A 56,475-nucleotide genomic window follows, 5' to 3' on the forward strand; every position below is an offset into this window, starting at 1 on the left:
CCGGAGCTGCGGCCCATCGCCGACGCGCTCCTGGCGTGGGCGGCGGCCACCGAGGGCGTGGAGATCCAGATGCGGAAGGGCTACGTCTCGCTCCACAGCCCACGACGGAAGTTCGCCCAGGTCACCCGGACCACCAACACCGCCGTGGACGTCGCGCTGCGCCTGGACACACTCCGCCTCGACGCAGCCGCCGGAGGGCGTTTGGAAGCCCTGAAGGCCCGGGCCGATGATCCCTTCGACCGCCGCGTCCGGCTCACGTCTGTGGACCAGGTAGATGAGGAATTGCTGGAAATCCTCGCCAGGGCGCTGGACCAGAACACCTAACAGCCGGAACGACGGCGGGCCGGGTCGCCGGAAACTTCCGACGAACCCGGCCCGCAGCCGTGGTGAGGGTCCTACGCGTCGATCATCTCGTCGTCGTCCGATTCCTCGAACTCAACGGCGGCGACGATTTCCTGGGTCTCCGGGTTGATCATGAACGCCTCGTCGTCGTCCTCGACCATGATGAAGTCGCCGTGGTCCGTGGTGAAGTGCCAGGCCAGCGTCTTCTCGCCGTCGTGCATGTAGTTGGGGTCGCCCATGGTGATCTTCTGCAGCGCATAGCCGGCGATGTCGCACAGTTCGCGGATAATGACCTCGAAGTCCGGGGCGTCCTCCAGCGCTTCCTCGTCGGCCGCGGCCTGGCGTTCCTCCAGGTTGGGGATGAGCGCAACCTGACGCTCGATGTACGCGTCGAGCTCTTCTTCGTCGAGCACCAGCAGGCCCTCCTGGGACAGGAGCCAGGCGGCGTTGAGCGCCGTGATGTTTTCGGTTTCGAACAGTTCCTCGAACTCGCCGTCGAGCTCTTCAATGGTGCGAACGGCGTCGTTGGACTCTTCCTCGGTGTCCAGGTCGCCGTCGAGGTAGCGCTCTTCGTCTTCGTCGGACAAGGCATCAAACGCCGCAACGGTCCGGTTGAAGAGTTCCAGGTGGGCGTTTGCGCCCATGCCGGCGAGGCCCTCGCGGATGAGCGGGTCCACTTCGTCGCGGTCCGCGGTGAACACGTACTGGGCGAAGCCGCCCTCCAAGGACTGCGTGACGTAGAAGTCAACGTAGTAGCTGCCGAGCGCCGCGGGCGCGATCTCGCCGGCGTCGAGCAGTTTCCCGTACATGGCGTTCACCACATAAACGTTGGCATCTACGACCTCCTCGCTGCCTGCATCGATGCTGGCCTTGGTCAGGACGACAGGGTTCTGGCTCATGGTCATGGGATTCCTCACTGCTGAATGCTTCGGTGCTGCTCAGGACACTTTCACGCTACGTCGGCGGGGGCGGCGCCGTGTTGAGGCGGAAGTGAACGTCAGGCGAAGTTTCAGGCTCCCTCCGGGCGAACTAAGATGAAGCAGATAACCTCCGATCGGACACGGCACCCCCGTGGCCAGCTGAAAGTAGCGCGCACCATGCCATCCCAACCGGACGAGAGTGCGGCACTGGCAATACAGACCCCCGCCATTAACGACCGCTCCCTCGCGGCCGGGTTGGCGTATGCCATGGGAAGCCGGGTTTCCGGAATGTCGTTCGACGCCGCCACCGGGCTGATGCTGGGCAAGGTCCGGGGAGGTGCCGACGTCCCGTACTCCACCACGGCCAAGCTGGTGCGGAAATCGGGCGGCTGGAGCTGCACCGTGGGTGTCTGCAGCTGCCCCGTCCGCAAGGACTGCAAGCACGTGGCCGCGCTGCTGTTCGCCGCCGAGGACAACCCGGCCATCCGCGTCCAGCTCCTGGCCCCCGCTGAAGTGTCCCGGCTTTCCCGCCAACCCGCCAACCTGGACCTGGCCGACTGGGAGCAGGCCCTCAGCCCGCTCATTTCGCAGCCGGGCATCACGCAGTCCATCAGCGGCATCCCGCTGGCCCTCCAGTTCGAGATCGAGGAACCGGCGCCGCACTTCTCCTACACAGGCCGCCGCGACCCGCTCCGCAGCGTCCGCCAGCTCAAGGCCCGGCCCGTGATCATGGGCGCCAAGGGCAAGTGGATCCGCGGCGACGTCTCCTGGAACACGCTGAGCTACCTGAACTTCCGCCGCGAATGCAACGAGGCTCACATCGAGTGGATGCAGGCGTTCCTGGCCGCCCACACCGCCGCCGCCAACCGGGTTCATAACTCCTCCGCGCTGTGGCTGGGCCTGAACACGTTCGCCGGGAAGAACATGTGGAGCCTGCTCACCGACGCCAAAAAGATCGGCCTCGCCCTGGTGCACAGCCGCGGCACCGAGCCGGTGCGGCTCGCGGAGTCCCCCGCCGCCGTCGGGCTTAATTTGAGCCGTTACGGCTCGCCCGTGGGTGGGGACGCAGCGGCTCCCGGCGCAACGCACGACGACGGCGGGCTGGAGCTCGCGCCCACCATCACCGTTGAGGGGGAAGACGTTGATCCGGCGTCGGTGGGGACCATTGGCCGCCCCGCGCACGGCATTTTCCTGACCACGGGCGGGGAGGCGCTGCCCGGTGTTTCCGCGGACAACGTGATCACGCTGGCCCCGCTGGAAAACGGGCTGAGCGAGGAACTGCTGACGTTCGTCACGGCCGGCAGCACCCTGCACATTCCGGCGAAGGATGAGACGCGCTTCCTCACCGGCTTCTACCCGAAGCTCAAGCAGGCTGCCCGGGTCACGGCGACGGATGAGTCGGTGGCGCTGCCCGCCCTGGCCCTCCCCACCCTTTCCCTGCTGGCCAACTACGGCGCGGACCACCGGGTCCGGCTGCATTGGGAATGGCACTACAAGTCCGGAACCCTGGTCACGGCCCAACCGCTGTGGCGGCACCCCGGCGACCACGGCTACCGCGACGACACCGCCGAGGCCCGCATCCTGGAGGGCATCGGCCAGCCGTGGAACGTTGTTCCGGCCATGGGCGAATCGGCCACCGGCGGCTGGGGCACGCCCCGCCTGTCCGCGTCCGCCGAACTGGGCGGCCTGGACACCCTGGCCTTCACCGAGGACGTCCTGCCCGAGCTCCGGAACGCGCCGGACGTATCAGTGGACACTGCCGGGGACATCGCCGACTACCGCGAGGCCGAGGAAGCTCCGGTCGTTTCCATCTCCACCAAGGCCACCGAACAGCGCGACTGGTTCGATCTTGGCATCCAGATTTCTTTGGAGGGGCAGCCGGTTTCTTTTGCCGCCGTATTCTCCGCACTGGCCGCGGGCCAAACCAAGATGCTCCTGCCCAGCGGCGCCTACTTCTCGCTGGACCTGCCGGAACTGCACCAGCTGCGCGCCCTCATCGAGGAGGCCCGCTCGCTGCAGGACAACAAGGACGCCCCGCTGCAGATCAGCCGTTTCCAGGCCGGGCTCTGGGACGAGCTCGCGCAGCTTGGCATTGTCGATGAGCAGGCCGCCGCCTGGCGTGAGGCCGTGGGCGGGCTGCTCGAAGGCGGGATCAACGGGCTGCCGCTGCCTCCCTCGCTCAATGCCGAGCTGCGGCCCTACCAGCTGGAGGGCTACAACTGGCTCAGCTTCCTGTACCGGCACAGCCTCGGCGGGATCCTCGCCGACGACATGGGCCTCGGCAAGACCGTCCAGACGCTCGCCCTGATGTGCGCCGCGAAGGAGCAGGCTGCTGAGCTTGCGGCGGCTGGCACGGCTTCGGCGACAACAGACGGTGCGCCGGCTCACGTCGCAGCGCCCGGCGTTCCGGCGCCCGACGGCGTGACTCCCTTTTTGGTGGTGGCCCCCACCAGCGTCGTGGGCAACTGGGCGGCGGAAGCCGCACGCTTCGCTCCCGGCCTCACGGTCCGTATCGTGAGCGAAACCTTTGCCAAAAACAGCCAGGACGCGGCCGTTGAACTCGCCGGCGCGGACATCGTGATCACGTCCTACGCGCTGTTCCGGATCGACTACGACTCCTACGCCTCCAAAACCTGGGCCGGGCTGGTGCTCGATGAGGCCCAGTTTGTGAAGAACCACCAGTCCAAGGCCTACCAGTGCGCCCGGAAGCTGCCCGCGGCGTTCAAGCTGGCCATCACCGGCACCCCGCTGGAGAACAACCTCATGGAGTTCTGGGCGCTGACGTCCATCGTGGCGCCGGGCCTGTTCTCCAGTCCCAAACGGTTCGCCGAGTACTACCAAAAGCCTGTGGAAAAGAACGGCGACAAGGGGCAGTTGGACAAGCTCCGCCGTCGCGTCCGTCCGCTGATGATGCGCCGCACCAAGGACCAGGTCATCCAGGACCTGCCGCCCAAGCAGGAGCAGATCCTTGAGGTGGTGCTGAACCCGCGCCACCAGAAGGTCTACCAGACACACCTGCAGCGCGAGCGGCAGAAGATCCTGGGCCTGATCGAGGACGTGAACAAGAACCGGTTCACCATCTTCCAGTCACTGACCCTGCTGCGTCAGCTCAGCCTGGACGCGTCGCTGGTCGATCCGTCGCTGTCCGGCGTCCGCTCTTCGAAGCTGGACGTGCTGTTTGAGCAACTGGAGGATCTGGTCGCGGAGGGCCACCGGGCGCTGATCTTCAGCCAGTTCACCGGTTTCCTCGGCAAGGTCCGCGAGCGGCTTGTGGAGGAGAAGATCGAGTTCTGCTATCTCGACGGCGGCACCCGGAACCGTACCGACGTCGTCAATGAATTCAAGAACGGCAGCGCGCCGGTGTTCCTGATTTCGCTGAAGGCCGGCGGCTTTGGCCTGAACCTGACCGAGGCCGACTACGTTTTCCTGTTGGATCCCTGGTGGAACCCCGCGTCCGAGGCGCAGGCCGTGGACCGGACGCACCGGATCGGGCAGGCCCGGAATGTGATGGTCTACCGGCTGGTGGCCAAGGACACGATCGAGGAAAAGGTCATGGCCCTGAAAGCGCGGAAGTCGCAGCTGTTCGCGGATGTGATGGAAGGCGACGCCCTGTCCAGCGGGTCGATTACGGCAGAGGACCTCGCGGGCCTGTTCAAGGACTGAGCTCTCGTTCGCGTCCCGGGGCCGTCTAACTGCAGGCTGCCAGGATACCTGCCATCGCGTCCCGCTCGGCCTGGGTGACCCACAGGCTGTAGTTGGCCTTCACGGCGGTCTGGCGGGCTACGTATTCGCACCGGAACGCCTTGTTGGGCGGGAGCCAGGTGGCCGCATCCTTGTCGCCCTTGGCGCTGTTGGTGGGCCCGTCGGCAGCCATGAGGTTCAGGGGATCGTTGGCCAACTGCCTGCGCTGTTCGGCGCTGAGCTGCTGGGCACCCTTCTGCCAGGCGTCGCTGAGGGCAACCAGGTGGTCGATCTGGACGGCGGAGCTGGTGGTGTTGCCACGGACAAAGTCGATGGTTGTGCCTGTGTATTTGTCGGCCAGTGTACCGGTCATAACGACGCAGTTCTGCGTGCCGGGCTTGAACGTCTCGCCGTCGAGGTCCCTGGCGAGGATGTCGTTTCGGGTATCGCAGCCGTTTCGGTCGACGTCCGCCCACGCGGGGCCGAATTCCTCGCGGGTGTAGCCGGTCTTGGGTGCGCGCCCCTTCACCGGGATAGTCTCCAGCTGGGCGAGGGCCGTTGCCACGTCGGCTGGGCTCACAGATGATTCGCCGGAGTTGCCCGACGGCGGTGCTTCCCTGACCGCTTCGGCCACCTTGTTTGCGGCGTGCGTTGCGGCCTGGGCTGCGGCGTCACAACCGGTGAGGGCGCTGGTGAGGACGCCGGCGAGAAGCAGCGTGGTGAACAGCGTCAGTGCTTTGGTGGCGGCGGAGCGGTTGATCGTTATGTCCTTTAGGAGTACGGCGGAGGTGAACACGCTACTAGCGCGGGGCGTTCTGACCTGTCATGCCGGGTGTGGAGTCTGTCACCCTAAAATGTCGTACCCCCTCGACATGATGGAGGTATGGACAACACGGCAGCGGCAGAGATTCTGGAGACCATCGCGGCCTCTGCTCTGCAGATGGCCGGTGTGCTTCGTGGGGCGGCCGTGGATCCAGCAGCCAGCCCGGCTGCAACTGGTCCGGCTGATTGCCCTTCAGCACCTGGTCCGTCCGCGATGTGTGGGGACCTGGCTCGCTGGCAGGCTGAGCTTTGCCTTACCGTCCTGTCGGGGACCGTGGGGATGGAAGCCATGTTCGCTGCCGTGAAGGTCCATGCCGCCAGCGGTTACGACGACGCCGCCCAGGCCGTCGCGGGCCGTATCACTTCCCCTCAGGAGCAGACCGCCCAGGACATGGGCATCGTGGCCGAGGTCGCCTGCGCCCTGACCGTCAGCGAACGCACGGGTGACGCGCTGCTGGGCGAGGCACACCGCCTGACCACGGCTCTGCCTTTGACCCTCGCCGCCCTGGAGGCAGGGACCATTTCGTGGCAGCACGCCCGGATCATGGTTGACGAGTCCATTAACCTGAATCCCGCTGCCGCGCACGTGTTGGAGGCGCACTTCCTGGACCCGGACGCGCCCAATCCGGCACGGGGTGGCCCGGCCGGAGAAATGGTCCCGTCCCGGTTCCGTCACAAGGCCCGGACCTGGCGCGAACGCCATCACCCGGACAGCATCGAAAAACGCCACACCCGCAGCGCGGCAGACCGGCGGCTTGAGTACTCCCCGGACCGGGACGGCATGGCCTGGCTCTCCGCCTACCTCCCGGCCGATCAGGCCTCCGGGATCTGGGACCGCGCCACCACCGCCGCCCGCGCCCTGCAGGGCCCCACCGAGTCCAGGACCCTCACCCAACTCCGCGCCGACAGAGCCGCGGCCTGGCTTCTGGGCGGGCAGGCCGATCTGATCCCGTCACCCAAGGCCCAAGTCCTCGTGACCGTGCCGGTGTTTGCGCTGATGGGCCTGACCGATGAACCCGCGATGCTCGACGGGTACGGGCCCATCCCGCCGTCCATGGCGCGGACCCTCGTCGCCGACGGCGCCGATTCGTTCCACCGTGTCCTGACCGACGCGCGCGACGGAGCACCACTGGAAATCGGCCGTGACAGCTACCGGATCCCCAAAGCGATGCGCCAATGGCTTAGATTGCGGGACGGGAAGTGCCCGTTCCCCGGCTGCAACAACCAGTCCCTGGACAACGAAGCCAACCACCTCCTCGCCTGGCACCAGGGCGGAACCACCGGGATCAGCAATCTCGGTCAGCCTTGCCCCAAGCACCACCGGCTCAAACACACCACACCCTGGAAACCCACCACGGCGAGTTCCACCGAACCACCCGGCTGGATTTCACCCACAGGCCGCCACTACGCCAGCGAACACCCCGACTGGGAACCACCATTCTGGCCAAACCAGATAATGGACCAACTCCCCCATAAGGAACCTGGCACTGCCCTGCCCGAATGCCATCTACCGGCAGACCCAGAGCCGGAGCGGCAGTGGCTGCGCCGCCTCCAAGAACCAGAGCCCGTACCTTACCCCTCCGTACCCGACTTCCTCTGGCTGACACAGCAGCCTGGGGCCGGTGCGGCACCTCCAGCTGGGGCCGGTGCGGCCCCTCCAGGCCCCTGCGCTAACACCGGCTGAGCCCTGTCACGCAGCCGGGAAGCAGCAGCGGGAAAGCACTTTCCCGCATATGCTGTACGGAATTCCGACTACGCAGCCACCTGGAGATTCCCGTGCGCACCGAAGCCACCGCTTCAGATTCAATCCGTGAACCTGCAGCATCCAGCGTCTCGCCACTCAGGGCTGATGCCTTCAGGACTCCCTACCGGGATCCCATCTGGGACGGCCCCACAGATCCCGTCCTGGTGCCCGACCACCTGACCGGCGACTGGGTGCTTTTCTACACGCAGCGACGGCCCACGGAAACCGGGCTGACCGGCGTCGAGTGGGTCCACGGCACGGCAATCGGAGTGGCCCGCTCGTCCGACGGCGGACTCAACTGGCAGTATCAGGGCACGCTGGACGGACTGGTCCCGCCAGGAACTGAACTGCCCGCCACACTGTGGGCCCCCGACGTCGTCCGAATCGGCGATCAGTGGATCATGTACCTCACAGTCCTCGGCGGAGTCCGGACTGACTGGACCGGCAACGCCTCGATCGTCCAATTGACCAGCCCGGACCTGGTCACGTGGGAGTTCCTCGGTTCCATCGAATTGGAGTCTCCGCGGGTCATCGACGCGGCAGTGGCCCTTTGCGGAGACGGTCTGCACCGGCTCTGGTACAAGGATGAATCCCGGGGATCAAACACGTACAGTGCGGTAAGCAGGACCCCGGCAGATCCGTCGTCGTGGGTTCTTGAAGGCCTGACCATCGCCGGGCGACCGCACGAAGGACCCAAAGTCTTCAAGCTCGACGGGCAGTTCTGGATGATCGTGGACGAATGGCGTGGCCAGGCGATCTACCGGTCCGAGGACGCCTCAGGCGGCTGGACGCGGCAGGAGAATTCTGACGGGCTCATCCTGACGGCTCCTGAAACGGCCGACGGCGGTCCAGTAGTAGGACGGCACGCGGACGTAGTGCCGCTGGAGGCCCCGGCAGACGGCAAGGAACGTGCGCTCATCGTGTACTTCACCCATCCGCACTGGAACGGCGAGGATATCGACGGCATGACAGCGGACCCCAAGAGCCACCTCAGCCACATTCGGGCCGCAGTGCTGGAAGTGCAGGACGGCACCTTGCTCTGCTCCCACAGCTGACGCCGGAGCATCCGAAGCCAGGGCTGAGAACAGGGTATCGGGGCCGGCACGACAAAGGGCCGAACTCCGGAACTATAAGCCAGCGACTGCTGACACCGGTCCGATGTTCGGCCCTTAGCCGGGCTCGCGCCGGGCGTCGGCAATGGGCGCCGATGGCACCGCCCGGGCATATCTATGTGAGTTCAGGTCCCACTGGTTATCAGGCCCGCCGCGGCGAACCGAGCTCCACAGGGTCTTCATCAGTGAGATAAGCAAGTTCCGAGTGCGCGGCGATGTCGATACCGCGCATTTCGTCCTCAGGCTTGATCCGCAGGCCGACAACGCGGTCAAGGATCTTGGCCAGGATCCACGTGATGCCGAACGAGTACGCCAGGACCGAGACTGTGGCCAGCGCCTGGACACCCAGCAATTCAACGCCGCCGCCATAGAACAGGCCGTTGACGGCGTTCGGAGCAGCGTCGGTGGCAAACAGGCCGATCAACAGTGTGCCGATGATGCCGCCCACGAGGTGAACGCCCACAACGTCGAGCGAATCGTCGTAGCCCAGGCGGAACTTCAGTTCGATGGCGAGGGAGCAGACGGCACCGGCGATGGCGCCGATGGCCAGTGCACCCAGCGGGCTGACCGCGCCGCAAGCAGGCGTAATGGCAACCAGGGCCGAGATCAGGCCGGATGCCGCTCCCATGCTGGTGGCTGCGCCGTGGCGGAGGCGCTCAACCAGCGCCCAGGCGAGGAGGCCGGCCGACGCTGCCACCGCGGTGTTCAGGAATACGACGGAGGCGGACTGCCCGGCCGAGAGTGCGGAGCCTGCGTTGAAGCCGAACCAGCCCACCCAGAGCAGTCCCGCGCCCACGAGCACAAGCGGCCGGCTGTGCGGCTTGGTGTGCTCCATCTTGGGCCAGCCGGAGCTCTTTCCGAGTACGAGGGCCAGTGCAAGCGCCGCGGCGCCGGCGTTCATGTGCACAGCGGTTCCACCGGCGAAGTCGATTGCCTTGATGCCGCTCGCGATCCAGCCGCCAGTGACGCTGCCGTCGGCAGAGGAGAACGCGAACACCCAGTGTGCGATGGGGAAGTAGACGATGGTTGCCCAGATTCCGGCAAACAGCATCCAGGCGCCGAACTTCATACGTCCGGCTGCCGCTCCCGCAACCAGGGCCGTAGTGACACAGGCGAAGAACAGCTGGAAGGCGGCGAAGAGAATCACCGGAATGGAGGCTTCCTTATCTGCGGCGAGCAGCTGTCCCATGCCGGGGAATTCCGTAATGTCCCCGATGAGCCCCAGGCCGCCTACCGAATTACCGAAGGCCATCGAGTATCCGAACAGAGCCCACAGCACTGCCACCAGGCTCGCGCCGCCAAAGCACATCATCATCATGTTGAGAATGCGACGAGACCCCACCATGCCCCCGTAAAACAGGGCCAGGGCAGGGATCATCATGCAGACCAGCGCTGAGCTGGCCAGAATCCAAGCGACATTTCCTGAATCCATGGAAAACCCCTTTCGTGATGCGAAGAGAGAACGGAAATTGCCCGTCAGAGCCGCTCCGGAGGAGGGACGCGGAGTCAGTCCACGTTTGTCGGAGGGCAGCTATTGCCGTCTGGTTCCAACTGTATGGCTGCAGTTCCGCGGTGGGTTTCTGGCCGGTTAAATCAACGTTTCAGTCACGGGCAAGCGAGTTTCACAGGTCACTCAAACGAACTTTGTATTCAGGAATTCCGGGACCACGGCCGAGCAGGAGTGAGTCGCCCGTTTCCATGGTGAATTCGCGTGCTGAGCGTGCGCTAGATAAGCCCCTGCGCGAGCATGGCGTCAGCCACCTTGACGAAGCCGCCGATGTTGGCGCCTAGCACGTAGTTGCCGGGGTCGCCGTACTCGTCCGCGGTTGAAGCGCAGCGGTGGTGGATGCCCACCATGATCTCGGTGAGCCGCTGTTCTGTGTGCTCGAAGGACCAGGAATCCCGGCTGGCGTTCTGCTGCATCTCAAGCGCCGACGTCGCCACGCCGCCCGCGTTCGCGGCTTTGCCCGGCCCGAACAGCACACCGGCATCCTGGAACACCGAGACAGCGTCACGGGTGGAGGGCATGTTGGCGCCTTCGCCGATCGCGACCAGGCCGTTGCGGACCAACCGCGCGGCAGCATCGCCGTCGAGCTCGTTCTGCGTGGCGCAAGGCAGCGCCACCGTTGCGTCGACATCCCACACCGACCCGGCTTCCACATAGGAAACGCCGGGGCGGCGCACTGCGTAATCCTTGAGGCGTCCGCGTTCAACTTCCTTGACCTCGCGGAGGAGCGCGACGTCGATTCCCGCCTCATCCACGATGTAGCCGGAGGAGTCGGAGCAGGCCACCACGCTGGCACCGAGCGTCTGCGCCTTGGCAATGGCGTTGATGGCCACGTTGCCGGAACCCGACACCACCACGCGCTGCCCGTCGAAGGAGGACCCACGGGTTTTCAGCATCTCCTGGGTGAAGATGACGGTGCCAAAGCCGGTGGCTTCAGGCCGTACCAGGGAGCCTCCCCAGGACATGCCTTTCCCGGTGAGGACGCCGGATTCGTAGCGGTTGGTGATGCGCTTGTACTGCCCGAAGAGGTAGCCGATTTCACGGCCGCCGACGCCGATATCACCGGCCGGCACATCGGTGTACTCGCCGATGTGGCGGTAGAGCTCGGTCATGAACGACTGGCAGAACCGCATCACTTCGGCATCGCTGCGGCCGCGCGGGTCGAAGTCCGAGCCGCCCTTGCCGCCGCCGATGGGCATCCCGGTGAGGGCGTTCTTGAAGATCTGCTCGAAGCCCAGGAACTTCACAATGCCCAGGTAGACAGAGGGGTGGAAGCGCAGGCCGCCCTTGTAGGGACCAAGGGCGGAGCTGAATTCGACCCGGAAGCCACGGTTGATCTGCACACGGCCGGAATCGTCGGTCCACGGGACGCGGAAGATGATCTGGCGTTCGGGCTCGCAGAGCCGCTCCAGGATGGCGGCTTCGAGCAGCTCGGGGTGCCGGTCGTGGACAGGACCAAGGCTCTCAAAGACCTCGGTCACTGCCTGGTGGAATTCAGCTTCACCAGGGTTCCGCGCCAATACCGTATTCCGGATGGCCTCAAGCCGAGCGTCCACGCCGTCTCCTCTAGTTCAACAGTTATTCCATGCAATGGTAGCAAAATTTCATTTTGCGGAATCTATTGCGACGAATATCCTGCTCTTCAACGGCTGACCGGCTGCTGAAGCCAGGGCCTTGTGGGTGTTTGGCCCAGCCTGTCGTTGAATTCCTGGGCTTCCCGGTAGTAGTCCAGCAGGCTCAACTGCGAAGCTGCTCCCGGGTCCAGGATGACCACGGCCCTGCGGTGCAGCTGCAGCACCGACGCGGGGCAGTGGGCGCTGACCGGCCCTTCCACCATGGCCCGGACAGCGGCGGCCTTGTTCTCCCCCATCGCCACCAGCATTGCCAGCTTGGCTTCGCGGATGGTCCCGAGACCCTGCGTCAGGCACAGCCGCGGAACATCGCCGTCGCAAAAGAACCGCGCGTTGTCAGCCCGCGTGGCCCCGGCGAGGGTCTTCACCCTCGTGCGGGAAGCCAGTGATGACGTCGGCTCGTTGAAGCCAATGTGGCCGTTGGCGCCGATGCCAAGGATCTGAATGTCCACACCCCCGCCGGCGGCGATGGCTGCGTCATAACGGTCAGCTTCGGCCACCAGGTCCGGCGCGTCCCCCTGCGGCGTAAAGAGCCGTTCCAGGGGCAGGTCCACATGGTCGACGAACTCCCGCCGGATGGTGGAGTAGTACGACTGCCCGTGTTCGGGCGGCAGACCCGCGTATTCGTCCAGCGTGAAGCCGGTGACTTTGCCGAAGCTGAGTTGTTCCTCTCGGTGCCGCCGGATGAGCTCCTGGTAGGTGGATCGCGGGGAGCCGCCGGTCGCCAGCCCCAGCACGGCAGGACCCTGGCGGACCCTGGCCTCGATAATGTCCGCCGCCCGGGCTCCTACGTGATCGACGGACTCACACAGAACTATCTGCACGGTCATTCCTTTCCTGCGTTTGTGGTGCGCCGGCGCGGTAGGCCTGCACGAGTTCAAGTTCTTCGGTGGTCACCAGTACGTCCGCCCGGTAACCCTGCGCAATGGCGCCCACCCGGTTGGGGCCAGGCCGGTCCAGGCCCATCAGCCGCGCCGGCGTTGAGGTAGCCGCCATGACCGCATCGGCCAGGGGAACGCCCCAATCAACGCAGCGGCGGACGTTCTCCAGCAGGTGGCTGGTCGCGCCGGCGATCGCCCCGGGACCGGCGTCGGCGGTGCCGGCCAGCCGTGCCACCCGGTCCTGGACCAGCACGTCCAGGCTGCCGAGAGTGTAATGGCCGTCGGACATGCCCGCTGCTGCCATCGCATCCGTAATGAGCGCTATGGAGCGGGGTCCCACCAGCCCGAAGACCATACGGACGATCTCCGGGTCCAGGTGCACGCCGTCGGCAATCAGTTCCAGCACCATCTGCCCGGGCGACTGCTCGGCCGCCTGCAGCAGGACCGCGATGGGTCCGGGCGTGCGGTGGCCCAGCGGGGGCATCCGGTTGAACAGATGCGTGGCCGACCACGGGCCGCCAACCCCACTGTTTGCGCCGCCCAGGACTTCCCGGGTGCGGGAAGCCGTAGCGGCGGTGTGGCCAAGGGAAGGCACGACGCCGTGATCCCGGCAGAGCTGCACCAGCTCGGCAAAGTGCGGGGTTTCGGGGGCAAGAGTCATTGACCGCACGGTCCCGCGTCCCGCCTCAAGCCACTGCTGCAGGAGCGCCGGGTCGCCGTCAATGATGGCTGCCGGGTCCTGGGCCCCGCACATGCTTTTGGTGATGAACGGCCCTTCCAGGTGCAGGCCGGCCAGGCTACCGTCCTGCACCAGGTCCCGCAGCACAGCGATCTGTTCCAGCAGCACCTGCGACGGCGCCGAGACCAGCGAGGCGAGTACCGACGTCGTGCCCTGCGCTGCATGGTGGCCGGCAGCCAGGCGTGCGCCGTCCGCATCCGCGGAGAAAGTGTGCCCTACGGCACCGTGGCAGTGCACGTCCACGAGTCCGGGCAGGATGAGCGGCACTTGCCGGAGGTCGGCGTCGAAACCTTCCGGCAGGTCCGACGTCGGGCCGCACCACACTATGTTCCCTCCGGCCATCACCACGGTGCCGTCGTCGATCACCGCAGCACCGGGGAGTCCGGTGACGAGGCGGCCCCGCAGCCCCACCCCGCCGCCGGCCGCGCTGCCCCGGGCCGCGCCGCCCCGGGCCGAGGAAGGCTCAGCTGGCATCGGCTTTGGCCATGGAGCCGTTCTCGTCGTTTTCATCTTCGCGGCCCATGGTGCGCAGGTTCCAGCGACGGATCACAAAGCGGAACACCACGTAGTACACGGCGGCGTAGCCCAGCCCGATGGGGATCAGCCACAGCGGATTCTGTGCGATGCCGAAGTTCAGGACGTAGTCGATCGCTCCTGCTGAGAATCCGAACCCGTGATGGATGCCGAGGAAGTTGACCAGCATCATGGACGTCCCGGTCAGGAAGGCATGGACGACGTACAGCGGCCAGGCCACGAACATGAAGGAGAATTCCAGCGGTTCGGTGATCCCGGTGAGGAAGGCCGTGAGGCCGGTGGAGAGCATGATGCCGCCCACGATCTTCTTCTGTGACGGCTTGGCTTCCTGCCAGATGGCCAGGGCGGCGGCGGGCAGGGCGAACATCATGATGGGGAAGAATCCGGTCATGAAGACGCCGGCGGTCGGGTCCCCGGCGAAGAACCGGTTCAGGTCGCCGTGGGCGCCGTCGTAGTCGCCGATGATGAACCAGACGATGGAGTTCAGGATGTGGTGCAGGCCCAGCGGGAGGAGCAGCCGGTTGAGGACGCCGTAGACCCCGCTGCCCACCACGGTGTTGTCCGCCACGGTGTTGCCCACGGCAGTCAGCCCGTTATTGAACAGCGGATACAGCAGCGCCATGGCCACGCCGATCACGATCGCGGCGAAGGCTGTCAGGATGGGCACCAGGCGGCGGCCCGCGAAGAAGCCCAGCCAGTCCGGCAGGGTGGTGCGGTGGAAACGCTGCCACAGCAGCGCCGTCGTCAGGCCCATCACAATGCCGGCCAGCACGCCGTAATTGATGACGGGGTCCTTGCCGCCCTCCGGGGCGGCTCCCAGCACCAGCGGGGCCATGACCTTGAAGACGTTGGTCAGGACCAGGTATCCGACGACGGCGGCAAGGGCGGTGGAACCGTCACCCTTTTTGGCGAAGCCGAAGGAGATGCCGACGGCGAAGAGCAGCGGCAGGTTCTCGAACAGGGCGCCGCCGGCGGCGCCGATGACCTGGGCGACGGTGGTCAGGGATTCGAACCTGCCCAGCAGGTCGTCTTGGCCCAGGCGCAAAAGCAGCGCCGCCGCGGGGAGGGCGGCGATGGGGAGCATAAGGCTGCGGCCGAAGCGCTGCATGTTCGCCAGCGCTTTTCCGCTGCCCTTGCCTTTGCCCGGGGCCGGGGCGGCCAGCGCGCCGGCCCCGGCGGAAGCTGATGGGTTTTCCGTGGTCATGATGTTCCTCGTCTCGAAGAGGGTGGTGCTTGTGCGGGGATGCTTGATTCAGTAGAGTCTAGCTAACTGGTTATAACCAGTGACAACCATCACTGTGAAGGGCGCCGGCCTCAGTTGTCAACCTCAGGCCGTAAAAAAGCATCCGGACCCGGCGTCATTCACAGCGAAACGAACTCAGGAGTGGAAATGTCCAAAGCAGAAATCATCCTCGCCGCCCTTGGCGGCGCCGAGAACGTCGAAGAAATCGAAGGGTGCATCACCCGCCTTCGCACCGAGGTGGTGGACTCCTCCCGCGTTGACGAGGCCGCCCTCAAGGCCGCGGGTGCCCACGGCGTCATGATGTCCGGCACGGTGGTCCAGGTGGTTGTGGGTCCGGAAGCCGAAAGCCTCGCCGAAGACATCCAGGACCTGATGTGAGCAGCCCTGAGGTGAGCACGCCGGACGTGAGCACGGAAGCACCGGCCGAGGTCATCAGCGTTGTCGCCCCGCTGCCGGGCCGGCTCATTCCCCTGGACGAGGTCCCGGACCCCGTGTTCGCCAAGGGGCTTGTGGGTGGCGGCGCCGCCGTAGTTCCCGACGACGACGCCGGCGTCCTCACCGCCGTCGCACCGCTGGACGGCCGGGTCATCAAGGTCATGCCCCACGCCTACATCGTCCAGCACGCGTCCGGGCCCGCCGTGCTGGTCCACGTCGGCATCGACACCGTCGGCCTGAAGGGCGAGGGCTTCACCGTGCTCGCGCAGAAGGGTGATCAGGTCCGCGCCGGCGACCCCATGATCACCGTGGACGTCACACTGGTCCGTTCAAAGGACCTGAGCATGTGCAGTCCCGTGGTGATCCTGGACAGCCCTGCGGATGCCATCGAACCTCCGGCCTCCGGTGGCCGTGTGGAAGCAGGCGGCCAGCTGTTCAAAATTCCCGGAAAATAGGAGACATGGATACGGCAGGGGAACTAAAACACGTCTGGGTCCGCCGGCAACTCCAGGACCTGGTGTCCAGCACGCTGCGGCCCGGGGACGCCCTGCTGGGTGAGCGGCAGCTGGAGGAGCAGTTCGGCGTCTCGCGGATCACGGTGCGGCGTGCCATTTCGGACCTGGTACAGGACGGCGCATTGGTGCGGATCAAGGGGAAGGGCACGTTCGTCTCCCACGGGCTGGTGCGTTCCACCCTGCACCTGGCCTCGTTCAACGAGGACATGCGGGCAGCCGGATTCGAACCCAGCACACGGGTCATCAACGCATCCGCGGCAGTGCCGCCGGCGGCGGCCGCCGATCACCTCGGGCTGGCGCCAGGGGAAACTGCCTTTCGCGTCCGCAGGCTGCGGCTCGCGAACGGTGCTCCCGTAAGTGTGGACGAATCGTGGCTGCCGCCAGCGCTGGTCCCCGGACTGCTCTCGGAAGACCTGACGGGATCCCTTTACCGGGCCCTCGGCGCCGCGGGGCACCCGGTGCAGCATGCGGAACAGACCGTCGAGGCCGCCGCCGCCCCTGCCGAGACCGCCGCGCTGCTGGACATCGAACCGGGGGCACCCGTCCTGCTCTTCCGGCGCCGTTCGTTCACCGGCCAGGAGGACCCCGGCACGCCCATCGAATACGCCGTCTCCACGTACCGCTCCGACCGGTACCAGGTATCCATGCGGCTGGGCGCGGGCTAAGCCAACACCGCTGCGTCGCACCAATGCCTCTGGCTCGGTGTCATCCCGCCCCTGATTCCCCAACTGAGTAGCGCAATCAGTCGTTTTGAGACTCCACAGTCGTTTTGAGCGCCCAAAATGGCACGTGACGCTACTCAGTTGGGTGGGCAGGCACCTGACGTGAAAGCATACGGACCATGGCCCAGAAGATTGCGTACCAGGGTGAGCCTGGCGCCAACTCCAATATCGCGTGCATGCAGATGTTCCCCCAGCTGGAAAGCGTTCCCTGCGCCAGCTTCGAGGACGCCTTCGAGCTGGTCTCCAGCGGCGAGGCGGAGCTGGCGATGATTCCGATTGAGAACTCGATCGCCGGCAGGGTGGCGGACATCCACATCCTCCTCCCCCAGTCGCACCTGCAGATCGTGGGCGAGTTCTTCCTGCCCATCCACTTTGACCTGCTGGGCATTCCGGGCAGCACCATCGAGGCGGCCACCGAGGTCCACAGCCACATCCACGCCCTGGGCCAGTGCCGCCGCCTGATCCGGGAGGCCGGACTGCGTCCTGTCATTGCCGGGGACACCGCCGGATCCGCCCGGGAGGTCCGCGAGTGGAACGACCCCACCAAGCTGTCCCTCGCTCCCCCGCTCGCGGCCGAGATCTATGGCCTTGAGGTGCTGGCGTCGCGGGTCGAGGACGACCCGTCCAACACCACCCGTTTTGTGGTCCTGGCGCGGGAAAAGCAACTGCCCACCCGCGAAGAGCTGCCCGGACCGGCGGTGACGAGCTTTGTGTTCCGCGTCAGGAACGTCCCGTCGGCGCTGTTCAAGGCACTGGGCGGGTTCGCCACGAACGGCGTGAACATGACCCGGCTGGAGAGCTACATGGTGGGTGACGAATTCGCCGCCACAATGTTTATGGTGGACGTCGAAGGCCATCCCGAGGACCTGCCGTTGCGCCTGGCCCTTGAGGAACTGGATTTCTTCACCACCGAAGTCCGCATCCTGGGCGTCTATCCCGCCGCCGAATTCCGGACCGCGCAGGCAGTCACTGCCTGACCGCTGGCCGCTGGAGGGGAGCGAAAAACGCGGCGAGTTCCGCCGTCGCGCCCACGGGCAGGACATTGGCCACGTACTGGTCCGGCCGCACCACCACCACCACGCCGCCGCGGTCCAGGCCCCGGAGCTCGAAGATGTCAGCGGCGGGATCGGTGGCGTAGACCTTCTCGTAGTCCGTCAGCTGGAACGGCCCCACTGACGGCTTGAACGCCGCCGGAACCGCACCGATATCAACGTTTGTGTGGTCCTGCTGGTAGATGACCTTCACATCGAACCACGCGTCCCGGTCAGCGCCCGACGGCGTTGCGGCCAGCGGTGATTCCGGCGAATTCGCGATCCACTCGGCGAAGCCGGAGACGGACGACGTCGACGCGTGCTGTCCCGCCGTCGGCTGTCCGGCATCCTGTTGTCCCGCCGCCTGTCCCGCCGTCGGCTGTTCTGCGGACGACGCCGCCGCATCAGGTGCTGCCGCGTCGGCGAAGACATAGATGCGCCACCGGCCGTCCGCCGTCGCGTGGTGGCCGAGATGCATCGGGTTACCGTCGCACACCCGCACCACGGGCGCGGACTTGAACCGTTTGCCGATGGGGAAGCCGGCGGCCAGGTGCTGGTGCACCGGTTCTGCGGTAATCATGGACGGCGTGTACTGGGTCATGAAGCCCGCGGGGAACTCGGCGGTGCTGACGTAGAAGTCCTCAAGCTCGGAGGGGCTCGCAAACTCCTCCGGCTTCTTGGCCATCATGGTGGACCACTCTTTGTCGAAGTCGATCAGATTCTTCGCCACCACCTGCCGCTCGGCCGAGTACGTGGCCAGCAGGCTTGCCGGGCTGCGGCCCTCGAGCACATGCCCGAGCTTCCAGCCGAGGTTGAAGCCGTCCTGCAGCGAGACGTTCATGCCCTGACCGGCCTTGGCGCTGTGCGTGTGGCAGGCATCGCCGGTGATGAACACGCGGGGTGTGCGCGTCCCGCGCTGGTCCGGAAGGACGTCGTCGAACCTGTCCGTGAGGCGGTGGGCGACCTCATACACGCTGTGCCAAGCAACGTTGCGGACGTCCAGGGTGTAGGGGTGCAGGATAGTGTTCGCGTGGCTGATGATCTGCTCGATGGTGGTGCTGCGCACGGCCCCGTGGTCCTCCGGCGCGACCTCGCCGAGGTCAACGTACATGCGGAACAGGTGCCCGCCTTCGCGCGGGATCAGCAGGATGCTGCCGCCCGCACCGGACTGGATGGCGCATTTTGTGCGGATGTCGGGGAAGTCGGTGACGGCGAGAACGTCCATGACTCCCCACGCGTGATGGGCCTGGTCGCCGGCCATGGTGCAGCCGATCGATTCGCGGACCTTGCTGCGTGCGCCGTCCGCGCCGACGACGTACTTGGCCCGGACAACGCGGGTCTTGCCCTCGTCAGGTCCTGAAGTGTGGACGAGCCTCACGGCGACTGGGTAGTCGCCGTCGCCGATATCGAGGCTGCGGAACTCATAGCCGTAGTCGGGCGACATCCGCGCTGGCGCGTTGGCCATGAACTCGGCAAAGTAGTCCAGCACGCGGGCCTGGTTGACGATCAGGTGCGGGAACTCGCTGATGCCCGTGGGGTCGTCCGGCGTGAGGGCGGCGCGGGCGATGCGGGAGTGGTCGGCGGGGTCCGGCTTCCAGAACGCCATTTCGGTGATGCGGTACGCCTCGGCGATGATGCGCTCCGCGAACCCGAACGCCTGGAAGGTTTCTACGCTGCGGGCCTGGATACCGTCCGCCTGGCCGATGACGAGCCGTCCGGGGCGGCGCTCCACGATGCGCGTGGTGACGCCGGGGAACCGGGAGAGCTGGGCCGCGGTGAGCATGCCCGCAGGACCGGTGCCCACGATGAGCACGTCCACTTCGTCGGGAAGCTCGGCAGGCCGGTCCAGACCGACGCCGGATGCTGGCTGGACCCGCGGGTCACCGGATACGTAACCGTGGTGGTGGAACTGCACGGGTTTTCCTCACTTCGTTGTGTGGCTGGCAGGCATCTAGTTCGATAATAGAACTCGATGTTCTATATATGAATCCCGCCTTGAAGTGGAAGTCTACGCGGCCGTGACGCAGGCCACAACCGGCCCGTTCGTCCATGAGCCCGGGTCACCGGCGTCCTACCCCATCGCCGGCGCTACCGAAGTTCCGGAACTGAACTGGCGGCGGGCCCACCGGGCGAGTTTCTTGCCCTTGCCCTTCCACCAGTTGTCCTCGTCCTTGTCGTGGTGCAGACGGAAGATGATCGCCACCATCACGAACATCGACATGCCAACGTCCATCCAGGACCAGGTCAGCGCGTCGATCAGTACACTCATGCCGGCGGCGATGATGGACGGAACGGCCAGCGTCCGGAAGACCGTGCTGGCCACGTAGCGTCGGTGCGACCTCGGTACGGACAGCGCCCGCACCAGGTCAAAGCACATGCACACCACCACGACGGCCTGACCGGCGGCAAGCAGGATCAGCCCGACACTAGACCCTGCGAACATAACGACTGAAGTACCAAACACGAGAAACCCCCAGAGGCTCGAACCCTGCGCTGTGAGACCCAGCTGCAGTTCCATTCAAGCCAGTAGGGGTGGTCCGGTCACGAGTAGTGGGTACTCGCTTTTCCGGCATCAGACAAGCATTGTACTTGCCTCAGATGAGCATCGCCTGCCGCACATTGCCCGCTGATCTGGCGCCGCCGGCTCCCGAGGAGGAAACCCTTCCGGCCGAAAGGACGTAGTAGCTGTCCGCGGCATGGAGTGCAAAACCTATGTGCTGCTCCACCAGGAGGATGCTCATGCCGTTGCGCTGGGACAGCTTGAGGATGGTCGCTTCGATCTCGGCTACAACATTGGGCTGGATGCCTTCGGTTGGTTCGTCCAGGATCAGAAGGCTCGGCCCGGTGATCAACGCCCGGGCTATGGCAAGCTGCTGCCGCTGGCCACCCGACAACAGCCCGGCCCGCCGTGCCAGCAGCGGCCGGAGCGCGGGAAACAGATCGAGGGCTTCTGCCACGCGTTCAGTGCCGTTCCTGCGCCCGTCCGCGATGAGCTGCAGATTCTCCATAACGGACAGCTGCCCGAATGACTGCTGGCCCTGCGGTACATAGGCCATGCCCCGCGCCACCCGCTGATGTGGGCGGAGGGCCGAGATGTCCTCCCCGTCCAGGGTGATGCGTCCGGCCATGGGTTTGAGGAGCCCGACGACGGCGCGCAGCAGCGTCGTTTTGCCGGCGCCGTTGTGCCCCAGAACCGAGACGACGGCTCCCTCCCGGACGGTCACGCTCACCCCGGAGATCACCTGGGTACGGCCGTAACCGGTCTGCAGATTTTCGATTTCGAGCATCATTGGCCTTCCGTTGCCGAGGTCCCCAGGTACACGTCCTGCACCTTCTTGTCGGCCTGCACCTGCGCTACGCTTCCCTCACTGAGGACCTTGCCCGCGGCAAGGACAGAGACCGATGTAGCGAACTCCCGGACGAAGTCCATATCGTGCTCAATAACCAGCGTGATCCGGTTGGCTGCGATGCGGCGCAGTAGCTCGCCGGTTTCCCCGCGCTCGTCCTGGCTCATCCCCGCGATTGGCTCGTCCAGGAGTAGCACGTCCGAGTTCTGCACCAGGAGCATGCCGATTTCCAGCCACTGCTTCTGTCCGTGGGCGAGGATCCCTGCCTTCTTGTCCGCCGCGTCTGCCAGGCCGATGATTTCCAGGGCCTCTTCCACGGCTGGTTCCACGGAGTTCCGGCGGCGGAACATCTGCAGCGGGCTGCGGCCGGAGCCGGCAGCGATGTCGAGGTTCTGGAGTACGGAGAGGTTCTCAAACACGCTTGCGGTCTGGAACGTGCGACCCACACCCAGCCGGGCGATCTTATGCACTTTGCGGCCGAGGATCTCTGTGCCGGTGTGGTTCACCGATCCCGTAGCCGGCACCAGCCCGGTGATGGCATCAATTACCGTCGTTTTCCCGGCACCATTGGGTCCGATCAAGAACCGCAGGTCGCCCTGGATCACATCAAGGTCGACGTTGTCCACGGCGAGGAATCCGTCAAAGGAAACCGAGAGGTTACGGACTTCGAGGTATTTTGGCCGGCCGCGGCGCCAACCCCCGGCCTGGGGCTCCCCGTCAGGGAGCAGCGTGGGCGTCGTCATCTGCTGACCTCCTCAGGCTTGGTGGCTCGCTCTTCAACGTCGGGATCTGGCGCGTCGGGCGGCGCTACGGGAGCTGACGCTTCGGGCGGCGTTCTGCGCCGCCTGCCCAGCAGCGCCGGCAATGAGGCAAGCCCGCCCGGCATAAACCCGATGACCAGGACAAACAGCAGGCCCTGGAAGTACACCCAGAAGGACGGGAAAGTGGATGACAGGCTGGACTGGGCCGCGGCGACGCAGACGGCGCCCAGGACCGGCCCCAGGAGGGTGCCGCGGCCGCCGATTGCGACGCCGATAAGGAATGCGATGGACGGGATCACGCCAACGTCCGCAGGCGAGATGATCCCGACGATCGGGACGAACAACGCCCCTGCGACGCCTGCCAGGACGGCGGCAGCCACGTAGATGACGGTTTTGACGGTCGCCGGATCGTAGCCCAGGAAGCGGACGCGCTCCTCCTGGTCCCGAACCGCCACCAGCAGCTCGCCGAAACGACTGTGCATCAGCTGCCGGGCAATGGCGAGCGACAGCAGTAGGACCACCACCGCGATCATGTACAGCATGAGCTTGTTGTTCGGGTCCTTCAGGTCAAAACCGAAGAAGGACCGGAATCCGTTCAGTCCGTTGGACCCTCCGGTTGTAGCCTGCTGGCCAATCAGGAACACTGCGAAGGCCGCCGCCAGCGCTTGGCTGAGAATCGCAAAATAGGCACCTTTGACGCGGCGCTTGAAGATCGCCAAGCCCAGGACGAGTGCCACCAGCCCCGGAACCAGGACCACGGCGAGGAGCGTCACTGCGGGGCTCCGGAACGGTTCCCACCAGCCGGGAACCTCGCCGCTGCCGTAGAGGGACATGAAGTCCGGCACCCCCGAGCCGCCGAAGAGCGATGCGTCGGCCAGCTTCATGTGCATGGCCATGATGTAGGCCCCGAGTCCGAAGAACACCCCCTGGCCCAGGGTCAGCATGCCGCCGCGTCCCCACGCCAGGCCGATGCCGACTGCCACGATGGCAAAGCAGAGGAACTTCCCCAGCAGGCCGAGGTTGAACGCCGGAAGCACCGCGGGTGCAACGCCCAGGAGCAGGACCGCACCAAGGGTGAATCCGGCCACGGTTCCCAACCGCCCGCGCAACAGGCTTTTCATGCCAGGCTCCTTGTTTTGAGGCTGAAAATGCCCTGCGGCCGAAGCTGGAGGAACACCACAATCACGATCAGGATCAGGACCTTGCCGATGCTGGCCGTCGTCGAGTACTCGAAGACGGACTGCAGCACTCCCAGGGCAAAGGCAGCGATGACGGCCCCCTTGATCTGGCCGATACCCCCGGCCACCACCACCAGGAAGGCATCCACGATGTAGTTGGTGCCGAGGTACGGGCTTGTTGAACCTATGAGTGTGACCGCGACGCCGGCGATGCCGGCCAGGCCCGAACCGATGAAGAACGTCAGTTGGTCGCTGCGCCGGGTTGACACCCCACTCGTTTCCGCGAGGTCCCGGTTCAGCACAACGGCCCGGATACGGCGCCCGAGCGGCGTGGCCTTCAGGAGGAGGACCAGGCCGGCGAGGCACAGCAGCGAGAGCCCCAGGATAAAGAGCCTGGTCAGCGGGATGGGAGCGCCCAGCAACTCGATGTTCCCCTGCAACCACCCCGGTGCACGGACATCGACGCTGGGTGCCCCGAAGATGTCACGTGCGGCCTGCTGCAGGATCAGGGCCACCCCGAAAGTGACCAGGAGGGTGTCCAGGGGCCGGTGGTACATGCGGCGCAACAGCACCGCTTCGAGCACCAGCCCCAGGACACCTCCCACCAGGAAGCCTGCGGGAATGGACACCAGCAGCGATACGCCGGCGTCGGAGATGGCCTGCTGGACCACAAAGGCCGTGTAGGCCCCGGCCATCATGAACTCGCCGTGGGCCATGTTGATGACCCCCATCTGGCCGAAGGTCAACGACAGTCCCAGTGCCGCCAGGAGCAGCACGGAGCCGAGGCTGAGTCCGGCGAACATCTGCCCTATCAGGAGCTCCATTCCAGCAGGCCTTTCCTCGATGTTTCCGCGGCCGTTACTTGGCCAGGTCCTTGGCCCAGTCGTAAGTGGCCAGGAATGGATCCGGTTCAACCGCCGCGGGCGATGACCACACCGTGTCGATCAGGCCCTCCGCGTTGATCTTGCCGATGCGGGGGTCTTGGTGATGTGGTTGTTCTCCCCGTTGACCGTGACCAGGCCCTCAGGCGCCTCGAAGGTCACACCGTCCGCGGCTGCCTGCACCTTGTCCACCTCAAAGGATCCCGCCTTCTCCACCATTGCCGTCCAGAGGTACAGGGAGGTGTAGGCGGCTTCCATGGGGTCGCTCGTTACGCGCTCGGTGCCGAACTTCGCCTTGAACGCCGCGACGAACTTCTTGTTGGCCGGCGTGTCCAGGGTCTGGTAGTAGTCCCAGGCAGTCAGCTGGCCTTCGACGTTGTCCAAGCCGACGCCGGGGACTTCCTCCTCGGCGATGGACACGGAGACCACGGGCATGGTATCGGCGGTCAGGCCAACGCTCTTGTACTGGCGGAAGAAGGCCACATTGCTGTCGCCGTTGAGGGTATTGAAGACCGCGTCGGCCTTGGAGTCCCGGACTTTGTTAACGATGGTGGAGAATTCCGTGGAGCCCAGCGGGGCGTACTCCTCGCCGAGGACTTCGATGCCCTTGGCCGCGGCGTAGGCCTGGATGATTTTGTTGGCTGTTCGCGGGAAGACGTAGTCACTGCCGACCAGGAACAGGGACTTGGTTCCCTGCTCGGCCAGGTAGTCCAACGCCGGGATGATCTGCTGGTTGGTGGTGGCACCGGTGTAGAAGATGTTCTTCGACGACTCCAGGCCCTCGTACTGCACCGGGTAGAACAGCAGAGCGTCGTTGGCCTCAAACACAGGGAGCATCGCCTTGCGGCTTGAGGAGGTCCAGCCGCCGAATACCGCGGCCGTGCAGTCCTGCTGGATCAGTTTCCCGGCGCGCTCCGCGAACTTGGTCGGTTCGCTGGCGCCGTCCTCGCTGATGACCTCGAGCTGCTTGCCCAGGACACCGCCGGAAGCGTTGATTTCCTCGGCAGCCAGGGACAGGGAGTCGAAGACGGTGCTCTCGCTGATGGCCATGGTGCCGGACAGCGAGTTGATGAAACCGACTTTGACGCTGCTGCCCGAGGTGTCCACACAAGACGTGCCGCTGCTGGCGGTGGAGCCTGCGGACGCCGGATCCGCGATCTGGCTGCCGCAGCCTGCCAGGACAGTGGCCATGGCGGCTGCCGCCAACGAATTGAAAGCGCGTTTGGTGACCGAAACCCTCATGTGTACCTGCTTCTCGTTCCGCCGTTGCGCTGGGCAGCGGCTCGCCTCCGAGGTCCGTCAGAAGTGACCCCTTGCGATGAACGTAGGAGCGAATTGTTTCAGCGCCTGCCCGGTTGGTTTCGAGACCGTTTCGGGGCGATCGCCGGGCCGGCCGCGAGTTGAGGCGCACGGCAGGCGGGCGGGAGAAAACCGCGGGAAAGCAGGCCCTGGGAGAGTTAACCTGCGGGAAACCTGCCGCGGCGTAACTTTGGCCCGGTTGCCGGACATAATCCGGTCCGGACGCCGGGAAACGGCTCTCACCTGCGGCTATGCGCAACACCCGAGCGACGGGCAGGGCTATTTGTGCGTCGGCCGGCTCCCTGAGTGGCGCTATTCGCCCAGTGCCCTGGGCCGCCAGACCACGACGGCCTGGGACCGCGCGCGGGGGCGCTGGCCGCGGGCCAGGCTCACCACGTCGCCGGCGGCACCGGCTGCGAAGATCCGCGAATCAAGGGGATCACGACGGCGGCCCAGCTCCTCGGCCAGCTCACTCACCCTGCGCTGCAGCGCGGCCACCTGGTTCTCGAGCTCAAGGATCCGTTTAATGCCCTCGAGCGAGACGCCCTCGTGAGACAGCCGCTGGACTTCGCGCAGCATGTTGATGTCCCGCTGCGAGTAGCGGCGAGACTTCCCCGGCGCCCGGCTGGGCGAGACAATGCCCAGCCGGTCATACTGCCGGAGCGTCTGCGGGTGCATATCCGCCAGTTCAGCCGCGACGGAGATCACGAAGATCGGCTGGTCAGCGCTGATGTCCACGGTCTGCTCCGTTGCTTAGAGCCGGGCCTTGGCGGCCAGGCCTTCACGGACATCGGCGTCGGCGGTGGCTTCGGCAAAGGCCTTCACGGCTGCTTCGGCTTCCTTGTTCAGGTTCTTCGGCACCGCGACGTCGATGGTCACCAGGAGATCGCCGGTGACCTTGGAGGTCTTCACGCCGTGGCCTTTGACCCGGAGTGTACGCCCCGAAGGCGTGCCGGCCGGAACACGGACCTTGACGGTCTCGCCGTCGATGGTGGGGACCTGGATGTCGGCGCCCAAGGCAGCTTCCGGGAAGGTGACCGGGACATGGATGCGGAGGTTGTCGCCGTCGCGCGTGTAAACCTCGTGCGGCTTGACGGACACGGCAACCATGAGGTCGCCGTTGCCGGCGGGCCCTGGCTGGCCCTTGCCGCGGACGCGCACTTTCTGGCCGTCTTTGATGCCGGCGGGAACGCGGACGTCAATAACGTCACCGCTGGGTTCGCGCAGGCCGATGGAGGTGCCGCGGATGGAGCCCGCGAAGGAAATGGTGGTCGAAGCGGTGCGGTCCGCACCCTTCTGCGGGGTCCGCTGGAAGCCAGGCTGGGCCCCGAAGCCGCCACCGAACAGGTCAGCGAACTCGGGCGGAATGCCGCCGGCTGTACTGAACCCGCCTGAGTGACGGCCAGCGTTTCCGGTAAACAGGCCGCCGAACATGTCCTCGAACCCGCCGTTGGCGGCACCGGCCCCGCCCGGAGCGAACCGGGCGCCGCCGCCCATTGCCCGGATCGCGTCATACTGCTGCCGCTCGTCGGGGTCCGAAAGCACCGAATAGGCCTCGGAGATGTCCTTGAACTTCTTCTCCGAAGCGGCATTCCCGGCGTTGGTATCCGGGTGATGCTGGCGGGCAAGTTTCCGGTAGGCCTTCTTGATGTCGGCGTCGGAAGCGTCCTTGGCGATACCAAGGATCGCGTAAAAGTCCTTGTCCACCCAATCCTGGCTAGCCAATGGCGTTTCCTTTCAAGAAGTTAATGGGTCGGTGGTTGAGCTTGCCGAAACCTGGGTTTCGACAAGCTCAACCACCGGGGTAATGCTAGGCCGGAACTGCGACGATAACCTGTGCTGCGCGGAGGACTCGTTCGCCTGACTTGTAGCCGGAGCGGAGCACCTGGCTGACGGTGTCAACCTCGATGTCCTCGCCCGGCTGCTGGATGAGGGCCTCGTGGATCGTGGGATCGAACTCCACTCCGGTCTCATCAATGCGGACCAGTCCGTACGTCTTCAGGGCGTTCTCCAGCTTGGTGGCGATCGCGGCGAACGGGCCGTCGGTCAGGTCACCGTGCTGGCGGGCGGCATCGACGTCGTCCAGTACCGGCAGCAGGGAGTTCAGGACGCCGATAACGGCCATCTCCCCTGCCACGGCCCGGTCGCGCTCAACGCGCTTGCGGTAGTTGACGTATTCAGCCTGGAGGCGGAGGAGATCGTTCTTCAGCTCGGCAGCTTCAGCGTGTCCGGCACCCTGTGCCACCGATTCCTCGGCCGGCACCTCGATGCCGTTCAGGATTTCCTCGGCCTGGGCGAGTGCATCGCCGTCCCTGTCAACAAGCTCGCCGCCAACAGGCTCGCCCACCAGGGGCTCTCCCGCCGGCGCGGCAGCGGGCTGTTCGCCCTCCGGGTGCCGGGCCTGCCCGGTCACCGGATCAACCTTGCGGTTGTCCCGGATGACCGGCTCCTGGTTCGCGGACGAGTTGTGCTCTTCCTCGTTGCCGTGGTGCGGCATGGCTACTTCTTCGCTTCGTCTTCGTCGATGATCTCGGCGTCGACGATGTCCTCGTCAGCAGCCTTGTCACCGGCGGAGGCTCCACCAGCGGTGCCTTCGGCGCCTGCGGCACCGGTGGCACCGTCCGGCGAACCGGCGTGGGCGTAGATGGCCTCGCCGAGCTTCGACTGGGAAGCCTGGAGCTTCTCGAACGCGGTCTTCACGGCTGCGTCATCGGTGCCTTCGAGGGCCTTCTTGAGGGCGTCGACGTCGGCTTTGACCTCGGTCTTGACCTCTTCGGGCAGCTTGTCGGCGTTGTCGACGATCAGCTTGTCCACGGAGTACGCGAGCTGCTCGGCCGTGTTGCGGGTGTCGGTTGCCTCGCGGCGGGCCTTGTCCTCGGCGGCGTGCTCCTCGGCGTCACGGACCATGCGGTCGATGTCCTCCTTGGAGAGCGCAGTGCCGCCGGTGATGGTCATGGACTGTTCCTTGCCGGTGCCCTTGTCCTTCGCGGAGACGTGCACGATACCGTTGGCGTCGATGTCGAACGTGACCTCGACCTGCGGGACGCCGCGCGGAGCCGGCGCGATGCCGGTCAGCTCGAACGTGCCCAGCGGCTTGTTGTCGCGGGTGAACTCGCGCTCGCCCTGGAAGACCTGGATGGCCACCGACGGCTGGTTGTCATCAGCCGTGGTGAAGGTCTCGGACCGCTTCGTGGGGATGGCGGTGTTGCGCTCGATCAGGTGCGTCATCACGCCACCCTTGGTCTCGATGCCGAGGGACAGCGGGGTGACGTCGATCAGCAGGACGTCCTTGCGCTCGCCCTTGAGGACACCGGCCTGGAGTGCAGCACCGACGGCCACGACCTCATCAGGGTTGACGCCCTTGTTCGGCTCCTTGCCGCCGGCGAGTTCCTTGACGAGCTCGTACACGGCGGGCATACGGGTGGAACCGCCCACGAGGACGATGTGGTCGATCTCGGAGAGCTTGATGCCGGCTTCCTTGATGACGTCCTGGAACGGCTTCTTGGTGCGGTCCAGCAGGTCCTTGGTGAGGTCCTGGAACTTGGCGCGGGTCAGCTGCTCATCCAGGTGGACCGGGCCGTCGGGGGTGACGGACAGGTACTGGAGGGAGACGTTGGTGCTGCTGGAAGAAGAGAGTTCCTTCTTGGCCTGCTCCGATGCCTCACGGAGGCGCTGCAGGGCGATCTTGTCCTTGGAGAGGTCGATGCCCTTGACCTTGAGCTGCTTGAGCAGGTAGTCAACAACGCGCTGGTCCCAGTCGTCGCCGCCGAGGTGGTTGTCACCCGCGGTGGAACGGACCTGGATGGTGGAGAAGTTGTCTTCGTCCTTGCCCACCTCGAGCAGGGAGACGTCGAAGGTTCCGCCGCCGAGGTCGAAGACCAGGATGAGTTCGTCTTCCTTGCCCTTGTCCAGGCCGTAGGCCAGTGCTGCCGCGGTGGGCTCGTTGACAATGCGGAGGACGTTGAGGCCCGCGATCTCGCCGGCTTCCTTGGTGGCCTGGCGCTGGGCGTCATTGAAGTACGCGGGAACGGTGACCACGGCGTCGGTGACCTTTTCGCCCAGGTACGACTCGGCGTCGTTCTTCAGCTTCATCAGGATGCGGGCGGAGATTTCCTGCGCGGTGTACTTCTTGTCATCGATGGCGACGGACCAGTCAGTGCCCATGTGGCGCTTGACGGAGGCGATGGTGCGATCGATGTTGTTGACGGCCTGGCGCTTGGCGATCTCGCCAACCAGGACTTCGCCGGACTTGGAGAATGCAACGACGGACGGCGTGGTGCGGCCGCCCTCGGCGTTGGCAATAACGGTGGGCTCGCCACCTTCGAGAACGGAGACGACGGAGTTGGTGGTTCCGAGGTCGATACCTACTGCACGTGACATGTGTTGCTTCCTTCTTTCCTTGGAAACTTGCTGGCGCTCGTGTTGAGCGTTCTGCACTCAACTTTACTCAACGCGCAAGCCATGTCAATCCAAAGTTGAGCGGAGTGCGCTCAACTTTGGATTTTTGGGTCACGGCAGCCTCAACCGATTCCCCGGATTTCCGGGATTTTTGTGCGCGAAATCCGCTTCCCGGGCAGTAGTTCGCTGTGCGTGAACGGCGGCTACGTGTCCTTGTCCTCGTCCACTTCCACCTCGCGCGCGGTGCCAGCAGAGCCGGCCTCGCCATAGTCGCCTTCCGGGTAGCTGCCCTCCTCGGACTCGTTCTCCGAACCGCCCACGCCGGCCTCGCCATAGTCGCCCCCCTCATACTGGCCGCCTTCACCCTCCAGCCCGGGCTCGGTGCTGCCCTTGCGGCGATCTTCTTCAGGTGCGGTGTTCTCACTCATGACGTGATCCCTCCTTTGAGTTTCCGCGTCCATCCGGGCGCATTTGGAGTCTACTCAGCCGGAGGCGGGCTAAACAGGGGTGGCCGCAGACTTCTGGTCGTCCCGCGGGTTTCCGTCCGGCACGAGCCCCGCCATCGCCGCGAGGACGGTGAGGTGGTGTTCAAAGAGTTCGCCCCGGGCACGGAACGTATCCGGGCCATATTGGCCAAAAACCTCAAAACTCACGGCCCCGAAGAGCGACGTCCATACCAGGGCACCGTTCGCCTGGAGTTCGTCCGGCATGGCCAGCCCAAGTTCACTGCGGATCGCTTCCAGGTCGGCGGACAAGGCAGAAGGTACGACGGCGGTGCGCGCCATGGCGGTCAGCGCACCTGCCCGGTAGGCGCCGTCGAGAATGCCGATCAGGCGGTAGATCACGCGCGTTCCCGGGGCTGTGGTCTGGCTCGAGGGGGCCTGGTAGCCGGGGACCGGACTCCCGAAAAGCAGGCCGTAGCGCGCAGGCTCCCGCAACGCCCATGCCCTGACAGCCCGGCCGAGCGCCTTGAACCTGCCATCGAAGTCGCGCTCAGGCACCGCGTTCACCGCGGCATCCACGGCGTCGCCGAGCTCACTGTAGGCGTCCACTAGAAGCAGCGTGAGCAGCTCGTCGCGGTTGGCCACGTAGCGGTAGACCGCGGAGGAGACCACGCCAAGATCCCTTGCCACGGCGCGGAGGGACAAGGCGGCCGCGCCCTGCTCTGCCAGGTGTTCCCTGCCCAGCCTGACGATGTCGGCAATAGTCTGGGCGCGGGCGCGCTCCCGCGGTGTCCGAAGGGTGGGTTCCGCGGCCGCGACAGGGTCATTCATTGCTCCAGCATGGCACAAGTCAGAGCAGTGTCAACAATTGAGAGCACCGCTCTTGACAGCTGCCATTCGGGGGTGCACGCTATTGAGAGAGCGGTGCTCTCAATAGCGAATTTTTGAAGGGGAAGTCATGAACGATCTATACGTAGTTACGGGCGCGGGGCCTGTGGGCTGGACAGTCGCAGAACAGCTCGCGGGGCAGGGGAAAAACGTCAGGATCCTCACCCGTTCGGGCAGCGGCCCCAAGCACCCGCTGGTGGAGCGGGTGAAGGCCGACGTCCAGGACGCCGCCCAACTGCGGGACGCCTTCGCGGGCGCCACAGCCGTCTTCCACTGCATCCACGGCTCCTCCTACAGCGTGGACGCGTGGCAAGCAGAACTGCCCCGGGCCGAGCAAACGGTGCTGTCCGCGGCAGGCGAGGCAGGCGCCGTCGTCGTTTTTCCCGAAAGCCTTTACTCGTACAGCGAGCCTGAACGTCCCATGGTCGAGGCGGGTCCGCGGACTGCCGAGGGCGGCAAGCGGGGCGTCCGCACCGCGCTGCTCATGGCGCGGGACGCCTCTCCGACCAACACCGTCAGCGTGGTTGCCGGCGATTTCTTTGGCCCTCGGGTGCGAACCTCACATGCCGGAGAGCGCGTGGTCCCCGCCGTCCTGGCCGGCAAGAAAGTCTGGGTCATCGGAAGCGCCGATCAGCCCCATTCATTCACGTACGTCCCGGACCTGGCCGCCGCGATGATCCATGCCGCGGCGACGCCGTCGCTGTGGAACAAGGTGTGGCACGCGCCCACGGGTCCGGCAGTCACGCAGCGGCAGCTGGCCACAGCGTTCACCGAGGCTGGCGGAGTGCAGGCGCCGAAGCTTGGAGCCATTCCGGGCTGGGCGCTCCGGACCATGGGTGTGTTCTCGAAAGACTTCCGCGAAGTTGCCGAAATGCTCTACCAGTTCGAGCGGCCGTTTGTGATGGACTCCGCCGCCAGCGAGTCCGTGTTTGGCCTGCGGCCGACGCCCCTGCCCGAGGCGGCCGCGGCCACGGTGGCATGGTGGCGCGCGCAGGGCTAGGTGCCCTAGCGGCGGCTGGCAGACTCTGACGCGGGATGAATGCCGGGCTCGGCCGGGCCAACCTCCCGCCGCACCGCGGCATCCAGCTCCGTCCGGCCCAGCTTGCCGGGCCACCAGATGCGCGGGCCGATGTCGTACGCCAGCGCAGGGACCAGCAGCGAGCGCACCAGCACGGTGTCCAGCAGTACGCCGAACGACACAATGAAGGCCAGCTGCACCAGGAACATGATGGGGATGACGCTCAGTGCGGCGAACGTGGCGGCCAGCACCACGCCGGCCGAAGTGATCACTCCGCCGGTCACGCCGAGTCCGCGAAGGATGCCCGGCCGGGTCCCGTGCTTCAGCGACTCTTCCCGCACCCGGCTCATCAGGAAGATGTTGTAGTCCACACCCAGGGCAACCAGGAACACAAACCCGAACAGGGGCACGGTGGCGTCGGCGCCGGGGAATCCGAGCAGGCTGTTGAAGACGACGGCCGAAACGCCCATGGCCGCGCCGTACGACAGCACCACGGAGAGCACCAGCAGGACCGGCGCCACCACGGAGCGCAGCAGCAGCATCAGGATGACCAGGATGACCGCCAGGACGATGGGGATGATGATCACCAGGTCGCGCTGGGCGGTGGTGTTGGTGTCCAGGGCAGTGGCGGTCACGCCGCCAACCAAAGCGCCGGCGTCGACCGCTTTTACCTCCCGGCGCAGCGCCTTGACCGCATCCTCCGCCTCGATGGAATCCGCGGCGTAATTAAGCGTGGCGTTGATCAGCACTCTGCCGTCGTGGACGTCCGGGGCGCTGGGAGCGCCGGGGGCACCGGTGATCGGCACACTGCCTTCAGCCAGGAGGTAGGCGTCCCCCATGCCGTCGGCCGCTTTGACCTTTTCCAACACCTGAGCGGCCTTGCTTTCGTCCGCAATTACGACGGCGGGGCTGCCGCTGCCGGCGTCGAAATGCCGCGCCAGCGCGTCCTGGCCGTCCACCGCATTGGACGCGGTGAGAATGACCTCGGTCTGCGGCACGCCGTTGGCCTTCAGCTGCAGCACCCCCGCCGAAGCCACCAGCAGGAGGAGGACCGACGCGACCCAGACCGTGCGCGGGCGGCGGGAGACCAGCGAACCGGTGGCCCGCCAGATGCCCTTCTGCCCTTCCAGGCCGGTGACCAACTCGGGCTCGCGCTCGCCCGCCGGAACCAGCTTGGGGCGGAACGGCCAGAACGCGGCCCGGCCCAAAAGTGCCATCAGGACGGGCAGGAGGGTCAGCGCGGCGAAGAGCGAACAGAGGATGCCTGCAGCCGCAACGGGGCCCAGCGCCTTGTTGGAGTTCAGATCCGAGAACAGCAGGCAGAGCAGGGCGATGATGACGGTGGCACCGGAAGCCAGGATCGGCTCGAACGACGCCTTCCACGCCGTCAGCACCGCTTCCGTCCGGTTGCGTGTGTGGGTCAGGGCCTCGCGAAACCGCGCCACGTACAGCAGGGCATAGTCCGTGGCCGCGCCGATCACCAGGATGGACAGGATGCCCTGGCTTTGGCCGCTCAGCTGGATCCAGCCGAGCTTGGCCATGCCGAACACCAGCAGGATGGCGGCGCACAGCGCAAAGACCGAGGTGAGCAGCACGGCGAGCGGCAGGAGGAGCGAACGGTAGACGATCAGCAGGATCAGGAAGACCGCGCCGAGCGCCACCAGCAGCAGGACGCCGTCGATGCCGGCGAAGGCGCCGACCAGGTCTGCGGTCAGGCCCGCGGGGCCGGTGACGAAGGCCTGCATGCCTGCGGGGGTGGAATCCGCCAGGAAGTCCCGCAACTCCTGGACGGATTCCTTCAGCTCGCCGGAGGACCCGATCGGGGCTATGAACTGGACCGCTTCACCGTCCTGGGACGGGATGGGGCCGATCACGGCGCTGCCCAGTTCCAGGCCCTCCAGCCCAGCCTTCAGGGATGCCAGTTCGCCAAGGTCCGCGGGGCTGATGGCGGCGTCGTTTTCGATGACGATGACCGCCGGCACTTCGTCTGAATCGCGGAACCTTGCCTGCCAGTCCTGCGCGGCGGTGGCCTCGGCGCTCGCCGGCAGGAACGAGGCCTGGTCGTTCGAGGAGACCTCGTCGAGCCGGCCGAACGTGGGTCCACCCGCACCGGCAATGGCCAGCCACGTGAGCACCAGCAGAACCGGAAGGAGCCAGCGCAGCCAGAACGGTGCCCTCGCACTGTGTAGGGGACTTGATGTCATGATTCCTGCTTCGCTCGGGTGGACGCGGTACACTTGATTCCATCCTAGAGTATCTCCATCATGGAGATAACTGCCATGGGTTGGGTTTCCTGTTTGAAACTACTCATCGGGCGTCGCTGCAGTAATATCCGTCAGGGCACCAGACCGGATCTCGGGCACCAGTAAGCGAGCGGAGGCGGGACGAACATGACAGACGAAGCGTTCCAGCGCCCACCGGACTCCGCACCCTTCGCCCTGGTCCGCCTGCTCCAGGACTTCACGCTGGAGGCCAACAGGTATGTGGACACTGCGGGCGGCCGCAACGACATGCACCGCACGGATCTCAACGCGCTGGCGGTGATCATGCGGCACACCGCCAAGGGCCTGGTGGTCACGCCGGGCATCCTGCGCAGGGAACTCAACCTCAGCTCGCCCGCCACCACCGCGCTCATCGACCGGCTGGACAGTTCAGGGCACGTTGTGAGGGAGCGTCTCGGCCCGGACCGGAGGCAGGTCCAGTTGCGCATGACACCCAAAGCCTTCCAGGACGGCAGCGCCATTTTTATGCCGCTTTCGCGCCACCTGGATGCCGCCATGGCGGGTTTCTCGCCCGAAGAGTTGGAGCTGGTCAGCCGGTTCATGGCCGCCATGGTGGACGCCACCATCGCGGCCCGTGAGGAAACGTCCGACGGCGGCCCCGCCTCGCCCACTCCGCCCAGGTAGGTCGCAGTAGATGTCGTCATGAGAGCTCATAACGACGATAAGTGCCATCTACTTCGGGGACGGTTCCGCCTGTTTTTCACTGCGGAGGGGTAGCGTTTCATTATGAGTACGCAGCAGCCTGACGACGACGATGTGTACACGCACGGCCACCACGAGTCGGTGGTCCGCGCCCACGCTTCCAGGACCGCGGAGAACTCCGCGGCCTTTGTCATTCCGCACCTCACGCCCGGGGTTTCAGTGCTCGACGTCGGCTGCGGCCCTGGAAGCATCACCTGCGATTTCGCCGGGCTGGTGTCGCCCGGAAAGGTCACCGGCCTGGACCGGTCACCGGACATCATCGCCCAGGCCACGGCGCTGGCCGCCGAACGCGGCGTGGCCAATGTGGAATTCCTGGCCGGAAACATCTACGACCTTGACTTCGAGGACGAAACGTTCGACGTCGTCCACGCCCACCAGGTGCTCCAGCACCTGACCGACCCGGTGGAGGCGCTGCGCGAGATGCGCCGGGTAGCGAAGCCGGGCGGCATAGTGGCGGTACGCGACGCCGACTTCCACGGCATGAGCTGGTACCCCACGATCCCTGAGCTGGACGAATGGATGGACCTGTACCAGCGGATCGCACGACGCAACGGGGCCGAGCCCGACGCCGGCCGCCGGCTCGTGTCCTGGGCCCAGTCTGCGGGCTTCAGCAACGTGGCGCCCACCAGCAGCAACTGGCTCTATGCCACCGGGCAACAACGGAGATGGCAGGCCCGGGTCTGGGGCGAACGAGTGCTGCATTCGGCCTTCGCGGAGCAGGCCCTTGAATACGGCTTCGCAAATCCAGCGGACCTGGCCCGGATTTCGGCAGGATGGCACCGCTGGGGATCCACAGACGACGGCTGGTTCCTGATCCCGAACGGTGAGGTCATCGCCCGGGCGTGATTTACGGAGAGAACGAATACTGGGCAGAGCCTTACACCGCCGAGGTTGACCAACTAGACTTGGTCAACATGGGACAGTACAACGTCCAAGAGGCAAAAACCCGCCTGTCCGAGCTGTTGAACCTTGTTGAAAACGGCGAAGATGTGGTCATTGCCAAGGCCGGCCGCCCGGTGGCCCGGCTGGTGAAAATCGAGCGCCCCCACAAACGCGAGCTGGGCTTCCTGGCGCCCCTTCAAATTCCTGACGGGTTCTATGACCCGTGGACCGACGAGGAAATGGGTGAAGCCACGGGCAGGGATCATTGATGCGCCTGCTGCTGGACACACATGTTTTCCTGTGGGCCCTCGCCGAACCCAGGAAACTGTCCACCAAGGCCAGGAACGCCATCACTAAGCTCGAGAACTCGGTCTACGTGTCGCCCATGACCGCGTACGAACTGTCCTACAAACACCATCAAGGCAAGCTGCCGGCTGGAGCGGCGATAGTGGCAAGCTTTGGACGGCAGGTGGCCCACCTGTACGCCTCTGAGCTGTCCATCTCCGCACCGCATGCATTGGCCGCCGGCCAGTTGGACTGGGAACACAAGGACCCCTTTGACCGGATGCTGGCTGCCCAGGCCATGGTGGAGGGGCTGACGCTGGTAACGGCAGATGAGGAGCTTCACGCATTCGAGCCCGTGACCACGCTCTGGTGAGGCGGCACTCTTGTTGTGCCGACGGCACTAAACTTGGCAGGTGCAACTCTCCCTTTGGCTCGCCCTCGCGGGCGCCGGCGCCCTGATCAGTTTCACACCGGGTGCCGGTGCCATCAACACCATGAGCAACTCGCTGACGTCAGGGTTCCGCCGCTCCATCTGGGGCATCCTTGGCCAGCAGGCAGCCCTGGTTGTCCACGTGGTGATCGTGGCGTTGGGCGTCGGTGTGCTGGTGGCAAGCTCCCCGGTGGCCTTCAATGTGATCCGTTACGCCGGGGCCGCCTACCTCGTGTACCTGGGCATCCGCCAGTTCCTGAGCAAGCCGGAGCCGGACCAGGAACAGGCCGCCGCCCTCCGGAACGAGCCCGCCTGGTCAATGTTCCGGCGTGGCCTCTGGGTCAACCTGCTCAACCCGAAGGCCATCGTTTTCTTCCTCGCGTTTATGCCACAGTTCATCCGCCCGGAACAGCCGCTCCTGCCGCAGTACCTTGTGCTCACAGCCACCGTGGTGGTGATCGACATCCTGGTGATGTGGTTCTTCTTCGCCTTTGCCGCCAAGTCCTTCCAGCGGTTCACGTACAACGCCCGTGGCCAGAAGATCCTCAGCCGGATCTTCGGGGTGCTCTTTGTGGCGGTAGGAATTCTCCTTGCGCTGATCCACTAGTCGTGTTCTTCCAGGTCCGTCGTCAAGGCCTGGATCCACTGGCAAGCCTTCCGGCTGCAGATGTCTGACATTTTTGTCCTGGGTATGGTCATGAAGTGGCCACCTTCCGGACATCAATGCCACGATCGATAAATGCTTGAGGCAACCAAATCCCCCACATCGACAGAATCCGGCCCTGACGCCACCAAACCCACCAACCCGGCGCTGGCCGCCGAGGCGAAAATCGCGCGGCTTGCCGTCACGATCTTCCCGGCGCTGGTGGTCCTGGCGGGTGTCGCCGGCTTCCTTGTGCCAGCCACCTTCCAGCCGCTGGGGCCCAGCGTCCCGTACCTGCTGGGCATCATCATGTTCTGTATGGGCCTGACCCTGACGCCGCCGGATTTTGCCTCTGTGGTGAAGCGCCCGTGGGCAGTGGTCCTGGGCATCGTGGCGCACTACGTGATCATGCCCGGTGCGGGCTGGCTGATTGCCGTGGCGCTCCAGCTTCCGCCGGAGCTTGCCGTAGGCCTGATCCTGGTGGGCTGTGCACCATCCGGCACCGCCTCGAACGTGATGGCCTTCCTGGCCAAGGGGGACGTTGCCCTGTCCGTAGCCGTCGCTTCGGTATCCACCCTGATCGCACCGGTGGTTACGCCACTGCTGGTCCTGTTCCTGGCCGGATCGTTCCTGGAAATCGACGCCGGGAGCATGGTCCTGGACATCGTCAAGACGGTACTCCTGCCCGTCATCGCCGGGCTGCTGGCGCGGCTGTTCTTCAAGAACCTCATCGCCAAGCTGCTGCCGGCATTGCCTTGGGCATCCGCCGTCGTAATTTCCTTCATTGTCGCGATTGTTGTGGCGGGCAGCGCCTCCAAGATCGTGGCCGCGGGCGGCATTGTGTTCCTCGCTGTGGTCCTCCACAACGGCTTCGGCCTGGGCCTCGGCTACCTGGCGGGCAAACTGGGCCGGCTGGACGATAAAGCACGGAGGGCGCTCGCCTTCGAAGTGGGCATGCAGAACTCCGGTTTGGCCGCCACGCTGGCCACCGCGCATTTCACGCCGCTGGCCGCACTGCCGTCCGCCGTTTTCTCGCTGTGGCACAACATCTCCGGCGCGATCGTGGCAGCCTGGCTGGCGCGGCGCCCGCTGCAGGACGCCTAGCAAGGCCGATCCTGGAAGGCAGACGGACGGACGGAATTTTGACTTTTCAGTCAAATTTCTTACGAACCTGTCACGACATGCGAATGCCAGCTGGCCAAGAATGCCCTGGTCCCGCATGCTTAGCCCCATGAACTCATGGTCGAGCCCATACCGAATCATCGCCGTCTGCACGGGAAATATTTGCCGGTCACCGATGGCTGAGATGATACTGGGCGCTGCCTTCGAAGCAGAAGGCCTGGGCTTGGATGTGACAGTGGATTCGGCAGGAACTACCGGTTATGAGGCAGGGCGGCCCATCGATCCGCGCGCCGCCCGCCGGCTTGCGGAAACGCATCTGGGCTCAGAGCACCATGTTGCCCGCGCCTGGCAGGCTGGGTGGTTCCGCGAACGCGATCTCATCCTGGCACTGGACGTTGACCACTACGCCTGGCTGCGCGACGCCGCGCCGGACGCGCACGCCATGAACAAGGTCCGGATGCTCCGCAGCTTCGACCACGCCGCTGCCGGCAGCGATCCGCTGGACCAAGGCATCGAGGATCCCTGGTACGGGGGACACGCCGATTTTGACGCCGTCTGGGAGCAGATCCGCGGCGCTGTGCCCGGCGTCGTCGCGCATGTCCGCACGGTCCTTGGCCAGGCGGCGCCGCGACAGCAGCTGATGCAGCAGCAGGTACGCTCTATTTCATGACCCCCGCACCTGTGATCATCGCCATTGACGGGCGATCCGGCGCAGGGAAAACCACTCTGGCCATCGAACTGGCCGCGCAGCTGCGGAACCATCACAAAGTCGCGCTCTTCCACCTGGAGGACATCTACCCGGGCTGGAACGGTCTCACCGCGGGCATCGAGCGCTACGTTTCCACCGTGCTCACGCCGTTGAGCCGCGCCGAGCCCGCCTCCTGGACCAGCTGGGACTGGGAAAGGCATTACGACGGCGACACGCGGGTCACGCTGCCCGCCGAGATCGTGATCATTGAGGGAGTGGGGGCGGCGGCTGCGGACGCCCGGCCCCTGCTCAGCGCGGTCATCTGGGCAGACTCGCCGGACGACGTCCGCCGGAAGCGGGCCCTGGACCGCGACGGCGGGACGTATGAACCGTTTTGGGACCAGTGGGCTGAGCAGGAAGAAGCCTGGCTCGCCGCCGACGACGTCCCCCGCGAAGCCGATATCCGCGTGCTCAACAATGCCGACGGGTCCGCCACCGCCGACGTTATGCAGGCCCTTGCATACCTGCCCGCTCTCGGACCTGCCCTTGTTCCCGAGCTTGCCGCCCGCCGCGGCCTCAGGCTGCGCGCAGAACGGCTGGACGCCAGGCCGGACGCCGCGGTGCTCTTCGAGAACCTCTACGGCGGCTCGGCAAATGCCGTCTGGCTGGACTCCTCCAACGCGGACTCCCCCACCCCAGGCTCCTCCGCCAGCGCGTCCCCCGGCGCGCCCGCGACGCCGCCGGAACAGCAGCCCGCCACCGTGCGCAGCCGCTTCAGCATCCTGGCGGACGACGGCGGGACGTACGGCCAGGCGGTCACGCACCGGTCCGGCGAAAGCGTCATCACGGCAGGCTCCGCCACGGCGCGCGTGCCGGGACCGTTCTTCCGCTGGCTGGACACCGTCTGGGGACGCCGGGCAGTCCGCACGCCGGACGGCTACCCGGGCGACTTCACCCTGGGCTGGCTGGGCTGCCTGGGCTATGAGCTCAAGCGCGAAACCGGCGGAACGGACGTGGCGGCGCCGACTCCTGACGCTGCCCTGATCTTCGCGGGCCGGGCCGTCGTTTTGGACCACGTGGAAGGAGCGGCCTGGCTCCTTGCCCTGGAAGCGCCCGACGCCGACCGCTGGCTGACCGACGCCCGCGCCGCCGTCGCCGTCGCTGCCGCTGCCGCTGCCGCCGCCGCCCCCGCCCCGAGCACACCAGGCTCAGGGAACCAACGCACCCACGCCGGCGGCAGCAACGGCGTCGTCCGTCCCGTTGGGCCCGCATTCAGCAGCCGCGACACGGAGCCGTCCTACCTGGCCAAAATCGCCGCCGCCCAGCACGAAATCCATGAGGGGAACTCATACGAGGTCTGCCTGACCACCACGCTCACGGCCCGGCTGCCCGCGGCCGCGGCGGCCCCCTGGCCGACGTACCTCGCGCTGCGGCGGAAGAATCCCGCGCCGTTCGCCAGCTACCTGCGATTCGGCGGGCTGACGGTGGCCAGCACGTCGCCGGAGCGGTTCCTGAGGATAACGTCCGACGGCGGCATGCGCGCCGAACCGATCAAGGGCACCCGGCGCCGGGGTGCTGATCCGGAGCGTGACAGGCAGCTGCGGGAGGACCTGGCGACCTCGCTGAAGGACCGCGCGGAAAACATCATGATTGTGGACCTGCTGCGGAACGACCTCAGCCACTTCGCGGAGCCCGGATCGGTGACTGTCAGCAGGCTGTGCGAAATCGAAAGCTACGCCACGGTGCACCAGATGGTCAGCACCATCGACGCGCGGCTCCTGCCCGGCTCGCCGCGGGCCGAGGCGGTTGCCGCCTGTTTCCCGGCCGGCTCCATGACCGGCGCCCCGAAAATCAGCACCATGGCCATCCTGGACCGGTTGGAGGAGGGCCCGCGCGGCCTGTATTCCGGCGCGATCGGCTACTTTTCCCTCAACGGGGCCACGGACCTGGCGGTGGCGATCCGCACCCTGGTAACCACGGCGGTGGCCGGGGACGGCGACGAACAAGAGTCGACGGCGGAACTCACCCTCGGCGTCGGCGGCGCCATCACTGCCGACTCGGTACCTGACGAGGAGTACGACGAAATCCGCGTGAAGGCGCACGGTGTGCTTTCCGCGCTGGGTGCGGACTTTCCCGACGCCTGACCCCCGGAGTTACTGGAGCGTGGCGGTCAGCCTGGCGACGTTATCGACATAGCGGGCTGCGAGGGGGCGCTGCACCCAGTCCTCGAGTATGAGCTCGTTGGAAATGTCGCGATACGTGTCTTCGACCGCGCGCATGTTGTTCACGGTTTCCGCGCCGAGCAGCATCACCGAGACCTCCATGTTCAGCGAGAAGGAGCGCATGTCCATGTTGCTGGAGCCCAGGACGGCCACTTCGTCGTCGATGGTGAAGTGCTTGGCGTGCAGCACAAAGGGCGCCTTGTAGAGGTAGATCCGGACCCCGGCTTCCAGCAGCGCCTCGTAATAGGAGCGCTGGGCGTGGTGGACCAGGAACTGATCGCCCTTTTCGGAGACGAACAATTCCACGTCCACGCCCCGCTGGGCCGCTGTGGTGATGGCGTAGAGCAGGGAATCATCGGGCACAAAATACGGGCTGCAGATGGAGATCCGGTGCTGCGCGGAGTAGATCAGGGTGTTGAAGAGGCGCAGGTTGTTTTCGGTGATGAACCCGGGACCGCTGGGCACCACCTGGGCCGTGACGTTGCCCGGTTCGGGGTTGGCCGGGAGCTGCAGCTGGTGTTCCAGGGACTCGTCGGTTTCGCTCAGCCAGTCCGTGGCGAACACAACGTTGAGTGTGGTGACGATCGGTCCGCGCAGGCAGGCCATCAGCTCCACCCATTCGCGGCCGGCCTTGCGGTGTTTGGGGTTGTTGTAGGAAGGCTCGATCAGGTTCTGCGACCCGGTGAAGGCGAGTTCGCCGTCGATCACCATGATCTTGCGGTGGTTGCGGAGGTCCGGGCGTCGCCACTGCCCGTGGGTCGGCAGCAGCGGGAGCATGCGCTTCCACTGGATCTTCCCGGCCCGCAGACGCTTGAGGAAGTTGCGGTAACCCTTGACCCGGAGCGTGCCGATGTGGTCGAACAGCACCCTGACTTCCACTCCGCGCTCGGCAGCCTCCTCGAGGGCGGTCAGCAGGTCATTGGTGATGTGGTCCGTACTCATGATGTAGAACTCGGCGTTAACGAATTTCTTGGCCTTGCGCACGGCTTCGGTCATGGCCAGGATCGAGTCCGGGTAGCCGGGAATGAGGTCCACGGAATTGCCGTCCACCATGGGGAGGGAGCCGAGCCGCTGGTTCAGTTCACCTGCGGACGTCACCCATTCGGGCCCTGTGTATTCACTGACGACGTCGGCGAGCGCCGAGATGCCGGACCGCACCCGGGTGTTGATGACCTCCTGCTGCTGGCGGCGGCGCCTGGAGAGCTTGAAGTTTCCGAACAGCAGGAAAAGGACCAGGCCCAGGAACGGTATGAAGAAGATACCCAGCAGCCAGGCCATGGCCGTGGTGGGGCGCCTGTTGCCGGGGATGATGCCGATGGCCAGAACCCGGATCACCAGGTCTGCAATGCTGAGCACCACCACTACCCATGTCGGCGCGGTACCGGCAAGCGAAATTGGCCACAGCACTGGACTACCCCCGGATTGCGCGCACCCGCGGACCGGTTCCGGCGGGGCAATGACCACAGCTTAGCCGCGCCGGGCCCTACTAAGCTGGAGCCATGACTTCTCCTGCGCCCGTGGTGCTCGTTTTCCTTGACCCCGCGTTCCCGGACGGCCGGCTGGCCGACGCTTCGCAGCCCCAGCTGATGGCCACGGACCAGGGCGCCACCCGCGGGGACGGCGTCTTCGAATCGATGCTTGCGGTGGGCGGCACGGTGCGGAAGCTGCCGGCGCATCTGGACCGGCTCGGCGGGTCCGCGGCCGCCCTGGACCTGGTGATCCCGGCGCAGGATGCGTGGCGGGCGGCGATCACCACGGGCGTCGCCGAGCACCGCACGCAGCACCCCGCGCCGTCGCCCGCCGAGGACGAGTTGGTGGTGAAACTCGTGGTCACCCGCGGCCCGGAAGGCGCAGAGTCCCCCACGTGCTGGGTTCAGGTCTCCCCGGTAGGCGCCCTGGGACGCCGCCAGCGCGAAACAGGTATCGACGTCATCCTCCTGGACCGCGGCTACAACAGCGACGTAGCTGAGCGTGCCCCGTGGCTGCTGCTCGGCGCCAAGACCCTGTCCTATGCCACGAACATGGCCGCCCTGCGGTACGCCCACAAACAGGGCGCCGACGACGTCATCTTCACCTCCTCCGACGGCCGGGTCCTGGAAGGCCCCACGTCCACTGTGCTGCTGGCACATCTGGAAACCTCCGACGACGGCGCCGGCGCCACCCGGACGGTGCGCCGCCTCATCACACCGCAACTGGACAGCGGGATCCTCCCCGGGACTTCCCAGGGTGCGCTTTTTGCGGCGGCCAAGGCAGCCGGCTGGGAGCTCGGCTACGGGCCGTTGGAGCCTCGGGACCTGCTGGACGCCGACGCCGTGTGGCTGATTTCCAGCATCAGGCTACTCGCGCCGGTGAACCACATCGACGGCAAGGAAATCGGGACGCCTGCTGTGCAGAAGCAGCTGACGGCCGAACTCAACGCATTGTTTGCCGGGATCCAGTAGTTTCCGGAATTTTGCAGTTTCCCGGATCCCGTAGTTTTCCGAAGTCCAGCAGTTTTCCGAAGTCCAGCAGGGAGGCCTTAAGCCATGGTGGTTCACAGTGCGGGGATCCTGCTGTACCGGCAGGGAGCGGACGGGCTGGAAGTGTGGATAGCGCACATGGGCGGACCGTTCTGGGCCCGCAAACAAACCCAGTCCTGGTCGGTTCCCAAGGGCGAGTACCTTCCCGACGAGGAACCACTGCTGGCCGCGCTGCGCGAGTTTGCCGAAGAAATCGGCACGCCGCCGCCAGCTGTGCCCTACTTTGAGCTAGGCGCGTTCAGGCAACCGTCGGGAAAGATCATCACAGTGTTCGCCGCGGAGTCTGACTTCCAGCCCGAACGGATAGTGAGCAACACGTTCCCGCTGGAGTGGCCCAAAGGATCCGGCATCATCCAGGACTTTCCCGAGGTGGACGATGCCCGGTGGGTAACGGAATCCGAGGCCCGCGGCAAGCTGGTCAAGGGCCAGCTACCCCTCCTGGACGCCCTGCTGGAGCATGTTGGATTGCCCTGAGTCGACCTGCCAAGGCCCGGGCCTGGGGGTTGAAGTGTGGCAATACCCTGTTGGTCCGTCCCGCAGGTCCGTATGGTTTGGTGCATGAACTCTTACGCGCAGCCGATCAACAAACTGACATTTGACGAATGCTGGGAACTACTGGCCGACGACACCCTGGGGCGGCTGGCCCTTGTAGTGGACGGCCATCCGGAGATCTTTCCGGTCAACTACGTCCTGGACCGCAGGAGCATCGTCTTCCGCAGCGCCGGTGGCTCCAAACTGTGGGGCGCCCAGGCGGACCGTCCCGCGGCGCTGGAGATCGATGGATACGATCCCCGCACGGAGGTGGCCTGGAGTGTGGTGGCGCGCGGAGACACCGAAGTGATCGAGGCCCAGGCTGACAAGGACGCCGTCGACGCCCTGCATCTGGAGCCCTGGCAGTCCGGACCTAAGAATTACTACATCAGGCTAACCCCACTTGCACTGACCGGCCGCCGCTTCCAGGTCACCAAACCGGATGTCTGGAACACCCGGTTGTCGGACCGCCGTCGTGCTTCCTTCGAATAGCGCGGGAGAGCTTATAGACAGCGAAGCCCCCGCTCCGCTCGTCCCGGGGGTCCGGATCCGGCTGCTGCGGCGGAGCGATGCGGCCGGCCTGAGTAAGGCCTACCTCCGGAACCGCCAGCACCTGGCTGCGTGGGAACCGGAGCGGGACGAAGCCTTTTTCACTCCCAGGCATCAGCTGGACATCATCCGGGCCAAGCTCGCCCAGCATTCCGTGGGCCAGGAAGTTCCGTGGGTGCTGGTGAACCGCGACGATCCCGCGTACATCGTCGGCGCCGTCACCCTTACTGGCATCGTCCGCGGGCCGTTCCTCAACGCCAACCTCGGGTACTGGGTTGATTCCAGCCTCAACCGGCGGGGCATCGGAGCTGCCGCGGTCCGCTTCGCCACGGACCATGCCCGGACAGAACTGGGCCTCCACCGGGTCCAGGCGGCAACGCTGCTCCACAATGAGCCCTCACGCAAGATCCTCAAACGCGCCGGGTTTCGGGAAATCGGCGTGGCGCCGGAGTACCTGAAGATCGCCGGCCGCTGGCAGGACCACCTGCTCCACCAACTGCTCCTCCACGGCTGACGCGATCGCGGCCGAATCCACAGCGCCTGCGCGACCTCACCGGCCCTCACGGTTCGCCTAAGCTGGCCTCAAGAACTCTTGAATCCGCAACCGAAAGGCAGACCATGAGCAACGACGCCCACATCCCCGTCATCCTGGGCGGCGCACGGACCCCCTTCGGCAAGTTCCGCGGCAGCCTCTCCGGGCTCACCTCCAGCGAACTGGGTGCCCACGCCATCAGGAACGCACTGGAACGGTCCGGCGTGGCGCCGGAACAGATCCAGGCAGTCATCGTGGGCCAGGTTATCCAGGCGGGCGCTGGCCAGGGACCCGCCCGGCAGGCCAGCCTCGCCGCCGGCATCGGTTGGGATGTGCCCACCGTGACCATCAACAAACTGTGCTTGTCCGGCCTGACTGCTGTGATTGATGCCGCCCGCATGATCCGCGCCGGCGAGGCTGATTTCATTGTGGCGGCGGGCCAGGAGTCCATGACCAACGCCCCGCACCTGCTCCCCCGGCTTCGCGGCGGCGTGGCCATCGGTGATGCGCCGCTGCTGGATTCGCTGAACTTTGACGGCCTGCAGGACCCCGTCTCAGGTGAACTGATGGGCTCCGCCACGGACGCCGGGAACGCCCGCCTGGGCATCAGCCGCGAGGACCAGGACGCCGTCGCCGCCCTTTCGCACCAGCGGGCGGAGGCCGCCCGGGCGGCCGGCATCCTGGCTGAGGAGATCGCTCCGGTGGAGGTCCCGCAGCGCCGGGGACCCGCCGTCGTGATTGATGCCGACGAAGGCATCCGCGCCGGCACAACCATCGAGACGCTGGCGGCACTGAAGCCCGCCTTCTCCAAGGATCCGGCGGCCACCATCACCGCCGGTTCCGCCTCCCCGCTGTCAGACGGCGCCGCCGCAGTGGTAGTGGCCAGCAAGGCAGCTGCGGAAGCGGCCGGCCTCAGCTGGATCGCGGAAATCGGCAGCCACGGCCAGACCGCCGGACCGGACGGATCCCTGCATTCCCAGCCGTCCCGCGCCATCGAGCGAGCCCTGAAACTCGAAGGGCTGACCATTGACGACGTGGACCTCATTGAGATCAACGAAGCCTTCGCCTCGGTGGTGCTGCAGTCCGCCACGGACCTGGGGATCGACGCGGACAGGATCAACGCCGACGGCGGCGCCATCGCCCTGGGCCACCCGGTGGGCGCCTCGGGGGCCCGTCTGGTCCTGCATCAGGCACTCGCGCTGAACCGGCGCGGCGGCGGGACAGGCGTGGTTGCCTTGTGCGGCGGCGGCGGCCAGGGCGACGCCCTGATCCTCAAAGCCTGACGCCAGGTTCAGGCTCCGGGTCCACGGATGATCAGCGGCACCAGGCGTTCCGCACACGAAACCCGGACCAGTCCCGCCGGCCCCTGAGCCGCCCGGTTGTTCACTCCGGTGTCGTCGCACCAGTCCAGGTTGTACGGGTAAGCGGTGACCCCGGCCTTCCCGGCAGCCACGCCAGCCGGGACGGTGAACACGAAAGTGAAGCCGCCGTCGTCGGACATGGGAGCGAGCTCTTCCAGCACCGCGGTACCGGTCGCATCCTTGACCGTCACCTGGACCTGTGCGTCGGTGCCGTAGCGGGCATCGCAGGTGGTATCCGGGGCGCTGACGGTGATCTTGTCACCGGGTTTGGCTGCGGCAGGCGAGACGTTAAAGTCCGGCGGCATGCAGGGCGGCGGCGCGAAAATGCTCCGGCAGCTTGTCACCCCCACCAGCACCGGCACAGCGCAGAACGTCACAGCCAAAACGCGTGCCCAGGCACCCGTCAGTGAACGCCCCCGAATGTTCCCCATGACCCGATTGTCCCGTCAGCGCCGGCGTTACGGAAGCACGGCGGGATTACGGAAAGACGCATTGGTTACGGAACATGACGTCGGCGGCAGTGCGGCCGGGCGGGCCGGATGTTACGTTTTTGGGGAGTAATGAGAACCGGCGCCAAGCCCTGACTGGCCGGTCGGCAACCCTCCCTTTCGCGGCGGGGTGCCTCAGGTGAATACTCGGCATATCGACCCATTCGAGCTGCAAGCGTGAAAGAAGGAGTTCCGTCGTGTCTGACGCACCCGCCCCTGAAGAGAAACTGTCGTACCGGCTTGTCACCGGGCCGGATGACAGGTCGTTCTGTGAACGGATTTCGACTGCCCTGGCCGAAGGGTATGTCCTGCACGGCAGCCCGGCCGCAACGTCCAACGGCGGCGTTGTGATTGTTGCGCAGGCACTCATCCTCCCGTCAGCCATCGCCACAGCTGATGCCGCCGTCGCCTCCGCCGTGGACGACCTCGATTTCGACGGCGAGGGCCACGCATGAGCTACGCCGGAGACCTCACCCCGCAGCAGGCCTGGGCCAAACTCGAACAGGGCGCCATCCTGGTGGATGTCCGGACCGAAGGCGAATGGGCCCACATCGGCATCCCGGACACGAAGGCCACGGATAACGATCCCCTGTTCATCCCGTGGACGTTCCCGGGTGGCATCCCGAACCGGGATTTCATCACCGACCTGACGCAGCAGGCCCCGGAGGACGACGGCACTGAACTGGTGTTCCTCTGCCGCTCGGGCCAGCGCTCCATCGCCGCCGCCATCGCCGCGACGCAGGCCGGCTTCACCTCCTACAACGTCCTGGAGGGTTTCGAAGGCGAGCCGGACCGCTACGGCGAGCGCACCGTCAACGGTTGGAAGAACCGCGGCCTGCCCACCAACCTGGGAATAGCCAAATGACTTTCAACCCTGACGCCGCCGGCTGGAGCGCCGAGACGCAGGCGGTCCGCGGAGGGCTGGACCGCACCAACTTCCAGGAGACCACCGAACCGGTGTTCCTGAACTCGGGCTTCGTCTACGAGTCCGCTGCCGCCGCCGAGCGCGCCTTCACCGGCGAGGACGAACGCTTCGTCTACTCCCGGTACGGCAACCCGTCCGTGGCCACATTCCAGGAACGCCTCCGCCTGCTTGAGGGCACCGAGGCGTGCTTTGCCACGGCGTCGGGCATGTCAGCTGTGTTCACCGCACTGGGCGCCCTGCTGGCGGCCGGGGACCGGGTGGTTGCCGCGCGCTCGCTGTTCGGCTCCTGCTTTGTGATCCTGAACGAGATCCTGCCGCGCTGGGGCGTGGAAACCGTATTTGTTGACGGCCCGGACTTGGACCAGTGGCGGGACGCCCTGTCGGAGCCCACCACCGCAGTGTTCTTCGAATCGCCGTCCAACCCGATGCAGGAAATCGTGGACATCGCCGCGGTCAGCGAGCTGGCTCACGCCGCCGGAGCCACCGTCGTCGTCGACAATGTCTTTGCCACTCCCCTGCTGCAGCGCTGCGGCCAACTGGGCGCGGACGTGATTGTGTACTCCGGCACGAAGCACATCGACGGCCAGGGACGCGTCCTGGGCGGCGCCATCCTGGGCACCAAGGAATTCATCGACGGCCCGGTCAAGCAGCTCATGCGGCACACGGGCCCGGCTCTCTCCGCGTTCAACGCCTGGGTGCTCACCAAGGGCCTGGAGACCATGGCGCTGCGCGTCAACCACTCCTCCACGTCCGCACTGCGGATCGCCGAATGGCTCGAGCAGCAGCCTGCCGTCAGCTGGGTCAGGTATCCGCTGCTGAAGTCACACCCGCAATACGAGCTCGCCGCCAAGCAGATGAAGGCCGGCGGCACCGTCCTCACGTTGGAACTTGCGACGACGGGTGGCCGCTCGGGCAAGGACGCCGCCTTTGCGCTGCTGGACACCTTGCGGATCATCGACATCTCCAACAACCTGGGCGACGCCAAGTCCCTCATCACCCATCCGGCCACCACCACGCACCGCGCCATGGGTCCCGAGGGCCGCGCAGCCATCGGGCTCAGCGACGGCGTGGTGCGGCTGTCCGTGGGCCTGGAGGACGTGGACGACCTCATCGGCGACCTGGAGCAGGCCCTGAAGCACATCTAGGTCTGGTTGGCCTGGTTCTGATTGGGCTGCTGCGCGATGATGCCTGGATAGTGGCGGCCCTCCCGGTGGCTTCCGGCGCAGTCCATCGCGGGGTGCTTCGAGGAGAGGCGATCCTGGGAGCGTCATTCCCGGCAGAGTTCAGCCAGTACCGCTTGTCCGTTCCCCGGTACCTGCCTCGTCTTCGCCCTGGATCGCGAGCCGGACGGCCACTTCATCCCCGTCGCTGATGCCCGCCGCGTCCCGGACGGCCTTCTTGACGGGCAACAGGTAGGAGCCGCTTTTGCTGTCCGGAAAGACCGAGGTCTGCCAGGTGCAGCCGAAGATTTCCGCCGTGACTCTGACCGAGCCGAAGCCCTTCCGGAACACCGTGGCCTCCTCCCGGAGGTCGTCGGCGACCTCCACCGGGAGCGTCAGGAAGTGCCAGCCGGATTCGTCGGGATAGCGCCACAGTTCGGCCCGGAATGAGTACGACGACGTCACGGCCTGAGTATGGCATGACGCGTTGCCGGACGCATCCCCTGCCGGGGCCGGGCCAGGCGAATAACGCGTGAGGCAAACAGCCGCTTAGGCGCCCGGCTGGCGCAGCTCCCGGGAGGCCGTCTCCCGGACGGCGTCGGTCAGCTGGTTGAGCACCGGGGAGTCGATCTTCCAGCGCTGCCAGTACAAGGACACGTCAACGGGGCTCGCGGAGGCCAGCTCCACGAGGGCGCCGCTGTGGAGGTCTGCCAGGCACTGTTGCTCCGGCAGCAGCCCCCATCCCAGTCCGAGCCGGATGGCCTGGGCGAACTCGGCCGACGACGGCACATAGTGCCGCGGTGCGGTCAGTTCAGCGCCGGTCATCGTGCGGAAGAACCCGTCCTGCAGGTCATCCTTGCGGTCGAAGTCCACCACCGGGGCCTGGCTCCCGGCAACAAGTTCCGGCCCGTCGGGCCACCAGCGCCGGAGGTAGCCGGGGCTTGCCACCGCCCGGTACCGCAGGGAACCCAGCGGTTCCACGCTGCAGCCCTGGACCGGTTCCGGCGTTGCGGTAACTGCGGCCATCACCGATCCCGTCCGCAGGAGCCGGGTGGAATGCTGCTCATCCTCCCTGCGGAGTTCGAAGCACGCGCCGAGGTCCGGCGGAAGACTTGCCAGCGCAGGCATGAACCAGGTGGAGAGTGAGTCCGCGTTCACCACCAAGGGGATGGGCGCCGTCGGGCGGTCCCGGCTCCCGCCGAGCTCCTGCTGGGCGTCCCATTCGAGTTGCCGGACCTGCCGGGCGAACCGCAGGATGGCTTCTCCGGCGGTGGTGGGGCGGACGGGGTTGGTGCGCTGCAACAGGATCTGGCCGGCCGCGTCCTCCATCGCCTTGAGCCGCTGGGAAATGGCCGACGGCGTGACGTACAGGCTGCGGGCCGCCGCCTCGAGCGTCCCCTCGTCCACGACGGCCGCGAAGGTCCGGAGCTGCTCGAACTGGAACATCTTCATTAGCTTTCCTTAATAGAGCTAAGAATAATTAGCTGGAGTAATCCTACGTCCGCCCGTACGTTGGAGGATATGGATCTGACTGCACTTCTAGGCCCCGCCGCGCTGGGCTTCGGCACAGGCCTCGCCCTCATCGTGGCCATCGGCAGCCAGAACGCCTTTGTCCTCCGGCAGGGCATCCGCGGCGAGCATGTGGCCGCCGTCGTCCTGGTCTGCAGCGTCTCCGATGCCCTGCTCATCGCGGCGGGCATCGCCGGCGTAGGGGCGCTGCTCCAGTCGAGTCCCGTGATCGTCGACGTGGTCAGGTTTGCCGGCGCCGCCTTCCTGGTGGGCTACGGCGTGATGGCGGCGCGCCGGGCGGTTCGTCCTGGAGCACTAACGGCGTCGGGGCGGCAGCCCGCCGTCGGCCTCGGCGCCGCCCTCAGCACGGTACTGGCCCTGACGTGGCTCAACCCGCATGTCTACCTGGACACCGTGCTGCTGCTCGGATCGGTGGCCAACCAGCAGGCACAGGATTTGCGCTGGTGGTTCGGGGCGGAGCCATCGCCGCCAGCATCGCCTGGTTCAGTGCGCTGGGATTCGGGGCCAGGGTCCTCCGGCCGTTCTTCGCGCGGCCCTCCTCGTGGCGCATCCTGGACGGACTGGTCGCTGCGGTCATGCTCACGCTGGGTGTGCGCCTGGCTGTCGGTGCGTGACGTCGTCGTTTCTTGGCGCGAACGGACACTTGGGGCCCGTCACAGCGCAAGAACAGGGCCATACCTGCCCGTTCGCGCAAAGCCTCGGGGAGAACTCAGGACAGGCGCACGCGCAGCAGCTCCGGGACCTCGTCCGCCTCACCCAACCCGGAGGTGCCGCGCATCGTGACACGCACGGCGTGGGCAACCACGGCCCCCAGCCCGCCGTCGTCGGGCGCCGATTCTTCCATCACCGCGTCCCGCACCCTGCGCTGTTCGGTGGAGCCCGTGCCGCGGGCAATGATGTCCTCGATGCCCTGCCGGGCCAGGGAAAGTTCGCCCTGCTCGGCGAGGACCGGAGCCAGATAATCCACCAAGGATCGCACCACGTCGACGGCCGGCGCCGGCCTGAACGTGCCAAAATCCAGCAACTCACCGTTCAGGCCACTGCTGCTCGCCTGCCATGCCGCCATCCGCAGCAGCACCGTGGGCACCGGGGCCGGCTCCACGCCGTCGCGCCATTCACGGCTGGCCGATTCGACCAAGGCCCGCACCAGCACCGCGATCAGGGCAGCGTCCTCGGCGCGGAGGCAGACGTCGGCCACCCGGACCTCAACCGTGGGGTGGTTCCGGGACAGTCGGGCGTCAAAGTAGATCATGCCTTCATCCAGCAGCACGCCACTGTCCAGCAGACGCGTGACCACCCTCCGATATGCGGAGTACGTGCTGAAAATGGCCGAAGGGCCGGACATAGGCCAGCGGTTCCAGGCCTGGGTTCGGTAGCTCTCGAACCCTGTGGGCATCCCGTTCCAGAACGGCGAATTTGCGCTCACTGCCGTGAGCACTGCCAGCTTGTCCCGGATCCTGTCCAGCACTGCCACGCCCTCGTCATTGGATTCGATGAACGTGTGGACGTGGAAGCCGCAGGTCAGCTGCTCCTGCGCGGTCAGGCCGAAGCGTTCCAGCATCCGGACATAGCGGGCGTCCGGAGTGGTGTGGCTCGCAAGGCCAAACGGAGAAGTGGCCAGCGCGGCGACCCTGGCACCGTTCTTGATGGCCGCCTGGTCCGCAAGCAGCCGGCCGGCCCGGATCTGCTGCAGCAGTTCTGCGTACTCGAGGCAGGGACGGGTCTGGGTCTCGATCTGCTCAAGCTTCAGCTCGGCAGTCAGGCCAGTCCAGTCGTCGTGAGCGGTTTTTTCCTTGGCTGCCAGCGCATAGGGACGTTCCGGGGCGTCGTCGGCTGCCATCCGGCGGCCGGACAACATCGCATCCGCGAGGGCAAGCGGCTCCCCCGTGTCCGGATCAACGATCAGGAGCTCTTCCTCGACGCCGAATGTTCGCATTCTTATATTGTGCTGCAACGCCCGCCAGGTTGACCCGGTATAGCCGATCATAACGAAGCGCGAACCGGCTGAACCAGCTGCTGCAAGCAGCCTAAACCCCGGCGTTGCTCCGACTACTTGAATTTGCCCGCCTCTAGGGGTCGTTATCTGCCAGTTCGCGCCAGGCGGAGGGCCGCAAGTGTACGTTCGCGTTAGTCCTGGAAGTACTCCACCTTGGCGCCGATGGTGTTGAGCCGTTCCGCCAGGTCTTCGTAGCCGCGCTCGATCACGTAGATGTTCCGCAGCTCCGAAACACCCCGCGCCGCGAGCATGGCCAGCAAAAGGCAGGCGGCGGGGCGGAGCGCCGGCGGGCAGCCCACTTCGGCGGCCCGCCACTTCGTGGGGCCGTTGACGTAGATCCGGTGCGGGTCCAGCAGCTGCACCTGGGCGCCGAGCCGGTTGAGTTCGGTGAGGTAGATGGCCCGGTTCTCGTAGACCCAGTCGTGGATCATGGTCTGGCCGTGGGCGTTGGCGGCGATGACCGCGAAAAACGGCAGGTTGTCGATGTTCAGGCCAGGGAACGGCATCGGGTGGATTTTGTCCTCGGGCGCCCGCAGCTCGGACGGTTTGGTGGTCACGTCCACCAGCCGGGTGCGGCCGTTGCGCGCCACGTACTCGCCGGAAATCTCCAGCTTCTGGCCCATCTGTTCCAGCGTGGCCAGTTCGATCTCCATGAACTCGATGGGGACGCGGCGGATGGTCACCTCTGAGTTGGTGACAATCCCGGCGGTGATGAGGCTCATGGCCTCGATGGGGTCCTCGGACGGGAAATACTCAATGTCGACGTCGATGAGCGGCTGCCCGGTGATCTTCAGTGTGGTGGTGCCCACGCCGTCGATCTTCACGCCCAGCATCTCGAGGTAGAAGCAGAGGTCCTGGACCATGTAGTTGGGGCTGGCGTTGCGGATGACGGTGGTGCCGCGGCGGTGCGCCGCTGCCATGATCGCGTTCTCGGTGACAGTGTCCCCGCGTTCGGTCAGCACAAAGGACCGGTCGTGGGTGTCCGGCGGCGGAGCCTGCACGGCGTAGAAACCGGCAGTCGCCTCCACGGAGAGCCCGAACTGGCGCAACGCCTGCATGTGCGGCTCCACGGTGCGGGTGCCCAGATCGCAACCGCCGGCATACGGCAGGCGGTATTCCGCGGATTCGTCAAGAAGCGGGCCCAGGAGCATAATCACGCTGCGGGTGCGGCGCGCCGCGTCCACATCCATGGCCTTGAGGTCCAGGACGGCGGGGCGGCGGAGCTGGAGATCGGTGTCGTTAAGCCACGTGCACTCGACGCCGATGCTGGTCAGGACCTCCACGATCCGGTTGACCTCTTCGATCCGGGCGAGGCGGCGCAGCACGGTGGTGCCGCGGTTGATCAGGCTGGCGCACAGCAGCGCCACACCGGCGTTTTTGCTGCTGTTGACATCCACCGCCCCGGAAAGCGTGCGGCCGCCTTCGATCCGCAGGTGCGTCATCTGCGGTTTGCCCACTTTGACGATGCTGCGGTCGAGAATGGCTTCGAGCCGCTGGATCATTTTCAGGCTCAGGTTCTGCTTGCCCTGCTCCATCCGGGCGACGGCGCTTTGGCTGGTTCCCAGCGCTGACGCGAGCTGACCTTGGGTCCAGCCCTTCTCGGTCCGGGCGTCCCTGAGTGTGGCGGCAACGTGCTCGGCAGTTCGCTGGATCATAGATAAAAAATATCACAAATGAGCTATTTTGTGGGATCTGAATCGGAGTGGCGGCTGAAATCCCCGCAAATACCCGATTCATGAGATAGCCGCTCCTTGATGCTTGTCCTTGACCCGCCACTCGCTCGGCGGGAGACTGAAACATCGGGTTTATTACGATAAACGGAAGAATGCCCTGCAGGAGGCCTGCCATGTATGGGAATGCGGCCACAGCATCCCATGCTTTAGCGTGTGCCATCTTGTGCCTGCTCATGGCCCTTTGCGGGATTATCGTGGCGCCGGCGTCCGTGGCCGCCCCTTCACCGGGCGAGGGCGCCGAGCAAGCACTGGGCAACGATGTCTCGTGGCCTCAGTGCAACAAGGCGCTTCCCGCCGCTCCAGCTTTCGGGATCGTGGGCGTCAACAATGGCCTGGCCAGCACCAGTAACCCCTGCCTCGCCGAACTGCTCCGCTGGGCCGAAGCCATCACGGTGAACCCGACCGAACAGCCGTCCGTGGCCCTTTACGTCAACACCGCCAACCCCGGGCACGCAGGCTCCTGGTGGCCGACCAGTAACAACTACCCCGCAGCCAACGCTGTATCCAACCCCTACGGCACCTGCAAGGACAAGGACGTTGCCCCGGCGTGCGCATACATGTACGGCTACGCCAAGGCGTACGACGACGCCCACATCCGCGGCATCAGCAGCCCCTCGGACTACCTGTGGTGGCTCGATGTTGAAACAGGTAACAGCTGGTCCCCCGACAAGAATGCCAACCGTGCCGTCCTAGAAGGTATGACCGACTTTTTTCACAGCATCGGCGCCGACGTCGGCATTTACTCCTCGGCCTATCAATGGGGACAGATCGTGGGCAGCGTCAGCAGCTCCAGCAACCTTTATGCCCTGCCCAGCTGGCTGGCAGGCGCCCGCACGGCCTTCGGAGCCACGGCCAACTGCTCGAATGCGCCGCTAACCCCCGGCGGCACGGTCACCCTGACCCAGTTCGTCTCCAGGGGCTTCGACTACGATCACTCGTGCATTTAGCAGGCACAGCGCGCCGTAGCCAGAATCCAGAAGCATGGCCCGCCCGGACTAGCGCCAGACGAAGTTCCAGGTCCCCATCCCAGCCGCGGCAACCACGGCGGCCGCCGCGATCAGCACACCGCCCGCCAGCACCCAGGCGTCCAGCGGCGAGTACGTGGATTCCCGCGCCCACGTCCGCTGCCCGGTGCCGAAACCGCGCGCTTCCATGGTGATGGCCAGCCGGGACGCCCGGCGGATGGCCTGGACCAGGAGCCCGAAGCTCTGCCCGAGGGTGGCCCGCAGCCGTTGCAGCGGGCTGCCCTGCGAGCCCACGCCGCGGGCCCGCCGCGCCATGCCGATGGTCTGCCATTCCTCGGCCATGAGTCCCACCAGGCGCATCGCGGCCAGCGTGCCGAGGACAAACCGGTGCGGCAGCCGGGCCTTCTGGGCCAGCGCATCGGCGAGGTCGGTGGGGTCCGTGCAGGTCATAAGCAGGATCGCCGGGAGGGCAATCGCGAGGCCGCGCAGCATAAAACCGATTCCCAGCTGAAGGGAACCCTCGCTGATCGACCAGATCCCGACGTCGAGCAGTACAGCGCCGCTGTCCGCCGCGACGATCGCCGTGCTCCAGCCGCCCAGGGCTGCCGCGATGATGAGCGGCCAGCCGCGCTGCCACAGCAGGCGCAGGGTGAGGCCGGCCAGCGGAAAGAGCGCCAGCTCGGCCGCAAGCGCCACCGAGGCGGACACCCAGTCGATGGAGAGCGCCAGCACCAGGGTGATGAGGAAGACGACGGCGAACTTGGCCAGCGGGTTGGCGCGCGTCAGCAGCGCGTGGTTGCCGCGGAGGGTCAGGGCATCCCTCATGCCGCACCTGCTTCCTGGCGGGCGCCGCCGCGC

The 56,475-nt window shown here is 66.0% G+C and carries 55 protein-coding genes, 1 pseudogene and 1 riboswitch (2 of these 57 cut by a window edge); of the genes and pseudogenes, 27 read left to right on the top strand and 29 right to left on the bottom strand.

The genetic code is table 11. The features are described 5' to 3' along the window. Positions 1-324, top strand: partial view of a DUF5655 domain-containing protein gene (locus NIBR502772_RS00600; protein ID WP_141138653.1) — the 3' portion only. 285 nt of this gene lie to the left of the window's left edge; the window shows 324 of its 609 coding nt (coding positions 286-609); its start codon lies off the left edge, out of view; the stop codon is at positions 322-324. A 71-nt stretch (positions 325-395) separates the two neighbouring features. Here NIBR502772_RS00600 and NIBR502772_RS00605 read toward each other — a convergent pair whose 3' ends face one another. Further along, on the bottom strand, positions 396-1,247 hold the full coding sequence (locus NIBR502772_RS00605; RefSeq protein ID WP_141138654.1) for a hypothetical protein: 852 nt from the start codon (positions 1,245-1,247) through the stop codon (positions 396-398). Between the two features lie 192 nt (positions 1,248-1,439). Here NIBR502772_RS00605 and NIBR502772_RS00610 point away from each other — a divergent pair, with 192 nt between their 5' ends. After that, entirely contained in the window at positions 1,440-4,925 is a 3,486-nt protein-coding gene (locus tag NIBR502772_RS00610; RefSeq protein WP_141138655.1) for a DEAD/DEAH box helicase, read from the top strand. A gap of 25 nt (positions 4,926-4,950) precedes the next feature. On the opposite strand, the gene NIBR502772_RS00615 is transcribed toward NIBR502772_RS00610, so the two are convergent. Next, entirely contained in the window at positions 4,951-5,739 is a 789-nt protein-coding gene (locus NIBR502772_RS00615) for an HNH endonuclease family protein (RefSeq protein WP_246848643.1), read from the bottom strand. A gap of 87 nt (positions 5,740-5,826) precedes the next feature. Between NIBR502772_RS00615 and NIBR502772_RS00620 the strand changes: the two genes are divergently transcribed. Both NIBR502772_RS00620 and NIBR502772_RS00625 read left to right on the top strand, forming a co-directional pair. After that, complete coding sequence (locus NIBR502772_RS00620; RefSeq protein ID WP_210412359.1) at positions 5,827-7,449, top strand: HNH endonuclease signature motif containing protein; 1,623 nt, start codon at positions 5,827-5,829, stop codon at positions 7,447-7,449. Between the two features lie 92 nt (positions 7,450-7,541). After that, entirely contained in the window at positions 7,542-8,564 is a 1,023-nt protein-coding gene (locus NIBR502772_RS00625; RefSeq protein ID WP_246848644.1) for a glycoside hydrolase, read from the top strand. A 199-nt stretch (positions 8,565-8,763) separates the two neighbouring features. Here the strand turns inward: NIBR502772_RS00625 and NIBR502772_RS00630 are convergent, their stop codons facing one another. The 5 genes from NIBR502772_RS00630 to NIBR502772_RS00650 form a co-directional block, all read right to left on the bottom strand. After that, positions 8,764-10,053, bottom strand: a complete 1,290-nt coding sequence (locus tag NIBR502772_RS00630) for an ammonium transporter (RefSeq protein WP_141138656.1) — start codon at positions 10,051-10,053, stop codon at positions 8,764-8,766. Between the two features lie 293 nt (positions 10,054-10,346). Continuing rightward, complete coding sequence (gene gdhA / locus NIBR502772_RS00635; protein WP_141138657.1) at positions 10,347-11,684, bottom strand: NADP-specific glutamate dehydrogenase; 1,338 nt, start codon at positions 11,682-11,684, stop codon at positions 10,347-10,349. Positions 11,685-11,770: 86 nt separating this feature from the next. Continuing rightward, positions 11,771-12,583 (bottom strand): glucosamine-6-phosphate deaminase, encoded by an 813-nt coding sequence (gene nagB / locus NIBR502772_RS00640; protein ID WP_168223465.1) that lies wholly within the window; start codon positions 12,581-12,583, stop codon positions 11,771-11,773. Next, the gene (locus NIBR502772_RS00645) at positions 12,564-13,853 is read right to left on the bottom strand and encodes an N-acetylglucosamine-6-phosphate deacetylase (RefSeq protein ID WP_210412360.1); all 1,290 of its coding nucleotides are present in this window, start codon (positions 13,851-13,853) and stop codon (positions 12,564-12,566) included. Before NIBR502772_RS00645 ends, nagB begins: the two co-directional genes overlap by 20 nt. Then, the gene (locus tag NIBR502772_RS00650) at positions 13,843-15,117 is read right to left on the bottom strand and encodes a PTS transporter subunit EIIC (RefSeq protein WP_210412361.1); all 1,275 of its coding nucleotides are present in this window, start codon (positions 15,115-15,117) and stop codon (positions 13,843-13,845) included. The genes NIBR502772_RS00645 and NIBR502772_RS00650 overlap by 11 nt, the downstream gene beginning before the upstream one ends. 156 nt (positions 15,118-15,273) lie before the next feature. On the opposite strand from NIBR502772_RS00650, the gene NIBR502772_RS00655 reads away from it, so the two are divergent. The 4 genes from NIBR502772_RS00655 to NIBR502772_RS00670 all read left to right on the top strand — a co-directional run bounded on the left by NIBR502772_RS00655 (position 15,274) and on the right by NIBR502772_RS00670 (position 17,805). Continuing rightward, positions 15,274-15,534: a glucose PTS transporter subunit EIIB gene (locus NIBR502772_RS00655; RefSeq protein WP_246848839.1), complete on the top strand. Its 261-nt coding sequence runs from the start codon at positions 15,274-15,276 to the stop codon at positions 15,532-15,534. Continuing rightward, positions 15,531-16,046, top strand: coding sequence for a PTS glucose transporter subunit IIA (locus tag NIBR502772_RS00660; protein ID WP_246848645.1), 516 nt, complete (start codon positions 15,531-15,533; stop codon positions 16,044-16,046). Before NIBR502772_RS00655 ends, NIBR502772_RS00660 begins: the two co-directional genes overlap by 4 nt. 5 nt (positions 16,047-16,051) lie before the next feature. Further along, on the top strand, positions 16,052-16,771 hold the full coding sequence (locus NIBR502772_RS00665; RefSeq protein WP_141138660.1) for a GntR family transcriptional regulator: 720 nt from the start codon (positions 16,052-16,054) through the stop codon (positions 16,769-16,771). 176 nt (positions 16,772-16,947) lie between these two features. Continuing rightward, positions 16,948-17,805: a prephenate dehydratase gene (locus NIBR502772_RS00670; RefSeq protein ID WP_141138661.1), complete on the top strand. Its 858-nt coding sequence runs from the start codon at positions 16,948-16,950 to the stop codon at positions 17,803-17,805. On the opposite strand, the gene NIBR502772_RS00675 is transcribed toward NIBR502772_RS00670, so the two are convergent. From NIBR502772_RS00675 to NIBR502772_RS00735, 13 genes are all read right to left on the bottom strand, one after another. Then, positions 17,795-19,774: an FAD-binding monooxygenase gene (locus NIBR502772_RS00675; RefSeq protein WP_141138662.1), complete on the bottom strand. Its 1,980-nt coding sequence runs from the start codon at positions 19,772-19,774 to the stop codon at positions 17,795-17,797. The genes NIBR502772_RS00670 and NIBR502772_RS00675 overlap by 11 nt on opposite strands. Before the next feature lie 156 nt (positions 19,775-19,930). Beyond that, positions 19,931-20,377 (bottom strand): hypothetical protein, encoded by a 447-nt coding sequence (locus NIBR502772_RS00680; RefSeq protein ID WP_246848646.1) that lies wholly within the window; start codon positions 20,375-20,377, stop codon positions 19,931-19,933. Positions 20,378-20,453: 76 nt separating this feature from the next. Continuing rightward, entirely contained in the window at positions 20,454-21,149 is a 696-nt protein-coding gene (gene urtE / locus NIBR502772_RS00685; RefSeq protein ID WP_246848647.1) for an urea ABC transporter ATP-binding subunit UrtE, read from the bottom strand. Continuing rightward, positions 21,146-21,949, bottom strand: a complete 804-nt coding sequence (gene urtD, locus NIBR502772_RS00690; protein WP_141138663.1) for an urea ABC transporter ATP-binding protein UrtD — start codon at positions 21,947-21,949, stop codon at positions 21,146-21,148. Before urtD ends, urtE begins: the two co-directional genes overlap by 4 nt. Beyond that, positions 21,946-23,088, bottom strand: a complete 1,143-nt coding sequence (gene urtC, locus NIBR502772_RS00695; protein ID WP_141138664.1) for an urea ABC transporter permease subunit UrtC — start codon at positions 23,086-23,088, stop codon at positions 21,946-21,948. The genes urtD and urtC overlap by 4 nt, the downstream gene beginning before the upstream one ends. Next, positions 23,085-23,969 (bottom strand): urea ABC transporter permease subunit UrtB, encoded by an 885-nt coding sequence (urtB, locus tag NIBR502772_RS00700; RefSeq protein ID WP_056341284.1) that lies wholly within the window; start codon positions 23,967-23,969, stop codon positions 23,085-23,087. The genes urtC and urtB overlap by 4 nt, the downstream gene beginning before the upstream one ends. A 120-nt stretch (positions 23,970-24,089) precedes the next feature. Beyond that, on the bottom strand, positions 24,090-25,268 hold the full coding sequence (urtA, locus tag NIBR502772_RS00705) for an urea ABC transporter substrate-binding protein (protein WP_246848648.1): 1,179 nt from the start codon (positions 25,266-25,268) through the stop codon (positions 24,090-24,092). Between the two features lie 369 nt (positions 25,269-25,637). Further along, on the bottom strand, positions 25,638-26,063 hold the full coding sequence (locus NIBR502772_RS00710; RefSeq protein ID WP_141138665.1) for a heat shock protein transcriptional repressor HspR: 426 nt from the start codon (positions 26,061-26,063) through the stop codon (positions 25,638-25,640). A gap of 15 nt (positions 26,064-26,078) precedes the next feature. Then, entirely contained in the window at positions 26,079-27,050 is a 972-nt protein-coding gene (locus NIBR502772_RS00715) for a DnaJ C-terminal domain-containing protein (RefSeq protein WP_210412362.1), read from the bottom strand. Between the two features lie 85 nt (positions 27,051-27,135). Further along, positions 27,136-27,822, bottom strand: a complete 687-nt coding sequence (locus NIBR502772_RS00720) for a nucleotide exchange factor GrpE (protein WP_141138666.1) — start codon at positions 27,820-27,822, stop codon at positions 27,136-27,138. 2 nt (positions 27,823-27,824) lie between these two features. Continuing rightward, positions 27,825-29,705: a molecular chaperone DnaK gene (gene dnaK, locus NIBR502772_RS00725; RefSeq protein ID WP_141138667.1), complete on the bottom strand. Its 1,881-nt coding sequence runs from the start codon at positions 29,703-29,705 to the stop codon at positions 27,825-27,827. Positions 29,706-29,926: 221 nt separating this feature from the next. After that, positions 29,927-30,151: a hypothetical protein gene (locus NIBR502772_RS00730; protein WP_141138668.1), complete on the bottom strand. Its 225-nt coding sequence runs from the start codon at positions 30,149-30,151 to the stop codon at positions 29,927-29,929. A 69-nt stretch (positions 30,152-30,220) separates the two neighbouring features. Next, the gene (locus NIBR502772_RS00735) at positions 30,221-30,997 is read right to left on the bottom strand and encodes a TetR/AcrR family transcriptional regulator (protein WP_141138669.1); all 777 of its coding nucleotides are present in this window, start codon (positions 30,995-30,997) and stop codon (positions 30,221-30,223) included. Between the two features lie 127 nt (positions 30,998-31,124). On the opposite strand from NIBR502772_RS00735, the gene NIBR502772_RS00740 reads away from it, so the two are divergent. After that, positions 31,125-32,054, top strand: a complete 930-nt coding sequence (locus NIBR502772_RS00740) for an NAD-dependent epimerase/dehydratase family protein (protein ID WP_141138670.1) — start codon at positions 31,125-31,127, stop codon at positions 32,052-32,054. Between the two features lie 5 nt (positions 32,055-32,059). Here the strand turns inward: NIBR502772_RS00740 and NIBR502772_RS00745 are convergent, their stop codons facing one another. Continuing rightward, positions 32,060-34,276 (bottom strand): efflux RND transporter permease subunit, encoded by a 2,217-nt coding sequence (locus tag NIBR502772_RS00745; RefSeq protein WP_141138671.1) that lies wholly within the window; start codon positions 34,274-34,276, stop codon positions 32,060-32,062. Positions 34,277-34,462: 186 nt separating this feature from the next. Between NIBR502772_RS00745 and NIBR502772_RS00750 the strand changes: the two genes are divergently transcribed. The 8 genes from NIBR502772_RS00750 (at position 34,463) to NIBR502772_RS00785 (ending at position 41,250) form a co-directional block, all read left to right on the top strand. Next, positions 34,463-34,978: a MarR family winged helix-turn-helix transcriptional regulator gene (locus NIBR502772_RS00750; protein ID WP_141138672.1), complete on the top strand. Its 516-nt coding sequence runs from the start codon at positions 34,463-34,465 to the stop codon at positions 34,976-34,978. Between the two features lie 102 nt (positions 34,979-35,080). After that, complete coding sequence (locus NIBR502772_RS00755; RefSeq protein WP_141138673.1) at positions 35,081-35,902, top strand: methyltransferase domain-containing protein; 822 nt, start codon at positions 35,081-35,083, stop codon at positions 35,900-35,902. A gap of 68 nt (positions 35,903-35,970) precedes the next feature. Then, entirely contained in the window at positions 35,971-36,207 is a 237-nt protein-coding gene (locus NIBR502772_RS00760; protein ID WP_104063282.1) for a type II toxin-antitoxin system Phd/YefM family antitoxin, read from the top strand. Beyond that, positions 36,207-36,596 (top strand): type II toxin-antitoxin system VapC family toxin, encoded by a 390-nt coding sequence (locus tag NIBR502772_RS00765; RefSeq protein ID WP_141138674.1) that lies wholly within the window; start codon positions 36,207-36,209, stop codon positions 36,594-36,596. The genes NIBR502772_RS00760 and NIBR502772_RS00765 overlap by 1 nt, the downstream gene beginning before the upstream one ends. A gap of 40 nt (positions 36,597-36,636) precedes the next feature. Further along, a complete protein-coding gene (locus NIBR502772_RS00770; protein WP_141138675.1) occupies positions 36,637-37,260 on the top strand; it encodes a LysE family transporter in 624 nt (207 codons plus the stop codon). A gap of 132 nt (positions 37,261-37,392) precedes the next feature. Further along, positions 37,393-38,400 (top strand): bile acid:sodium symporter family protein, encoded by a 1,008-nt coding sequence (locus NIBR502772_RS00775; RefSeq protein ID WP_141138676.1) that lies wholly within the window; start codon positions 37,393-37,395, stop codon positions 38,398-38,400. A gap of 193 nt (positions 38,401-38,593) precedes the next feature. Further along, a complete protein-coding gene (locus NIBR502772_RS00780) occupies positions 38,594-39,088 on the top strand; it encodes a low molecular weight phosphotyrosine protein phosphatase (protein ID WP_305775667.1) in 495 nt (164 codons plus the stop codon). Next, positions 39,085-41,250, top strand: a complete 2,166-nt coding sequence (locus NIBR502772_RS00785) for a chorismate-binding protein (RefSeq protein ID WP_141138678.1) — start codon at positions 39,085-39,087, stop codon at positions 41,248-41,250. Before NIBR502772_RS00780 ends, NIBR502772_RS00785 begins: the two co-directional genes overlap by 4 nt. A 9-nt stretch (positions 41,251-41,259) precedes the next feature. Here NIBR502772_RS00785 and cls read toward each other — a convergent pair whose 3' ends face one another. After that, complete coding sequence (gene cls, locus NIBR502772_RS00790; RefSeq protein ID WP_141141873.1) at positions 41,260-42,732, bottom strand: cardiolipin synthase; 1,473 nt, start codon at positions 42,730-42,732, stop codon at positions 41,260-41,262. 95 nt (positions 42,733-42,827) lie between these two features. Between cls and NIBR502772_RS00795 the strand changes: the two genes are divergently transcribed. The 5 genes from NIBR502772_RS00795 to NIBR502772_RS00815 all read left to right on the top strand — a co-directional run bounded on the left by NIBR502772_RS00795 (position 42,828) and on the right by NIBR502772_RS00815 (position 46,742). Next, the gene (locus NIBR502772_RS00795) at positions 42,828-43,769 is read left to right on the top strand and encodes an aminodeoxychorismate lyase (protein WP_141138679.1); all 942 of its coding nucleotides are present in this window, start codon (positions 42,828-42,830) and stop codon (positions 43,767-43,769) included. 84 nt (positions 43,770-43,853) lie between these two features. Beyond that, positions 43,854-44,321, top strand: a complete 468-nt coding sequence (locus tag NIBR502772_RS00800) for an NUDIX domain-containing protein (RefSeq protein WP_141138680.1) — start codon at positions 43,854-43,856, stop codon at positions 44,319-44,321. Positions 44,322-44,405: 84 nt separating this feature from the next. Continuing rightward, on the top strand, positions 44,406-44,870 hold the full coding sequence (locus NIBR502772_RS00805; protein WP_141138681.1) for a pyridoxamine 5'-phosphate oxidase family protein: 465 nt from the start codon (positions 44,406-44,408) through the stop codon (positions 44,868-44,870). Then, complete coding sequence (locus NIBR502772_RS00810) at positions 44,854-45,441, top strand: GNAT family N-acetyltransferase (RefSeq protein WP_371706745.1); 588 nt, start codon at positions 44,854-44,856, stop codon at positions 45,439-45,441. Before NIBR502772_RS00805 ends, NIBR502772_RS00810 begins: the two co-directional genes overlap by 17 nt. A gap of 104 nt (positions 45,442-45,545) precedes the next feature. Further along, entirely contained in the window at positions 45,546-46,742 is a 1,197-nt protein-coding gene (locus NIBR502772_RS00815) for an acetyl-CoA C-acetyltransferase (RefSeq protein WP_058930874.1), read from the top strand. A gap of 8 nt (positions 46,743-46,750) precedes the next feature. Here the strand turns inward: NIBR502772_RS00815 and NIBR502772_RS22665 are convergent, their stop codons facing one another. After that, entirely contained in the window at positions 46,751-47,251 is a 501-nt protein-coding gene (locus NIBR502772_RS22665) for a hypothetical protein (protein WP_246848649.1), read from the bottom strand. Positions 47,252-47,376: 125 nt separating this feature from the next. Then, positions 47,377-47,492, top strand: a riboswitch (SAM riboswitch). 13 nt (positions 47,493-47,505) lie between these two features. Between NIBR502772_RS22665 and NIBR502772_RS00825 the strand changes: the two genes are divergently transcribed. Genes NIBR502772_RS00825 through NIBR502772_RS00835 form a run of 3 tightly spaced genes read left to right on the top strand, consistent with a single transcriptional unit; the run spans position 47,506 to position 49,378 of the window. Beyond that, a complete protein-coding gene (locus NIBR502772_RS00825) occupies positions 47,506-47,763 on the top strand; it encodes a DUF1737 domain-containing protein (RefSeq protein WP_056341324.1) in 258 nt (85 codons plus the stop codon). Beyond that, positions 47,760-48,173: a rhodanese-like domain-containing protein gene (locus NIBR502772_RS00830; RefSeq protein ID WP_104063251.1), complete on the top strand. Its 414-nt coding sequence runs from the start codon at positions 47,760-47,762 to the stop codon at positions 48,171-48,173. Before NIBR502772_RS00825 ends, NIBR502772_RS00830 begins: the two co-directional genes overlap by 4 nt. Then, positions 48,170-49,378, top strand: a complete 1,209-nt coding sequence (locus NIBR502772_RS00835) for an O-succinylhomoserine sulfhydrylase (protein WP_141138683.1) — start codon at positions 48,170-48,172, stop codon at positions 49,376-49,378. The genes NIBR502772_RS00830 and NIBR502772_RS00835 overlap by 4 nt, the downstream gene beginning before the upstream one ends. A 138-nt stretch (positions 49,379-49,516) precedes the next feature. Here the strand turns inward: NIBR502772_RS00835 and NIBR502772_RS00840 are convergent, their stop codons facing one another. Next, positions 49,517-49,858: a DUF1905 domain-containing protein gene (locus tag NIBR502772_RS00840; protein ID WP_141138684.1), complete on the bottom strand. Its 342-nt coding sequence runs from the start codon at positions 49,856-49,858 to the stop codon at positions 49,517-49,519. A gap of 84 nt (positions 49,859-49,942) precedes the next feature. Further along, entirely contained in the window at positions 49,943-50,845 is a 903-nt protein-coding gene (locus NIBR502772_RS00845) for a LysR family transcriptional regulator ArgP (RefSeq protein WP_210412363.1), read from the bottom strand. Between the two features lie 69 nt (positions 50,846-50,914). On the opposite strand from NIBR502772_RS00845, the pseudogene NIBR502772_RS00850 reads away from it, so the two are divergent. Next, positions 50,915-51,537, top strand: a pseudogene (locus NIBR502772_RS00850) (LysE/ArgO family amino acid transporter). Between the two features lie 95 nt (positions 51,538-51,632). On the opposite strand, the gene NIBR502772_RS00855 reads toward NIBR502772_RS00850, so the two are convergent. Both NIBR502772_RS00855 and NIBR502772_RS00860 read right to left on the bottom strand, forming a co-directional pair. Next, a complete protein-coding gene (locus NIBR502772_RS00855; RefSeq protein ID WP_141138685.1) occupies positions 51,633-52,859 on the bottom strand; it encodes a glutamate--cysteine ligase in 1,227 nt (408 codons plus the stop codon). 191 nt (positions 52,860-53,050) lie between these two features. Further along, positions 53,051-54,574, bottom strand: a complete 1,524-nt coding sequence (locus NIBR502772_RS00860; protein ID WP_141138686.1) for a UDP-N-acetylglucosamine 1-carboxyvinyltransferase — start codon at positions 54,572-54,574, stop codon at positions 53,051-53,053. Positions 54,575-54,861: 287 nt separating this feature from the next. On the opposite strand from NIBR502772_RS00860, the gene NIBR502772_RS00865 reads away from it, so the two are divergent. Further along, entirely contained in the window at positions 54,862-55,599 is a 738-nt protein-coding gene (locus NIBR502772_RS00865; RefSeq protein WP_371706746.1) for a hypothetical protein, read from the top strand. A 48-nt stretch (positions 55,600-55,647) separates the two neighbouring features. Here the strand turns inward: NIBR502772_RS00865 and NIBR502772_RS00870 are convergent, their stop codons facing one another. Together NIBR502772_RS00870 and NIBR502772_RS00875 are read right to left on the bottom strand one after the other, a co-directional pair. Beyond that, the gene (locus NIBR502772_RS00870) at positions 55,648-56,442 is read right to left on the bottom strand and encodes an energy-coupling factor transporter transmembrane protein EcfT (RefSeq protein WP_141138688.1); all 795 of its coding nucleotides are present in this window, start codon (positions 56,440-56,442) and stop codon (positions 55,648-55,650) included. Beyond that, positions 56,439-56,475 carry the final stretch of an ABC transporter ATP-binding protein gene (locus tag NIBR502772_RS00875; RefSeq protein WP_141138689.1) on the bottom strand. The gene runs 1,613 nt beyond the window's last position, so the window shows 37 of its 1,650 coding nt (coding positions 1,614-1,650); its start codon lies off the right edge, out of view — the gene reads right to left on this strand; it ends in the stop codon at positions 56,439-56,441. Before NIBR502772_RS00875 ends, NIBR502772_RS00870 begins: the two co-directional genes overlap by 4 nt.

The organism is Pseudarthrobacter sp. NIBRBAC000502772 (assembly GCF_006517235.1).
Classification (GTDB): Bacteria; Actinomycetota; Actinomycetes; order Actinomycetales; family Micrococcaceae; genus Arthrobacter.

Coding starts and splice junctions, on each gene's coding strand:
- NIBR502772_RS00620 (WP_210412359.1), top strand. CDS start 5,827: ATGGACAACACGGCAGCGGCAGAGATTCTGGAGACCATCGCGGCCTCT.
- urtD (WP_141138663.1), bottom strand. CDS start 21,949: ATGACGACGCCCACGCTGCTCCCTGACGGGGAGCCCCAGGCCGGGGGT.
- NIBR502772_RS00805 (WP_141138681.1), top strand. CDS start 44,406: ATGAACTCTTACGCGCAGCCGATCAACAAACTGACATTTGACGAATGC.
- NIBR502772_RS00740 (WP_141138670.1), top strand. CDS start 31,125: ATGAACGATCTATACGTAGTTACGGGCGCGGGGCCTGTGGGCTGGACA.
- NIBR502772_RS00670 (WP_141138661.1), top strand. CDS start 16,948: ATGGCCCAGAAGATTGCGTACCAGGGTGAGCCTGGCGCCAACTCCAAT.
- NIBR502772_RS22665 (WP_246848649.1), bottom strand. CDS start 47,251: ATGGGGAACATTCGGGGGCGTTCACTGACGGGTGCCTGGGCACGCGTT.
- NIBR502772_RS00870 (WP_141138688.1), bottom strand. CDS start 56,442: ATGAGGGATGCCCTGACCCTCCGCGGCAACCACGCGCTGCTGACGCGC.
- NIBR502772_RS00780 (WP_305775667.1), top strand. CDS start 38,594: ATGGCTGAGATGATACTGGGCGCTGCCTTCGAAGCAGAAGGCCTGGGC.
- NIBR502772_RS00630 (WP_141138656.1), bottom strand. CDS start 10,053: ATGGATTCAGGAAATGTCGCTTGGATTCTGGCCAGCTCAGCGCTGGTC.
- NIBR502772_RS00800 (WP_141138680.1), top strand. CDS start 43,854: ATGGTGGTTCACAGTGCGGGGATCCTGCTGTACCGGCAGGGAGCGGAC.
- NIBR502772_RS00760 (WP_104063282.1), top strand. CDS start 35,971: ATGGGACAGTACAACGTCCAAGAGGCAAAAACCCGCCTGTCCGAGCTG.
- NIBR502772_RS00605 (WP_141138654.1), bottom strand. CDS start 1,247: ATGACCATGAGCCAGAACCCTGTCGTCCTGACCAAGGCCAGCATCGAT.
- NIBR502772_RS00735 (WP_141138669.1), bottom strand. CDS start 30,997: ATGAATGACCCTGTCGCGGCCGCGGAACCCACCCTTCGGACACCGCGG.
- NIBR502772_RS00665 (WP_141138660.1), top strand. CDS start 16,052: ATGGATACGGCAGGGGAACTAAAACACGTCTGGGTCCGCCGGCAACTC.
- NIBR502772_RS00750 (WP_141138672.1), top strand. CDS start 34,463: ATGACAGACGAAGCGTTCCAGCGCCCACCGGACTCCGCACCCTTCGCC.
- NIBR502772_RS00645 (WP_210412360.1), bottom strand. CDS start 13,853: ATGCCAGCTGAGCCTTCCTCGGCCCGGGGCGGCGCGGCCCGGGGCAGC.
- urtC (WP_141138664.1), bottom strand. CDS start 23,088: ATGAAAAGCCTGTTGCGCGGGCGGTTGGGAACCGTGGCCGGATTCACC.
- NIBR502772_RS00745 (WP_141138671.1), bottom strand. CDS start 34,276: ATGACATCAAGTCCCCTACACAGTGCGAGGGCACCGTTCTGGCTGCGC.
- NIBR502772_RS00860 (WP_141138686.1), bottom strand. CDS start 54,574: ATGATCCAGCGAACTGCCGAGCACGTTGCCGCCACACTCAGGGACGCC.
- urtE (WP_246848647.1), bottom strand. CDS start 21,149: ATGATGCTCGAAATCGAAAATCTGCAGACCGGTTACGGCCGTACCCAG.
- NIBR502772_RS00610 (WP_141138655.1), top strand. CDS start 1,440: ATGCCATCCCAACCGGACGAGAGTGCGGCACTGGCAATACAGACCCCC.
- NIBR502772_RS00755 (WP_141138673.1), top strand. CDS start 35,081: ATGAGTACGCAGCAGCCTGACGACGACGATGTGTACACGCACGGCCAC.
- NIBR502772_RS00795 (WP_141138679.1), top strand. CDS start 42,828: ATGACTTCTCCTGCGCCCGTGGTGCTCGTTTTCCTTGACCCCGCGTTC.
- urtA (WP_246848648.1), bottom strand. CDS start 25,268: ATGAGGGTTTCGGTCACCAAACGCGCTTTCAATTCGTTGGCGGCAGCC.
- NIBR502772_RS00855 (WP_141138685.1), bottom strand. CDS start 52,859: ATGCGAACATTCGGCGTCGAGGAAGAGCTCCTGATCGTTGATCCGGAC.
- NIBR502772_RS00775 (WP_141138676.1), top strand. CDS start 37,393: ATGCTTGAGGCAACCAAATCCCCCACATCGACAGAATCCGGCCCTGAC.
- NIBR502772_RS00815 (WP_058930874.1), top strand. CDS start 45,546: ATGAGCAACGACGCCCACATCCCCGTCATCCTGGGCGGCGCACGGACC.
- NIBR502772_RS00730 (WP_141138668.1), bottom strand. CDS start 30,151: ATGAGTGAGAACACCGCACCTGAAGAAGATCGCCGCAAGGGCAGCACC.
- NIBR502772_RS00835 (WP_141138683.1), top strand. CDS start 48,170: ATGACTTTCAACCCTGACGCCGCCGGCTGGAGCGCCGAGACGCAGGCG.
- NIBR502772_RS00650 (WP_210412361.1), bottom strand. CDS start 15,117: ATGACCACGGAAAACCCATCAGCTTCCGCCGGGGCCGGCGCGCTGGCC.
- urtB (WP_056341284.1), bottom strand. CDS start 23,969: ATGGAGCTCCTGATAGGGCAGATGTTCGCCGGACTCAGCCTCGGCTCC.
- NIBR502772_RS00830 (WP_104063251.1), top strand. CDS start 47,760: ATGAGCTACGCCGGAGACCTCACCCCGCAGCAGGCCTGGGCCAAACTC.
- NIBR502772_RS00720 (WP_141138666.1), bottom strand. CDS start 27,822: ATGCCGCACCACGGCAACGAGGAAGAGCACAACTCGTCCGCGAACCAG.
- NIBR502772_RS00680 (WP_246848646.1), bottom strand. CDS start 20,377: ATGGAACTGCAGCTGGGTCTCACAGCGCAGGGTTCGAGCCTCTGGGGG.
- NIBR502772_RS00845 (WP_210412363.1), bottom strand. CDS start 50,845: ATGAAGATGTTCCAGTTCGAGCAGCTCCGGACCTTCGCGGCCGTCGTG.
- NIBR502772_RS00785 (WP_141138678.1), top strand. CDS start 39,085: ATGACCCCCGCACCTGTGATCATCGCCATTGACGGGCGATCCGGCGCA.
- dnaK (WP_141138667.1), bottom strand. CDS start 29,705: ATGTCACGTGCAGTAGGTATCGACCTCGGAACCACCAACTCCGTCGTC.
- NIBR502772_RS00765 (WP_141138674.1), top strand. CDS start 36,207: ATGCGCCTGCTGCTGGACACACATGTTTTCCTGTGGGCCCTCGCCGAA.